Consider the following 57671-nt stretch of genomic DNA (forward strand, 5'->3'; position numbering starts at 1 on the left):
CGTGTCGGCGCCGTCCGAAGTGATCGACCCGAACGCCTATGCGTGGTCGGACGGCGACTGGACGGGGCGGCCCTGGGAAGAGGCTATCGTCTACGAGCTGCATGTCGGAACCGCGACGCCAGAGGGCACTTATGCGGGCCTGGAAAAACGGCTCGACGATCTGGTCGATCTCGGGGTGACGGCGATCGAGCTGCTGCCGCTCGCCGACTTCAAGGGCTCGCGCAACTGGGGCTACGACGGTGTGCTGCCCTACGCTCCGGATTCAGCCTATGGCCGCCCGGACGACCTCAAACGCCTGATCGACACCGCCCACGCCAAGGGCTTGATGGTGCTGATCGATTGCGTCTACAATCACTTCGGCCCGGCCGGGAACTACCTGCATTCCTACGCGAAGACCTTCTTCACCGAGCGTCACCAAACTCCGTGGGGCGCGGGCATCAATTTCGACGGCACGGAATCGGGACCGGTCGTACGCGACTACTTTATCGAGAACGCGCTCTACTGGCTGAAGGAATACCATTTCGACGGCATCCGCTTCGACGCGGTGCACGCGATACTCGATGATTCCGAAAAACACTTCCTTGCCGAACTTGGCGAGACGATCCGCACGACATTCCCGGATCGCCATGTCCACCTGATCCTGGAGAATGAGGCCAATCAGGCCCGCTGGCTGGAGCGCGACGATAAGGGCCAGCCGATCCTTCATAGCGCGCAATGGGCGGACGATTTGCACCATTGCTGGCACGTGCTGCTGACCGGTGAGGAGGCCGGCTACTACGCGAGCTTCGCCGATAGGCCGGTCGAGCATCTGGCCCGCTGCCTCGCGGAGGGTTTCGCCTACCAGGGCGAGCCGTTCCCGACCCTCGACAATCATCCCCGCGGCGAGCCCTCGGGCCACCTGCCGCCCTCGGCCTTCGTCACCTTCCTCCAGAACCACGATCAGGTCGGCAATCGCGCGCTCGGCGAGCGACTGAGCCATCTCGCCGATCCGAAGAAATTGGCACTCGCCCGCGCCGGGCTGCTGCTCGCGCCGCAGATCCCGATGCTGTGGATGGGAGAGGAATGGTCGGCCTCGGCGCCGTTCCTGTTCTTCGTCGATTTCGCGCCGGACGACGAGCTGAACAAGGCCGTACGCGAAGGACGCCGCCGCGAGTTCAAGAGCTTCGCGGCGTTTGCCGACGACACCTCCGTCATCCCCGATCCGACCGAGGCCAAGACTTTCGAGGATTCGAAGATCGATTGGGACGAGGCCGAGACCGAGCCGCACCGCGCCGTCTGGGCCGACACCCGCAACCTTCTCCAGATCCGCCGGCAGAACGTCGTGCCGCTCACCAAGAGCCGCTTCCTCGGTGCCAAGGCCGAAATCCCGGCGCCGGGCGTGGTGGACTGCACGTGGCGCTACGAGAACGGCTGGCTGCGCTTCGTCGCCAATGTCGGCGATGACGAGTTCGCGGCGAACGCCGATGGCGGTCAGGTGATCTGGTCGAACGGAGCTTCGCAACAGGCCATGCAGCTTCCGTCCTGGACCGGCGTGTTCCTGATTGGGGGCGCCAAGTGAGTAGTTCGGACGTGAGTGTTTCGGACGTGAGTGCCCTTGAACGCCTCGCCGACCTCGTCGGCATCGCCGACGGTTTCACCGATGCCTTCGGTCAGCGGGTCGATACGCCGCTCGAAGTTCGCCGCGGCATGCTCGACGCTCTCGGCTTTTCCGCCGGCGACGACGATGCCGTGCGCTGCAGCCTCGCCGCTGTCGAGGCCGTGCGGGCCAACGTGGTTCCTTCTCTGCTGGCCGCCGAGGCGCGGCGCGGCCTACGCGTGCCCGTGCGGATGGGGGTGACCTCGGGGGCCGTCGCATGGCGGCTCGTCGATGAGCACGACCGCTCCCGCGAGGGACGCGCCACACTCACCGCCTCGGAGGACGGCGCGGGGTTCGATCTGACGCCGCTGACCCCGGGCTACCACCAACTCACGGTGACTGTCGGCGACCGCCGGGCGCAGGCCTGGATCGTCGCTGCACCGCAGCGCTGCTGGCGACCGCGCGCCTACGCCGAGGATGGAGCCCGCGACTGGGGCCTCGCCGCCCAGCTCTACGGTCTGCGCTCGCCGAGCAATCTCGGCATCGGCACCTACGCGGATGCGGGTCGCGCCGCCCGCGACGCGGCGCTGCGCGGTGCGTCTTTCCTGGGTTTGAGCCCAGCTCATGCCCTTTTTCCAACCGACCGGGCCAAGATCTCCCCCTATTCGCCATCCTCGCGGCTGTTCCTCGAAACCCTCTACATCGAGCCGGGCGCGCTGCCGGGCTTTTCCGGCAGCCGCGCGGCCGAGCTACTTGAGAGTCACCGCGCCCGCATCGAGACGCTGCGCGACACGTCCCTCGTCGATCATGCCGGCGTGTGGGAGGTGCTGTCTCCCATCCTCGAAGCCTACTGGGAGAGCTCGGATGCAAAGGCCGGCAAGGATGCCGGCTTCACGGCCTTCCGCGAGGAAGGTGGCGAGAACCTCGCATCGCACGCCACCTTCGACGCGCTTTCCGAGCACTTCCGGGCGACGGGTGCACACTGGCTCGGCGACTGGCCGGAAGAATACCGTTGCGCCGGCACCGATGCCGTCCGGGCCTTCGCCCAGGAGAATGCCGACCGCATCGGGTATCACGTCTTCCTGCAGTACCTCGCCGACAGCCAGCTCAAGGCTTCGTCCGAGATGGCGCTCAAGGCCGGCATGCGGCTCGGCCTCTATCGCGATCTCGCGGTCGGGGCTGACCGGGGTGGATCCGAGATCTGGTCTCACCCGGAGCGCTTCGCCAACGGCGTTTCCATCGGCGCCCCGCCGGACCTGCTCGCGCCCAAGGGCCAGGATTGGGGCCTGCCGGCCTTCGATCCGCTGGAGATGGAGCGCGACGGCCTCAAGGCGTTCCGCGCGTTGGTGAAGGCGAACATGCGCCATGCCGGTGCGATCCGCATCGACCATGCGTTTCAGCTCGCTCGCCTGTTCCTGATCCCGCTCGGGCGTTCCGCCCGTGAGGGCGCCTACGTGGCGATGCCGTTCGAGCCGATGCTGGCGGTGCTGCGGCTGGAGAGCCATCGTTCCAAATGCCTCGTCATCGCCGAGGATCTCGGTACCGCGCCAGAAGGGTTTTCCGACGCGCTGATGCAATCGGGCATCCTGAGCTACCGCATTCTCGCCTTCGAGCGGGAACAGGGCGGCGCCTTCAAAGCGCCCGAGGCCTATCCGAAGGACGCGCTCACCGCGATCACCACCCACGATCTGCCCACTTTCGTCGGCTGGTGGCGCGGCGTCGATACGGACACCCGGCAATCGCTCGGTCTCTACGATGCCGATCGGGCCGAGACCGAGCGCACGGAGCGCGTCGCTGAGCGCTGGCGCCTGTCGGAGGCGCTGGCCTCCCAGCAACTCCTGCCGAGTTCCGAGCCGCCGGAACACGCGCCGTTCGAGGCCGCTGCCCGCTACCTCGCCCGCGCGCCCTCGATCCTGACCGCCGTTCAGTACGAGGATGTGGTCGGCGAACTCAGCCAAGCCAATGTGCCGGGCTCGACCGAGGGCTATCCGAACTGGCGGCGCAAGCTCGATCGGAATCTGGAGGCCATCGCCGCGCCGGGCGGTCCGCTCGCCAAGCTTGCCGCCGCCCTTTCGGCGGAGGAGCGCGGGCCGCGCTCGGGCGCCGCGCGCCTCGCCTCGGCCCCGCCGCGGGCGACCTACCGCCTGCAGTTCCACGAGGGCTTCACCTTCGCGGACGCGGAGACAATCGTCCCTTACCTCGCCAAGCTCGGCATCAGCCACGTCTATGCCTCGCCGCTTCAGCGGGCGCGGCCAGGCTCCACCCATGGCTACGACATCGTCGATCACTCGCAGATCAACCCGGAGATCGGTGGCGAGGAGGGCTTCCGCAGCTTCACCGACGCACTCCGCGCGCACGGACTGAAGCTCCTGCTCGATATCGTGCCCAACCACATGGGTGTCGGCGGCGCCGACAATCCCTGGTGGATCTCGGTACTCGAATGGGGCGGCCTCTCGCCCGCAGCCAACGCCTTCGACATCGATTGGGAGCGGCTAGGCGCCAACGGCAAGCTCGTCATCCCCTTCCTCGGCGAGCGCTACGGCGAAGCGCTGGAGAAGGGCACCCTGGAGCTGAAGTTCGATGAAGCGGCTGGCGCCTTCAGCGTCTGGCACTACGAGCACCAATTCCCGATCTGCCCGCTGCAATATCCGACGATCCTCAATCGGGCCCTCGCGGCGCTCGGCGAGATCGGCGACGACATGTCCGCGGAGGTGCTCTCGATCACCGAACGCCTGCGTGCCATGGGTGAGGAGACCAACTTCGAGCGCCGTCGGGCCATGCCGGAGGCCGCCGAGGAGCTGAAGCGCCAACTCGCCGGCGCCGTGCGCGCCTCGCCGCAGATCGCCGCCTCGATCTACCGGGCGCTGCATCTCCTCAACGGAAACCGCGACTATCCTGATAGCTTCGGCCCGCTGCACCGGCTGCTCGAACAGCAATCCTATCGGCTCGCCCATTGGCGCATCGCGTCGAGCGACATCAACTACCGCCGCTTCTTCGACGTGAACTCGCTTGCGGGCTTGCGCGTCGAGCTGTCGGATGTGTTCGTTCGGTCGCACGACCTGCTGTTCCGCCTGATCGGCGAGGGGCGGATCGACGGTCTGCGCATCGACCATATCGACGGTTTGGCCGATCCGCTCGGCTATGCCCGCGCGCTTCAGGCTGCCGTCGGGCCGGGCTTCTACATCGTGGTCGAGAAGATCCTTGAGCCGGGCGAGAAGCTGCGCGACTGGCCGGTCGCCGGCACCACCGGCTACGACGTCCTGAACCAGCTCGACGGCATTCTGGTCGACCAGGCACTGAAGCCGCGCATCGAAAAATTCTATCGGTGGGCCACCGATATGGATGAGCCTTACGGCTTCCAGTTCCGGGCGGCCAAGGCGGAGATCCTCGAGATCAGCTTCGCCTCCGAACTCGAAGTGATGACCGGCGACCTCAAGCAGATCGCCGATTCAGACCGACGCACTCGCGACTTCTCCACCAACGCGATCCGCCGGGCGCTCATCGAGATCGTGGCGCGCTTTCCCGTCTACCGTTCCTACCTGCCGGGCGATCTCGATGAGACCGAGATCGAGGCCGAGGACGTCCGGTTGATCGAGGGGGCCGTGCGCAAGGCCAAACGCTGGAGTGCCTTGCCGGATCGCTCGGTGCACGATTTCGCGGCCGACGCCCTGCTCGGCCGCATCGATGTCGGTGGTGCCGGTCATCCGGACCAGCAGGTCGTCCTGCGCTTCCGCCGCCGCTTCCAGCAGCTCACTGGCCCGGTGATGGCCAAGAGCCTGGAAGACACGCTGTTCTACCGTTTCGTGGAACTTCTCGCCCTCAACGAGGTCGGCGGCGATCCCGGCGAGTACGGCATCGACGCGGAGCATTTCCACGCGCTCCAGGCAGCGCGTGCCCGCGACTGGCCGAACGCGATGATCACCACGGCTACCCACGACACCAAGCGCGGCGAGGATGCCCGCTCGCGTCAGCTCGCCCTCTCCGAACTGCCGGAGGAGTGGGCTCGCGCCTGGGATACGTGGCGCCGCGCGTCGGAGCCGCACATCAAGCCCGTCGAAGGGGAGCCCGCCCCGGACGCCAACGATCAGTGGATGTTCCTCCAAGCGATCCTCGGCGCGTGGCCGCTGGAGCTTCTGGAGCGTGACGACGCGGGCGCGATCGAGGATTTCCGCAAGCGCCTCGATGCCTATGCCGAGAAGGCGCTGCGAGAGGGCAAGCGCCGGTCGAGTTGGGTGAATGTCGACGAAGGCTACGAGGGTGCTGTCCACGCGCTCTTCGCTGCTCTCGTCGTTCCCGGTTCGGACTGCCTCAACCGGCTGCGGCCCCTGGTGCGGCGGCTCGCCTTCCTCGGCATGATCGCCGGGCTCGGCCGCACGGTGCTCAAATGTACCCTGCCGGGCATTCCCGATACCTACCAGGGCACCGAGTTCTGGGACTTCTCGTTCGTCGATCCCGACAACCGCAGGCCGGTCGACTACGAGGAGCGGGCGCGGGCCCTGGAGGCCGGCGGCGCGCCGGCCGATCTGATCGGCGCGTGGCCTGACGGTCGCGTGAAACAGGCGACGTTGGCGCGTCTGCTCGCCGACCGGGCGGCGCGCCCAGCTTTCTACGCCGATGCCGATTACCGGCCGCTCGCTGCGGACGGCAAACGCGCCGATCACATCATCGCCTTCACCCGCTCGGCGGCGACCTCCGGCGCGGATGATTTGCTGGTGGCGGTACCCCGCCTCGTCGCACGGCTGACGCCCGAATCAGGTTGGTCGGGCGAGGCGTTCGTCGGAACGGTCCTGCCGGTGCCGGACGGCAGCCGGTGGGTGGATGTGATCGGCGGCAGCGAGGTCGGCGCCGAGAATGGCCGGCTCGATCTCGGTCAACTCTTCGCAACACTGCCCTATGTGGTGCTGCGACGCGCCGCTTGAGAGCGGCGCAAGACTCTTCCGGTCATCGGCCCTGACGCTGTGACCGAACCGGGGCCGCGGGCGTTTCCGGACAGCCACTCTGCGGCCTTTGAACCATCAGAACGCGCGAAGGCGTGAAGCGACAAGACGGAGGCGATCGATGAACGCACCGAACACCGCGATGGCGCCCGCGACCCGGACTGGGGCGGAGACGGTGGCCCTGCCCGCTGCCTTCGCACCCCGCGCCGAGGGCCCGCGCATCTACAACCTGTTTCCGCTCCTCGTCGGCACGGTCTCGGCCTGGACGGCGGAACTGCCGCGCATTGCAGGCCTCGGCTTCGACTGGGTCTATCTCAATCCGTTCCACCAGACCGGCGGCTCGCGCAGCCTCTACGCCGTGGCCGATCTCGACGCGCTCGACGAGCGCTTCCGCGACCCGGACGGTACGCCCGACGATGAGCAGATCACCCGGTTCTGCCGGGCGGCCGAGTCGCACGGCGTCTCGGTGATGAGCGACCTCGTCATCAACCACACCGCCGACAATGCCCGTCTGTTCCACGAGCGGCCGGACCTGTTCGTGCGCGACGCCGAGGGCAAGCCGGTCAGCCCGGCGGCGATCGATCCGGATGACCCGTCCAAGCGCACGGTCTGGGGTGACCTGATCGAACTCGATTACCATTCCGACCATGCGCGGGGCGAGTTGATCCGCATCTTCGACGGCTACATCGGCAGGCTCCAACGCCTCGGCGTGCGCGGCTTCCGGTGTGATGCAGCCTACAAGGTGCCGCCGGATGTCTGGCGCGCGCTGATCCAGGCGGCCAAGCAGCGCGAGCCCGAGACGCTGTTCGCGGCGGAAACGCTCGGCTGCACCTTCGAGGAGGCGCAGGCGACGGCCGGCGCCGGCTTCGACTACCTGTTCAACTCCTTCGCGTGGTGGAATCTCAAGGCGCCCTGGGCCCTGGAGCAGTACGAGCGGCTGCGGGTGGTCGCGCCCTCCATCGCCTTCCCCGAGAACCATGACATGAGCCGGCTCGCCGCCGACATTCCCGGCGGGGCGGAGGCGGTCGCCCGCCGGCTGAAGACGCGCTACGCGCTTGCGGCCTTCTTCTCGGCCGGGGTGCTGATGCCGATCGGCTACGAGTGGGGCTATCGCCGCGCGCTGCACGTGGTCGAGACGACGCCCGGCTCGCGCGAGCACGACACCGGCATCGACATCTCGGGCTACGTGACGGCAATCAACGCGCTCAAAGCCGAGATCCCGGCCGCCAATGTCGAGGGCGCGCAGATGCGGCTCTCGGCGCCGGACGCGCCCTTCACCGCCCTGTTCCGCACCGACACCGGCCACCCTGCCTCGGCGCATTCGGCGACGCTCGTGCTGTTCAATCCGGGCGAGACGCCGGCGCCCGTCGATGCCGGCCGCCTCATCGAGCGGACCGGCGGCCAGCTCGGCACCTTCGTCGATCGCACGCCCGAGGCCGAGCCGATCGCCTTCCACCCGGGTGCCAGCATCGATTTGCTGCCGGGCGAGTTGCGCATTTTCGTGGCCGAGCGCGCCAAGGTCGCAGCCCCGCCGCCCGCGACGATCCCGGAGGGCAAGGGCCGCGTCGTCATCGAGGCGGTGACGCCGGAGATCGATGGCGGGCGCTCAGCGGTGAAGCGCGTCGTCGGCGAGCAGGTGCGCGTCGAGGCCGACATCTTCTCCGACGGCCACGAGATCATCAACGCGGCGATCCTCTCCCGCGTGGTCGGCGAGGAGACGTGGCGGCGCGACCCAATGGTGTTCGTGAACAACGACCGCTGGGCCGGTCACTTCCCGCTGGAGCGCAATGCCCGCTACGAATTCACGATCGAGGCGTGGCGTGACGGCTTCTCCTCCTGGGTCCGCGACACCCTGAAGAAGCGCGATGCCGGCGTGGACGTGCGGCTGGAGACGATCGAGGGCGTCGAGCTGATCCAGATCGCCGAGGATCTGGCGAGCGGCGCCGACAAGCAGCGGCTCGACGCGCTGATCCGCTCGCTCGCCGCCGAGCCGGAAGGCTCGCCCGTGATCCTCGAAAAGATTCTGGCACCGGAATCGACGGCACTGATCCGGCGCAACGCCGAGCGGGTGAACCTCTCGCGCTATCCCGTGAACATCCCCGTCATCGCCGACCGGCTCGCGGCACGGTTCTCGGCTTGGTACGAGATCTTCCCGCGCTCGCAATCCGGCGATCCGAACCGCCACGGCACCTTCAAGGACGTGATCCGGCGCCTGCCCGAGATCCGCGAACTCGGCTTCGACGTGCTCTACTTCACGCCGATCCATCCGATCGGGAAGACCAACCGCAAGGGCAAGAACAACACCCTGAAGGCGCAGCCCGGCGATGTCGGCTCGGTCTACGCGGTGGGCTCGGAGGAGGGCGGCCACGAGGCCGTGCATCCCGAGCTCGGCACGCTTGAGGATTTCCGCCAGCTCGTCGCGGCCTCACACGCGCATGGCATGGAGGTCGCCATCGACTTCGCGATCCAGTGCTCGCCCGACCATCCCTGGATCAAGAAGCATCCCGAATGGTTCGAGTGGCGCCCGGACGGCACGCTGAAATTCGCCGAGAATCCGCCGAAGAAGTATGAGGACATTTCCAACGTCCACTTCTACGGCGGGGCGCTGCCCTCGCTCTGGATCGAGCTGCGCGACATCGTCCTCGGCTGGTGCGCCCACGGCGCCCGCATCTTCCGGGTCGACAACCCGCACACCAAGCCGATTCCGTTCTGGGAGTGGATGCTGCGCGAGGTGAACGATCAGTACCCTGACGCGATCTTCCTCGCCGAGGCCTTCACCCGGCCGAAGATGATGAAGAAGCTCGCCAAGGCCGGTTACCAGCAGAGCTACACCTACTTCACGTGGCGCAACACGAAGCAGGAGCTGACCGAGTACGCCCTCGAACTCGCCGGCGAGATGGGCGAATATTACCGGCCGAACTTCTTCGCCAACACGCCCGATATCAATCCGTACTATCTCCAGACCAGCGGTCGGCCCGGTTTCATCGTGCGCGCAACGCTCGCGGCGACGCTGTCCTCGATCTACGGCATCTATAACGGCTTCGAGCTCTGCGAGGCCGCGCCCTATCCGGGCAAGGAAGAGTATCTCGATTCAGAAAAGTACGAGCTGAAGGCGTGGGACTATCACCGTCCCGGCAACATCCGCGACCACATCATCAAACTGAATCAGATCCGGCGCGACAACCCTGCCCTGTGGGACTTCCGGAACATCCACTTCACGGGTGCCTGGAACGACAACATCATCGCCTACGCGAAGGTGACGCCGGAGCGCGACAATTGCGTGTTCGTGATGGTCAATCTCGACCCCAAGAACCGTCAGGAATGCACCTACGAGGTGCCGCTCCATCTGCTTGGCTTGCGCGACGATGCGGCGGTCGAGGTCGAGGATCTGCTGCTCGGCTACAAATTCGAGCTGTACGGCAAGAACCACCGGATCGCCCTCGACCCGGCCGACCGCTCGGCGATCGTCTGGCGAATTCGGCCCCGACGCGCCTGACGACCCGTGCCCCCATCGGACCCGCCTCCACTTTCGGTGCGGGGCGCTCTAGATCGGGCGGAATACGGCGCTCACCGTCGTGTTCTCGCCAAGAAGCGAGCCGAGGAAGCTCGCACTCCGGAGCCGCAGGGCCCGGTTCCGCTCTCGAAAGTGACGTGAGGCAGCGACGGGATGATCGATCGCAGCGATCCGCAATGGTACCGTGACGCCATCATCTACCAGATCCACGTCAAGTCGTTCTTCGACTCGTCGAACGATGGGATCGGGGACTTCGAGGGGCTGACGCAGAAACTCGACTATGTCCGCGACCTCGGGGTCACGGCGATCTGGCTGATGCCGTTCTACCCCTCGCCGCTGCGCGACGACGGCTACGACATCGCCGACTACCGCGACATCAACCCGTCCTACGGGACGATGGAGGATTTCCGCGGCTTCGTGGAAGCTGCCCACGAGCGCGGCCTGCGCGTCATCACCGAGCTGGTCATCAACCACACCTCGGACCAGCACCCCTGGTTCCAGCGCGCCCGTGAGGCGCCGGCGGGCTCGCCTGAGCGCGATTTCTACGTGTGGTCGGACACCGACGATAAATACTCCGACACGCGCATCATCTTCCTCGACACCGAGGTTTCGAACTGGACCTGGGATCCGGTCGCCAAGCAGTATTTCTGGCACCGCTTCTACAGCCACCAGCCCGACCTGAACTTCGACAATCCGGCCGTGCTGGAGGCCGTGATCGAGGTCATGCGCTACTGGCTCGACATGGGCGTCGATGGGCTGCGGCTCGACGCGATCCCCTACTTGATCGAGCGAGACGGCACGAACTGCGAGAACCTTTCCGAGACCCACGACGTCATCAAGGCGATCCGTGCGGCTCTCGACGCCGAGTATCCCGACCGGATGCTGCTGGCTGAAGCCAACCAGTGGCCGGAGGAGACCGCGCAGTATTTCGGCGAAGGCGACGAATGCCACATGGCGTTTCACTTCCCGCTGATGCCGCGGATGTACATGGCGATCGCCCGGGAAGACCGGCATCCGATCACCGACATCATGCGCCAGACCCCGGAGATCCCCGAAGGGTGCCAATGGGCCATCTTTCTGCGCAACCATGACGAGCTGACGCTCGAAATGGTGACGGCGGAAGAGCGTGATTATCTCTGGTCGTTCTACGCCGCCGAGCGGCGCGCCCGCATCAATCTCGGCATCCGCCGCCGCCTCGCGCCGCTGCTGGAGAACGACCGGCGCAAGATCGAGCTGATGAAGTCGCTCGTCCTGTCGATGCCCGGCACGCCGGTGCTCTATTACGGCGACGAGATCGGCATGGGCGACAACATCTATCTCGGCGACCGCGACGGCGTGCGCACGCCGATGCAGTGGTCGCCCGACCGCAATGGCGGCTTCTCGCGGGCCAACCCGCAGAAGCTGTTCCTGCCCGCGATTCAGGACCCGATCTACGGCTACGACGCGATCAACGTCGAGGCGCAGATCCAGGCGCAGACGTCGCTGCTGAACTGGACGCGGCGCATGATCGCGATCCGCAACAATTCGGTGGCGCTCGGTCGCGGTGCGATCCAGTTCCTCTATCCGACGAACCGCAAGGTGCTCGCCTGGATCCGCGAGCACGAGAACGAGCGCATCCTCTGCGTCGCCAATCTCTCGCGGGCGCCGCAGGCGGTGCAGCTCGATCTCTCAGACCTGCGCGGGGCGATCCCGATCGAGCTGACCGGCGGCACCGCCTTCCCGGCGATCGGCGAACTGCCTTATCTGCTGACGCTCCCGGCCTACGGTTTCTACTGGTTCTCGCTCTCCGTCGCGAATACCGGCGAGATCGGCCCGCAGCCGCAGAGCCCTGAGCTCTTCACCCTGGTTCTGACCGGCGGCGTCGAAACCCTGATCAAGGGTCGCGAGCGCACCGCCTTCGAGCGCACCGTGGCTCCGCCCTTCATCGGCTCGCGCCGCTGGTTCGGCGCCAAGGGCTCGCGCATCAAGTCGGTGCAGGTCGATGACAGCGCGATAGTCAAGGACGCGTTGGGCGAGGGCAAGTTCCTGCTGCCGCGGGTGGCGGTGACGCTCGCGAACGGCGAGCGTCAGGACTACTTCGTGCCGCTGGCCGTCGAGGAAGGACGCGAGGACGAGACGCTGATGGACCATGCGGTCGCCCGCGTGCGTCGCGGTCCCCGCACCGGCCTGCTCTACGAGGCCGCCGCAGCCGCGCCCTTCACGGTCGCCCTGATCGAGGCGATGCGCGGCGGCGTGACGATCCCGTCCGAGCGCGGCAGCATCGTCTTCTCCACGACCTCGGCTTACGACCCTGAGGTGCCGTTCGAGGTCGCCGACGTGCGCCGCCTCTCGGCCGAGCAGAGCAACACCTCGATCGCCATCGGCGCGCGGATGATGCTCAAGCTCCTGCGCCGCCTCCAGCCGGGCACGCATCCGGAGATCGAGATCGGCCGCTTCCTCACCGAGGAGGCGCATTTCCCGAATACGCCCGCACTTCTCGGCGTCGTGGAACACGTGGCCGAGGACGGCACCCGCACGGCGCTGGCGCTGCTCCAGAAGTTCGTCCTCAATCAGGGCGACGCCTGGACCTTGATGCTGGAAGGTCTGCGGCGCGACTTCGAGACCGTGGTGCTGGCACCCGAGAGCGAGGCGCCGACGCCGGAAGACGCCTTCAATGCGCACCTGCGCTGGGCGGAGTTGCTGGGTCAGCGCACGGCCGAACTGCATCGCGCCTTCGCCATCGACACCGACAACCCGGCCTTTAAGGTCGAAGCGTTCGGCGAGGATGATCTCGCGGCGCTGGCGGACGACGCCCGCCATCAGGCCGCGCGCGCTTTCAAGGGGCTCGACGCGATCACCGCGTGGTCGCCCGGTTCGGCGAGCGAGGCGCTGGCCACCCGCCGCGACGAGGTCGAGGCGCTCATCAACGAGCTGGCCTCCGGCCCGCTGCGGGGCGCTACCAAGACCCGCATACACGGGGACTACCATCTCGGTCAGGTTCTCGCCTCCGAGGGCGATCTCATCATCGTCGATTTCGAGGGCGAGCCCTCGCGTCCGGTCGAGCAGCGCCGGGCGAAGTCCACGCCGCTGCGTGACGTGGCCGGCATGCTGCGCTCGTTCGCCTACGGCGCCGAGACGGTGGTGCGCGAGATCGCGGCCCGCTTCGGCGATAGCGAGGAGCGGGCCCGCAACGCGGCGATCGCGTGGCGCGGCATGATCGATGCCGCGTTCCTCGACGGCTACGGACAGGCCGTGGCCGGCAGCCGGGCTGCGGTCGAGGATGCGGACACGCATCGCGGCCTGCTGCGCCTGAGCCTGCTCACGAAGGCGCTCTACGAGGTCGATTACGAGGTCAACAACCGCCCCGACTGGATCGAAATCCCAGCACGGGGTGTTCTCAACATATTGGATGAAGCCAAGCGCGACCGCGCTTCGGTGTGACCTGCGCGCTCCCGCGCCTCATCCTGCATCGGCCCGGGAGTGCTTCCGAGAGAGGTGACTGAATGACGTCTCTGGACGACAAGGCCGCGGCTCGCAACGAGGGGCCGTCTGCCACAAACGTCCCGAACAGGTCAGGCTCGGCCGAGGCGCCTCGCGCGCCCCGGTCGGCGGATGCGCTCGGCGGTGACGGGGGGGCGCCCCGCGTGGGCCGTCCCGCATCTCAGCCGCGCGATACGCACCTCCACCCCGATGCCATCGCCGCCATGATGGCGGCGGATCACGGCGATGCCTTCGGTATACTCGGCCCGCACGAGGTCGGGCCTGGGGCCTGGGAGATCCGCGCCATCCTGCCCGAGGCAAAGGCAGCCCGCCTGATCACGGGCGGACAGAGCATCCCGTTCGAGCGTCTCCATCCCGACGGGTTCTATGTCGCGACCGTGAAGGGCGAGGGCCGTCCCCTCTACGAGATCGAAGTCGAGACCTGGGATGGTAGCAGTGCCCGCCGGCATGATCCCTACGGCTTCGGCCCCTCGCTCGAACAGAGTGAGATCGACGGTCTGCGCCAGATCGGCAGCAACCTTGTCTATCGCGTGCTCGGCGCCCATGCCGGTGAGCTCGACGGCATCTCCGGCTTCCGCTTCGCGGTCTGGGCACCGAACGCCCGCCGTGTCAGCGTGGTCGGCGACTTCAACGATTGGGACGGCCGGCGCCACCCGATGCGGCTGTGGCTGAACGGTGGCGTGTGGGAGCTGTTCGTGCCGGGTCTTAAGGCCGGGCAGAATTACAAGTTCGAGATCCGCGGCCCCGACGGGTCACTGCTGCCGCTCAAGGCCGACCCGGTCGCCTTCCGCGCCCAGCACCCGCCGCAGACAGCGTCCGTGCTGCAGGGCCTGAACGAGCCGCAATGGCACGACAGCGCCTGGATGGACACACGCGGTGAGAAAGACCCGCGTCACGCCGCCATGTCGGTCTACGAGGTGCATCTCGGCTCCTGGGCGCGGGTGCCCGGCGAGGGCAACCGATACCTGACCTATAAGGAGCTGTCCGAGCGCCTGATCCCCTACGTCAAGGAACTCGGCTTCACGCATATCGAGCTGCTGCCGATCACTGAATACCCGTTCGACGGTTCATGGGGCTATCAGCCGGTCTCGCTGTTCGCGCCGACCAGCCGCTTCGGCACGCCCGACGACTTCGTCGCCTTCGTCAACGCAACGCACGAGGCCGGTATCGGCATCCTGCTCGACTGGGTACCGGGCCACTTCCCCCTCGACGCCCACGGGCTCGGTCTATTCGACGGCACGCATCTCTACGAGCACGCCGACCCGCGTCAGGGCTTCCACCAGGATTGGGGCACCTACATCTACAATTTCGGCCGCACGGAGGTCTCCGCCTTCCTCACGGCCAATGCCCGGTTCTGGCTGGAGCATTACCATCTCGACGGCCTGCGCGTGGATGCCGTGGCCTCGATGCTCTACCTCGACTACTCGCGGCGGGCGGGCGAGTGGATTCCGAATCAGTACGGCGGCAACGAGAACCTCGACGCCATCAACTTCATGCGCAAGACCAACGAGGCGACCTACAGCCACGCCCCCGGCACCATCACCGTGGCCGAGGAATCGACCTCATGGCCCGGCGTCTCGCACCCGACCTACACGGGCGGCCTCGGCTTCGGATTCAAGTGGAACATGGGGTGGATGCACGACACCCTGAAATACATGTCCGAGGATCCGATCCATCGGCGCTACCACCACCACAACCTGACCTTCGGCCTGCTCTACGCCTTCTCGGAAAACTTCGTGCTGCCGCTGTCTCACGACGAGGTGGTGCATGGAAAGGGCTCGCTGCTCGGCAAGATGCCGGGTGACCGTTGGCAGAAGTTTGCCAACCTGCGCGCCTATTTCGGCTTCATGTGGGGCCATCCCGGCAAGAAGCTGCTCTTCATGGGCGGTGAGTTCGGTCAGGAGCGTGAATGGAACCACAACCAGTCGCTCGACTGGCATCTGCTCGACGATCCGCTGCATGGCGGCGTCAAGGATCTGATTCGCGACCTCAACCACGTCTACACCTCGACGCCGGCCCTCTACGCCCGCGACGTCGAGCCGGGCGGCTTCCAGTGGCTGGTGGCGGACGATTCCGACAACTCGGTCATCGCCTGGGCCCGCAAGGGCAAGGCGGAGGGCGAAGTCGCCATCGTGGTCTCGAACTTCACGCCGGTGCCGCGTGAGGGCTACCGCGTCGGCGTGCCGGCCGCTGGCTACTACCGCGAGGCGATCAACTCGGACGCCGAGCGCTACGGGGGCTCGAATGTCGGCAACATGGGTGGCGTGCAGAGCCAAGCCGAGCAGAGCCATGGCCAGCCGCACTCGCTGAGCCTGACCCTGCCGCCGCTCTCGACCCTGATCCTGATCCGCGAAGGCTGACCCTTTCTTCTCCCGGAGCGGCTCAGCCGCTCCGGGGGCCAAACAGGATCACGGCCATGCCGGCGAGGCAGATCGCTCCGCCTGCCAGATCCCACCGGTCGGGCCGGTGACCCTCGATGCCCCAGAGCCAGAGGATCGAGGCGACGATGTAGACGCCGCCATAGGCGGCATAGGCTCGGCCCGCCGCCTCGCTCTCGACCAGGGTGAGGAGCCACGCGAACAATGCTAGCGAGACGAGCCCCGGCGCGATCCACCAAGCGGATCGCCCGAGCCGCAACCACGCCCAGAACGCGAAGCACCCGGCGATCTCCGCCAGGGCGGCCCCTGAATAGGCGAGAAGGGTTCTGCTCATCGGCTACGCTTGGCGCGGTTCACCCCTGGTGCCAAGTCATGTCGGCCGCTCGAAGGACCGGATGTCGGTGGCCGGATCGGTGGTGCGGCCCGCTACGCATCGTCCTCCGGTGCGAACACTTCACCTTTCTCAGCAAGCCGAACGTTGTTGCGATCGGCGGGCAGATCCCGCAGGTCGCGGTAGTCCCTGAGCAGCCGATGCAGATCGAGCCGGGCCGGATCGGACGGCTCGGGCGCTCCGGGATCGAAGCCCTCCACCGCGGTTTCCACGCGCCGATCCAAGACGGCTCGATCCTGCGGGTCGAGTCCCTCGATGCGCGCCAGAAGGTCGGCGATCGCCGCGCGCTTCGTCTCCAGTTCGGTCATGTCCACCCCGCAGTTTCCTCGCGCGGAAACAGCGTTTGAGCCTATCCTCGGTTCCGAAGCGACGCACCCTCGGACCCTCGACAGATGGCGCGGGTTGGTGCGGCATGACTCTGCTCCTGACCGAGGAAACGCACACTCGACAGACGGATCGCCGGCGTCCTACCCGGCTCTGGCATCCGCGCCGCGTGCTGGTGACGCCGGAAGCCCTCGATCACGCGCATGGACGACAGATCGTGGCGCGAGCGGAAGCCCTCGGGCTTCCGATCGAGCGGCTGAAGAACAACCGGCTCACCGGTCTGCGCGACGAGAATCCGCGGCGGGCCTATGCTCAGGCCAAGGCGACGCTCGCCGTCGTCACGGCCCCGCCGACGAAGCTGAAACTCCAGCCGATTCCGCCGAGCGCCGACTGGCGCTTCGATCTCGCCGAGGGCTGCCCGGCGCATTGCCAGTACTGCTATCTCGCCGGCTCGCTGTCAGGGCCGCCGGTCACCCGCGTCTACGCCAACCTCGACGCGATCCTCGGCAATCTCGAAAGCTATCTCGGCCAAGGCGGGGTCACCAGCGCCTCAGAGGCGCGCGCGGCGGAAGGCACCACCTTCGAGGCGTCCTGCTATACCGATCCGCTCGGAATCGAGCATCTCACCGGATCGCTCTCGGCGGCAATCCGCCATTTCGGTGCCTGGGAGGCACCGGTGCAACTCCGCTTCACGACCAAGTTTGCCGCGGTCGAGCCGCTTCTGGACCTGCCGCATCGCGGCCGCACCCGGATCCGCTTCTCGGTCAACGCTGCCGCAGCCGCACATTACGAGGGCGGCACCGCGCCGCTCGCCGACCGGCTCTCTGCCATGGGCGCGCTCGCCCGCGCCGGCTACCCCGTCGGCCTGACCATCGCGCCGATCCTGCCGGTCCAGGATTGGCCGGACGCCTATGACGTCCTGTTGCGCGCCGCGGCCGCTACGCTGGCCGAGGTGAAGGAGCCCGACTTGACGGTCGAACTCATCACCCACCGCTTTACACCGGGCTCGAAGACGGTGTTGGAGAGCTGGTATCCCGGCTCCGATCTGCCGATGCGGGAGGCAGAGCGGACGCGAAAGCTCACCAAGTTCGGCTCGGTGAAGTACGTGTTTCCCAATGAGCTGATGAAGGCGATACGGGCGCATCTCACGGAGCGGGTCGCAGTCCGTCTGCCCTTCGCGCGCATCCTCTATTGGACTTAAGGCCGCTCGGTCGCGGTCACCCCCCGTGCTTGGCCCGTCGGGCAGATGTCGAGCAGCACGCAGCGCCCGCAGGCCGGCGAGCGGTGGAAGCAGACGCGCTGCCCGTGCATCATCAGCACTTCGTGATTGTCGTAGAGCGTCTGCGCCGACCAATTGTCGGGTAGTTGTGCCCGCAGCACCGCGTGGCTCGGGCCGACATCGAGTTTAGGGCCGATCAGCCCGGTGCGCTGCGCGACGCGATGGTGGTGGCTGTCCACCGGCAGGGCCGGCATGCGCAGCGTCGAGAAGGACAAAGCGGCCGCACTCGTCTTCGGCCCGATGCCGGGGATGGCTTCGAGCCAGCCGCGCGCCTCATCGACGCTCATCGCCTGCAGGAAATCGAGGGAAAGCGTACCTACCCGCTCCCGCACGGCGCTCAGAACCGCCTTGATGCGCGGCGCTTTCAATTCCGGCCATGTGACGCCACGGATCGTCTCCTCGATCTCCGCCACGCCAGCCTTCTCGACCGCCGCCCAATCGGGCCAGCGCGTCCGCAGCGCCTTGAAGGCGCGGCCGGACTCGGCGTTCCGCGTCCGGTGCGAGAGCAGCGAGGAGATCAGCTCCGAGAGCGGATCGAGACTGTGGAAGTATGGGATCGGACAATCGTAGACGCCGCAGAGACGGCGATGAATTTCAAGCGCCTTGTCCTTAAGGGTCTCGGATGCCGCAGCCGGGGCTTGGCGGCGTTGGCGACGGGGCGCGGCTGGGAGGGCGGTATCGGGAAACAGCGGCATGAACGCCGAATCCGTGTGGGGATTCGGCGGTTCCGGGCCCGCGACAAGGCGCCTCCTTCGATCCGATCTCGGTACTACTTGGCTAGCGCGTAGATGTTGATGTCGAGCCGGTCGTCGGCTCCCTCGCCGAGATCGGTCACGTATTCTTCGAGGAAGCGGTCCTGAACCGGGATCTCCTTCGCATCGAGGTAGGCGATCAACGTCTCGTACGTGCCGTCGATCTCCTCATAGGTGCCGCTATGCTTGTATCGCAGCGCCTTTCCGCTCGGGCTTGAACCGAATTTCACCTCGCTACCTTCCGCGCCCGGCGCGGGTGCGGCCTCGATCGGGATCATCGCCTCGTACTGGAAGCCGTCATCCTCGGTCTTGGTGAACAGAGCGATCGGCCGGCCCGATGGCTTGAGGTTCAGCTTGGCCAGCGCCTCGCCGATGGTCTTGAACGATTTTCGCAGGTTCGCCCGCGCTTCGTCCCACTTGGTCGAGCCGGCGAGGATCGCCACAGGCTTGGCCGGCAGTGTCACCTCGTCAACGTCGTTCGGCTCGCCGGGCGTCGTCACGAGCGTCGGCAGCGTCGAGGGTGGCGGCGTGACCGTCTGCGCCGCGCCGGACTGCGCCGGCCGGGGGATCGGCACCTGCTGGGGCGCGGGTGCTGCCGGATCGGGTCCGGATTTCGAGGTGTCCGGCACGGTCGTCGTCGGCAGCGGGTTCGTCTCGGCGGGGGAGGGGGCGGTGCTGGGTGGTGGTGCGTTCTGGGCGACCGTCACGGAGGTCAGGGCGGGGACGAGAGCGAGGAGGCCCGCGGCGAGGGTGACGAGACGGGTCAAGGCGGTGAGGCTCCGATTGGCCGATCGCGACAGGGTAGGGCCGAAACGCGCCCCGCGCGAGACCGTTGCGGCGCGACGTTGCAGCCGCCCGCTTCCGACTCGCGGCCGGCCGGCTTTTGCCATATACGCCGCGCCAACCCCCACATGTCCGCAGACAAGGTCGTCAGAGGTCCGATGAGCCCTCTCGCAGATCGCCGCTTCCTGAAGATGCACGGCGCCGGCAACGCCATCGTCGTGCTCGACCTACGCGGCACTTCGATTCGCGTTACCCCGGCCGAGGCTCGCGCCATCGCCGCCGACGTGCATTCGCATTTCGACCAGCTCATGGTCGTGCATGATCCCGTCACGCCGGGCACCGATGCCTTCATGCGCATCTACAACACCGACGGCTCGGAATCGGGTGCCTGCGGCAACGGTACCCGCTGCGTCGGCTACGCACTGCTCGATGATCCGGCCATGGCGCGGCCCGCCGAGAACGGCGCCCTCACGCTGGAGACGATGGCGGGGCTGGTTGCGGTGAAGCGCATCACCGACCGCTCGTTCACCGTCGATATGGGCCAGCCGCGCCTGCGTTGGGACGAGATTCCGCTGGCCGAGCCCTTCCCCGACACGCGCCGCATCGAGCTGCAGGTCGGGCCGATCGACGATCCGATCCTGCATTCACCCGCTGCTGTGAGCATGGGCAACCCGCACGCGATCTTCTTCGTCGAGCGCGATCCGGACAGCTACGACCTCGGCCGCATCGGACCGCTGCTCGAAGCGCACCCGATCTTTCCGGAGCGGGCCAACATCTCCATCGCCCAGGTGACCGGCCGCGACACGATCAAGCTGCGGGTGTGGGAGCGCGGCGCCGGCTTGACGCTCGCCTGCGGCACCGCGGCCTGCGCCACGGTGGTGGCGGCCTCCCGCCTGCGCATGATCGGCCGCGCCGCCCGTGTGGCGCTGCCCGGCGGGGAACTCTCGATCGAGTGGCGCGCCGACGACCACGTGCTGATGACTGGCCCGGTCTTCCTCGAAGGCGAGGGCACCTTCGCGCCCGAGCTGTTTGCCGGGCTCGACGGGTGAGCGTCGAGACGCTCACCTTCGGCTGCCGGCTCAACACCGTCGAGTCGGAGGTGCTGCGCGGCCATGCCGAGGTCGGCGCCGAGGGCCGCGACCTCGTCGTTGTCAACACCTGCGCGGTCACCGCCGAGGCCGGGCGGCAGGCCCGCAAGGCGATCCGCCGGCTTGCCCGCGAGCGGCCGGGCGCCGAGATCGTCGTGACCGGCTGCGGCGCCGAGGTCGAGCGCGCGCACTACGCCGAGATGCCGGAGGTGGCGCGCCTCGTCGGCAATGCCGCGAAGCTCAGGCCCGAGAGCTGGCGCGACGGTGCCGTGCCCGCGTCAGAGGACATCATGGCGGTGCGCAGGGCGGAGCCGACACGCATCGCTGCCATGAGCGGGCACACCCGCGCCTTCGTGCCGGTTCAGAACGGCTGCGACCACCGCTGCACCTTCTGCGTCATTCCGTTCGGGCGCGGCAATTCCCGCTCGGTGCCGGTCGCCGAGGCGGTGGCTCAGGTCCGCCACATCGTCGAGCATGGCGGTTGCGAGGTGGTGCTGACCGGGGTCGATCTCACCGCCTACGGCCGCGACCTCGATCCGGACCTGAGTCTCGGGCGCCTCGTCCGCACGATTCTCGCCGAAGTGCCGGGTCTCGCCCGCCTGCGCCTCTCATCGATCGATTCGGTGGAGGCCGATGCCGCGTTGATCGCCGCCTTCGCCGAGGAATCGCGGCTGATGCCGCACGTCCATCTCTCCCTCCAGGCGGGTGACGACCTGATCCTCAAGCGGATGAAGCGGCGCCACTCCCGGGCCGACGCGATCCGGCTCTGCGAAACCCTGCGGGACCTTCGTCCCGGCCTCGTCTTCGGCGCCGATCTGATCGCCGGGTTTCCCACGGAGACCGAGGCGCAGTTCGCCCGCTCGCTCGACCTCGTTGAGGAATGCGGGCTGACGCATCTGCACGTCTTCCCCTACTCGCCGCGCCCCGGAACGCCCGCCGCACGGATGCTGGCCCTGCCCGGCGACGTAATCCGTGCGCGGGCCGCGCGGCTGCGCGCGGCCGGCGCGGCGGCGCTCGCCCGACACCTCGACGGCGAGGTCGGCGCCCGCCACCGGGTGCTGACCGAACGGGGCGGGACCGGCCGGACGGAGGCGTTCACGCCGGTGCGCTTCGCTGAGGTGGTGCCGGCTGGGGAGATCCACGACATCACCGTCGCCGGGCATGACGGACAGGTTCTGCTCGCGGCTTGAACAGAGCCGCGCACCTCGCATCCGGGTGAGCCTTCAAGAGGCAGCAGCAAGGCCGCAGGCCTCCAGATCAGCCCGCATGTGCGTCGGTGCGGGCGCTTCCACAGCGATCGCCTCACGCTTCGGATAGAGGGGTAGTCTCAGACCTCGCGCATGGAGCTGAAGCCCCGGCCCGTCCCGCCCGGCGTTTCCGTAGATCGCGTCGCCGCGGATCGGCCAGCCCATCGCCGCGCAGTGGACGCGGAGCTGGTGGGTGCGCCCCGTCACCGGTTTCAATTCAAGCCACGACAGTCCGTGCGCCCGCCCGAGCACGCGGTACAGCGTCAGCGACGGGAGCCCGGTCGGATCCGCTTTCATCCACCAGCTGCGCGGGTCGTCCGAGCGCTTGGCGAGAGGAAGATCGATGCGCCCTTCCATTTCTTCCGGGCCGCCCTCGACCAGTGCCCAGTAAGTCTTGTCGACCTTGCCGTCGGCGAACAGACGGTTCAAACGCGCGAGCGCCTTGGCGTGGCGGCCGAGTACGAGGCAGCCGGAGGTGTCGCGGTCGAGCCGGTGTGCGGCCTCCGGCCGGCGTGGCAGGCCGAAGCGCAGGCCGTCGAGATGGTCGGTCAGCGTCGGCCCGCCCTTCGGACCCGGATGCACCGGCAAACCGGCCGGCTTGTCGATGACGAGCATCAGGGCATCGCGGTAGAGCAGGGAAAGACCTATTTCCGGTCCCACGGTGTGATCCGGCACTGAAACACGGGCGTTCATGCCTCACGGGCTAGAATGCCGGATCGTCGCGGGCAAGGCTGGGTCAGGCAAGTTTCGAGCAAGGAACTGGGATGAGCGACGACGAGAAGCCCGGCTGGTTCGGACGCCTGTTCGGGCGAAAGGGCACGCCCGAGGTGAGGCCTGCCGAACAGGGGCCCGCCGAGGACAAGCCGGCCGAGGATGGGCCGACTGGGGAGCCGGTCACGCCGGACCCACTGTCGCCGGCCTCCGAATCCGAAGGTCAGCCCGACTTTGCCACTGCTGCGGACGACGTGTCTCACGTGCCGCCGCCGGTCAGTGAGCCGGCTCCGGACGATCCCGACAAGAATCGCATCCCCGACGAGTTGGAGGGCGCAGACCTCCAGCCGGAGCCTCAGCCGCCTTCGGAAGAGGTGCCGCAACCGGATGAGGCGACGGCAGAGGCGGACGTCCCGACCGCCGCGACCGATCCGGCGGAGAAGCGGAACTGGTGGTCGCGCCTGACCGGCGGCGAGCCGGAGGAGGCCGTGCCGACCGAGGCACAGCCTCCCGCCGAGGCCGACATCCAGCCCGTCGATACGGCTGCGGCGCTCGCAAGTGATGCGGTCTCCGGCGCCGCCGAAGGCACGGAAAAGCAGGGCTGGTGGTCGCGGCTCACGGCCGGAATGCGGCGCACCTCGTCCGCCCTGTCCGACCGGGTGACGGGCCTGTTCACCAAGCGCAAGCTCGACGCCACTACCCTCGAGGATCTGGAGGACGCGCTGATCCAGGCCGATTTCGGCGTGGAGACGGCGATGCGCATGTCGGAGGCGGTCGGCAAGGGCCGCTACGAGAAGGGCATCTCGCCCGATGAGGTACGCGCCATCCTGGCCACCGAGATCGAGCGGGCGCTGGAGCCGGTGGCGACACCGATCGCCATCGACTCTTCGAAGAAGCCCTACGTGATCCTGACGGTCGGCGTGAACGGCGCCGGCAAGACGACGACGATCGGAAAGCTCTCACTCAAGTTCAAGGCGGAAGGCCGCAGCGTCATGCTGGCGGCGGGCGACACCTTTCGCGCGGCGGCGATCGAGCAGCTTCGCGTCTGGGGCGAGCGCACCAACACCCCCGTCATCAGCCGCGCGCAGGGGTCGGACGCGGCGGGGCTCGCCTTCGACGCCTTCAAGGAGGCGCGGGAGAACGGCACCGATGTACTGCTGATCGACACCGCCGGGCGCCTGCAGAACAAGGCGGGGCTGATGGCGGAGCTGGAAAAGATCGTCCGCGTCATCCGAAAGATCGACCCGGAGGCACCTCACGCCACTCTGCTGGTGCTCGACGCGACCGTCGGCCAGAACGCGCTGAGCCAGGTCGAGCTGTTCTCGCAGGCCGCACCCGTGTCCGGCCTCGTGATGACGAAGCTCGACGGAACCGCGCGGGGCGGTATTCTGGTGGCACTCGCCGCGAAGTTCGGCCTGCCCGTGCATTTCATTGGGGTCGGCGAGGGCGTGGAGGACCTGGAGCCGTTCGCCGCGCGGGATTTCGCCAGGGCGATCACCGGTCTTCCCAAGGAGTAACCGATTGCCCGCTGCCCCCTCCGAGTCTTGTGAGAATTTCAGCATGAAGGTCGAGAGCGTTCCGCCGCGCCGGCATCTGCCGCCGCTCCTCAAGCTGGCGCTGGAGGTGGGCCCGCTCGCGGTGTTCTTCTTCAGCAACGCCTATGCCGAGCGCTTCGGCGTGGGCGCGGAGAGCAAGCTGTTCGTGGCGACCGGTGTGTTCATCGTCGCCACGACCATCGCGCTCGGCGTGCACTTCGCCCTGTTACGGCGGCTGCCGATCATGCCGCTCGTGTCCGGCGTCGTGGTCCTCGTGTTCGGCGGCCTGACGCTGGCGCTTCAGGACAAGACCTTCATCATGATGAAGCCGACCATCGTGAACACGCTGTTCGGCCTCGTGCTGCTCGGCGGCCTTGCCTTCAACAAGTCGCTGCTCTCGGTCGTGCTCGACAGCATGTTCGCGCTCACCGATGAGGGCTGGCGCAAGCTTACCTTCCGCTGGGGCCTGTTCTTCCTCGCGCTGGCCGTCATCAACGAGGTCGTCTGGCGGACGCAGACGGAGGATTTCTGGGTGAGCTTCAAGGTGTTCGGCATCATGCCGCTCACCATCGCCTTTGCGCTCGCGCAGACGCCGCTGCTGCTGCGCCATGAGCGCAAGGACGAGGCCGGCGCGAAGGTCGGCTGATCGGCTTCAGCCGATCCGCCGCGGCATCCGGAACGGCAGCATCAGCCGCACCAATGGGTTGCGAAAGCGCTTGAGCGAGAGGCTCTCGTGCACCGGCTGCACCGCCTCGCCGTCGAGGGTCGAGGCGAGCAGCGAGCGGGCGTAGAACGGCGTGTCCTCGAAGGTGCGGATCACCTGCGCGCGCGCGTCGTCGCTGCGGGTCGCACGCGGCATCCGCCAGAGGGTGGTGGACGGCAGGGCGGCCGCGAGCGGCGGGCGCATCTCGCGGCGGGTGCCGTCGGCGTCAAAACGCAGCGTCAGGTTCTGGCCGCTGCCATCGCTCCGGCGCACGTCGTAGAGGATGGCCGAGCCGCGCTTGAGCGGCGCACGGCACCAGGTCCAGTCGGTGAACGCCTCCTCCAGAGCACCGTCGCCGTCGTTGGTGTCGTGGTAGCCGCTGCCGCGCCAGGAGAGGGCGGGCGCCGAAAACTCCGCCTCGACCTCGCAATCGGGCGCCATCGGCCACCAGCGGTGCAGGCCGTGCGCGTCGAGGGTGAAGGGCTGCGCGGTCAGCGCCTTCGGCCGTACCCGCACCGTGCCGCGCACGGCGCGCGGGATCGGCGCGGAAAGCTCGTCGAGGCGAATCGTCAGCACGCTGCCGTCCCATTCGAGCGAGGACGGCCCGAGGCTGAAGCTCGCGGCGTCGCGTGACAGGGCGGCGGCGTTGCGCTCGGTCATGGCGAAGCGATTCGCCCGCTCGCCGTAGAGCACGACGTTGACGGCGCAGTGGGCGAACGGGTCGCGCTTCGCGTCCCACCGGTAATACGGCGAGAACACGCTGCCGATGAACGCGATGACGGTGAGCCCCTGGCGCCCGTCCGCGCTCACTGCATCGACGTACCACCAGACGTAGCCGCCTTGCGCGACCGCGCCGTCGAATCGAGGTCCGCGCGCAGTGCCGCCGCCGCGAGCCGGCCCGATTGCGCCGCCATCGGCACGCCCGGTCCCGGATGTATGCTCCCCCCCGCGAGGTAGAGCCCCGGCACCCGCGTCCGCGCCCCCGGCCGCTTGAAGGTCGCCGTCCAGCCGTGCGAGGCCCGGCCGTAAAGGGCGCCCCCCGTCCCCGGAAACAGCCCCGCGAAGTCGCGCGGTGTCGTGACCGTCGCCGGTCCCGTCGGCTCCAGGATGAGGCCGCAGTCCGAGAGCTTGCGAAGGATGTTCGTCTCGCATGCAGCGATCTCCCGAGGAGCGAGGGGGCGTTCCCCGCCATCGGCCGGGGCGTTGACGAGGAGGAGCAGGCGTTCCGGACCGTCCGGTGCCGAATCGCCGTCGCCGTCCCGGTCCTGGGCACAGACGTAGACGGTCGGGTCCGGCGGCAGGCGGCGTCCGCGCAGGATCGTGTCGAACTCCGCCCGGTAATCGGCGGAGAAGAATACGGTGTGGTGGGCGAGGCCGAAGCCCGTCGCCCGCGCCGTCAGGCAAGAGGTCACGGCCGAGAGCGAGCGTTCGCGGGGCGGGACCCGGTCGCCGGCAGGGGTCGCATCGGGGCCGAGCAGGCCCACGCCGAGGGCCGCCACGTCCGCATTGGCGATCACCGCGTCGGCAGCGATGCGCTCGCCATCGGCCAGTTCCACCCCCGTGATGCGGCCACTCGTGGTCACGATTCGCGCCACGTTCGCGCCGGTGCGGATCCTGCCGCCCTGCCGCTCCACCAAGTCGGCGACGACGCCCGCGAGGCGGCTCAATCCGCCCTCGACGGTCCAGACGCCGGTCTGTTCGACATGGGCGACCAGCATCAGCGTGGCCGGCGCCTCGAACGGTGAGGCACCGCAATAGGTGGCGTAGCGACCGAAGAGCTGACGCAGGCGCTGATCGCGAAAGTACTCGCCGAGCGCCGACCACAGGGTCGCGAAGGGCTGGATGCGCCAGAGGCTGCCGATCCCGGACAGGCCGACGCGCTGGGCAAGATCGACCGGGCTCGGCCGGTCGGCGCGGATGAACGGCCCCTCCAGCGTGTGGTAGACCTCGGCCGCGCGGGCGCAGAAGCGGCGATAGCCCTCCGCCTCCCGTGTGCCCGCGAAGGCGCCGATGGCGTCGGCGGAAGCGGCGACATCGGCGAACAGGTCGAGTCGCTCGCGCTCGTTCCAGGCGTGCCGGGCGAGCAGCGAGGCCGGCCTCAGCCCGATCTCCGCCTCGAGGTGCGTGCCGGCCTCAGTAAAGAGCTCGTCGAAGACCCAGCGCATGGTGAAGACGGTCGGCCCCGCCTCGACCCGCACCCCTCCGACAGGCACGGAGCGCATCTTGCCGCCGACCGCGGCAGCGCGTTCCAGCACCGTCACGTCGAGACCGGCTGCGGCCAGACTCAGCGCGGCGGCGAGCCCCCCGATGCCGGCGCCGATCACGATGACGCGCTTCTCCGCCACGACCCGCTCACTTTTCCCTCGGCATCGACGTTGATCCGAGCCGCCAACAGTGTCAATCATAGTTGACACATGAGCAAGACAACATGAATTGACGCGGGAGGGCGCCATGGATGTCGGAAGGCGGATCGAGACAGGGCTGGACGTGGCAGTCTCGCACGCGGAGGCACCGGGCGCGCCGCCACGGCTCGCCGAGGCCATCCGTTACGCCGTTTTCCCCGGCGGTCACCGAATCCGTCCGCGCCTCTGCATCGCCGTGGCACGGGCCTGCGGCGACGATGACCCCGCCACGTCCGATGCTGCGGCGGCGGCGATCGAGCTGCTGCACTGCGCCTCCCTCGTTCACGACGACCTGCCCTGCTTCGACGACGCGCCGATGCGTCGCCAGAAGCCGTCAGTCCACGCCGCCTTCGGTGTCCCGCTCGCGGTTCTCACCGGCGACGCGCTGATCGTCGCCGCCTTCGAGACGCTGGCGCGGGGCGCTGCCCGCTCACCGGCTCGACTCGCCTCTCTCGTCGGGCTCGTCGCCCGCGCCGTCGGCTCGCCGTCGGGCATCGTCGCCGGACAAGCCTGGGAATCCGAGCCGCATGTCGATCTGGTCGAGTACCAGCAGGCCAAGACCGGGGCGCTGTTCGCCGCCGCGACCGTCACGGGCGCCGCGGCGGCGGGCGCCGCGCCCTTGCCCTGGCGCCTGCTCGGCGAATGCCTCGGCGAGGCCTACCAAGTCGCCGACGACCTTCGCGACGTGGCCTGCCGCCAGGAGGAGATCGGCAAGCCTGCCGGTCGCGACGCGACCCTCGGGCGCCCGAACGCCGCCGCCCTGCTGGGGATGGGCGGCGCCCTGGAGCGGCTCAGGCGGCTGACACGGGAGGCGATCGAGGTGATTCCGGCCTGCCCTGGGCAAGCCGCGATGCGTGCCGAGATCGAGGCGCAGACGCGCCTGTTCCTGCCCGCCTCGCTGCGCGAAGCGGCCTGAGCTCACCGTGCCGCCCGGTGCGATGACGGAGACCGGACCGGCGTCGCGGCATCCCGGCTGGCGCGAGCGCTGGCTCGCCCTGCGCAACCGACTGGTGGCCTCGCCTGGCTTCCAGCGCTGGGCCGCCGGCTTTCCGCTTACCCGCCGGATCGCGCGCCGCAACACGCGGGCCCTGTTCGATCTCTGCGCCGGCTTCGTCTACGCGCAGGTGCTGTTCGCCTGCGTTCGGCTCGACCTGTTCGGATTGCTGCGGGACGGCCCGCTCACCCCGGACACCATCGCCCGCCGGATCGGCCTGTCTCCGGAGCGAAGCCTGACCCTGCTGAGAGCCGCGGCCTCGCTCGGCCTGATCGCGCGGCTGCCCGACGGCCGTTTCGCGCTCGCCGATCTCGGCGCGGCGCTGATCGGCAATCCCTCGATCGCCCTGATGATCGAGCATCACGCGATGCTCTACGCGGATCTGGCCGACCCCGTCGCCCTGCTGCGCGATGAGGCGGGTCCCACCCGGCTCGCCGGCTACTGGCCCTATGCCGATACCGGGAACGCCACGCCGGTCGGCCCCGAATCGGTCGCCGCCTATAGCGGGCTGATGGCGGCTTCGCAGGCGCTGATCGCGGGCGATGTTCTCGATGCGCTGCCGCTCGGCGGCCGGACCTGCCTGATGGATGTCGGGGGTGGGGAGGGCGTCTTCCTGGCCCACGCCGCCCGCCGTCACCCGAATCTGGCGCTGCGCCTGCTCGACCTGCCCCTGGTCGCCGAACGGGCTGAGGCGCGGCTCGCGGCCGAGGGACTCGGCGGCCGTGTCGCCTGCTTCGGCCAAACCTTCCTCGACGCTCCACTGCCGCGGGGCGCCGACGCCATCACTCTGGTGCGGGTGGTCCACGACCACGACGACGCCAGGGCCATGGCGCTCCTGCGCGCGGTTCACGCGGCGCTGCCGCCCGGCGGTCTCCTCGCGATCGCGGAACCGCTCGCCGGTACGGCCGGGGCCGAGCCCGTCGGCGACGCCTATTTCGGATTCTACCTCCTCGCGATGGGCAGCGGGCGGCCGCGCCGGCTGGAGGAACTGTCCGACATGCTCGCGCAGGCCGGATTTTCACGCATTCGCGAGGAAGCGACCCGGCGCCCCCTCCTGGCGCGCCTTCTCACTGCCATCCGATGAACAAATCGTAATCATCGCTTGACGTAGAAAAGTGTCTATCTAGGATGACACATCGCGAACCTGCAGCCCGCGGGTTCGCAAACAGCACGGGGCGGAGACAGGACATGGAGGCATTGGCCGTCGTCCTTGCACGACCGGAGCACTTGGCGCTGAACCGCCTCGCGCTCACCCCTGCTGAAGAGGGCGACGCGGTTGTTGCCGTTTCCTGGAGCGGGATCAGCACGGGGACCGAGCGACTGCTCTGGTCCGGCCGGATGCCGCCCTTTCCCGGTATGGGTTATCCGCTGGTGCCGGGCTACGAGTCGGTCGGCACGGTGATCGAGACGGAGGCCGGAAGCGGCCTGCGCGTCGGCCAGACCGTGTTCGTGCCCGGCGCCCGCTGCTTCGGCGAGGTCAACGGCCTGTTCGGCGGAGCCGCCTCGCACCTGATCGCTCCGGCCTCCCGCCTCGTCCCGGTCGATGCCGCGCTCGGCGACCGTGCCTGCCTCATCGCTCTGGCGGCGACCGCCTACCATGCCCTGTCCGGTATCGTGCCCGGCGGGCGGAATCTGATCGTCGGCCACGGCGTGCTCGGCCGGCTGCTCGCGCGGCTGACGGTGCTGGCGGGCGGCGAGCCGGTGGTGTGGGAGCGCGAGCCGCTCCGGGCCGCGGGCACCTTCGGCTATGCCGTGCTCGCGCCCGAGGAAGATCCGGCGCGCGACTATTCGGTCATCACCGATGTCAGCGGCGATTCGAGCCTGCTCGATACGCTGATCGGCCGCCTCGCGGCCGGAGGCGAGATCGTTCTCGCCGGCTTCTACGAGGCGCCGCTCGCCTTTGCCTTCCCGCCCGCCTTCATGCGCGAGGCCCGCATCCGGGTTTCGGCGGAGTGGCGGCCGGCCGACCTCTCGGCGGTCCGGGCCCTGATCGAGGCCGGAAGCCTGTCGCTCGACGGGCTGATCACCCACCGGGCACCCGCCACGGAAGCGGGGGAGGCCTACCGCACGGCCTTCGCCGATCCGGCCTGCCTGAAGATGATCCTCGATTGGAGGACCTGCTCATGAACCTTCAGCTCAACAAGGCGGCACTCGCCGCCGCTGCGACGCTGCGGGACGAGGCCGCCATCGAGCCCGATCCGGTCGCGACCGGCGAGGTGAAGCGCGAGACGCAGATCATCGCGATCTACGGCAAGGGCGGCATCGGCAAGTCATTCACCCTGGCCAATCTCAGCTACATGATGGCCCAGCAGGGCAAGAAGGTGCTGCTGATCGGCTGCGACCCGAAGAGCGACACGACCTCGCTCCTGTTCGGCGGGCGCGCCTGCCCGACCATCATCGAGACCTCGACCAGGAAGAAGCTCGCGGGCGAGGCGGTCGCCATCGGCGACGTCTGCTTCAAGCGTGACGGCGTCTACGCGATGGAGCTCGGCGGGCCGGAGGTCGGCCGCGGCTGCGGCGGGCGCGGCATCATCCACGGCTTCGAGCTCTTGGAGAAGCTCGGCTTCCACGATTGGGGCTTCGACTACGTCCTGCTCGACTTCCTCGGCGACGTGGTCTGCGGCGGCTTCGGCCTGCCGATCGCCCGCGACATGTGCCAGAAGGTCATCGTCGTCGGCTCCAACGATCTGCAATCGCTCTACGTCGCCAACAACGTCTGCTCGGCGGTCGAATACTTCCGCAAGATGGGCGGCAATGTCGGCGTCGGCGGCCTCGTCATCAACAAGGACGACGGGACCGGCGAAGCCCAGGCCTTCGCCGATGCGGCGGGCATTCCGGTGCTGGCCTCGATCCCGGCCGACGACGACATCCGCCGCAAGAGCGCGAATTACGAGATCATCGGCAAGCCCGACGGGCGCTGGGGCACGCTCTTCGCCGACCTCTCGCAGAACGTGGCGGAGGCCGCGCCGCACCAGCCGACGCCGCTGAGCCAGGACGCTCTGCTCGGCCTGTTCTCCAGCGAAGCCACCGGGCGCGACGTGGTGCTGGAGCCCGCCACCATCGAGGACATGTGCGGGCGAACCAGCCTCGCCAAGCCGTCCCTCGAAGTCGTCTACGACGAGGTCTGAACCATGCCGGTCAGCCTCGACATCGCCGCGCTCCGCGCCCGCCGCCCCGAAGGCATCGATCTCGCCGCGACACAGGGCGACGGGCTCGGCTGTCATGCCGGCAAGAATGCGATGCGCGCGGCCGCCGAGGTCGCCGGCCTGTCCGGAACGCTGGAGCAGTACCGGCGGGACTACCCGGCCGGGCCGCACGATCAGCCGCAGAGCATGTGCCCGGCCTTCGGCTCCTTGCGCGTCGGCCTGCGCATGCGGCGCACGATGACGATCCTGTCGGGAAGCGCCTGCTGCGTCTACGGGCTCACCTTCACCTCGCACTTCTACGGTGCGCGCCGCAGCGTCGGTTACGTGCCGTTCAACTCCGAGACGCTTGTTACCGGCAAGCTGTTCGAGGACATCCGCGAAGCGGTCCACGCCTCGGCCAAACCGCAAGACTACGACGCGATCGTCGTCATCAACCTCTGCGTTCCGACCGCATCGGGCGTGCCGCTGCGCCTTCTGCCGAAGCAGATCGACGGGGTGCGTGTCATCGGCATCGACGTGCCGGGCTTCGGCGTGCCGACCCATGCCGAGGCCAAGGACGTGCTGGCCGGCGCGATGCTGAAGTTCGCCCGCAGCGAGGCCGAGAACGGCCCGGTCCAGGCCCCGCGCGGCGGCCGGTCGGAGCGTCCGTCGGTCGCACTGCTCGGCGAGATGTTCCCGGTCGATCCCGTGGTGATCGGCGCGCTCCTCGAACCGCTCGGCCTCAGCGCCGGCCCCGTCGTGCCGACGCGGGAATGGCGCGAGCTCTACGGTGCCCTCGACGCGGCGGCGGTGGCGGCGATCCACCCGTTCTACACCGCGAGCGTGCGCGAGTTCGAGGCGGCCGGCCGCCCGGTGGTGAGCTCCGCCCCCGTCGGCCATGACGGCACCGCCGACTGGCTCGCCGCCATCGGCAAAGCCTGCGACGTCCCGCAGGAAAAGATCGCGGCGGCGCAGAACCGGCTTCTGCCGGCGATCCGGGGGGCTTTGTCCGCGGCACCGATCCGCGGGCGCATCACGCTGTCGGGCTACGAGGGCTCGGAACTCCTGGTCGCGCGCCTCCTCGTCGAGAGCGGCGCCGAGGTGCCCTATGTCGGCACGGCCTGCCCGCGCACGCCTTGGTCCGAGCCCGACCGGACCTGGCTCGAGGAGCGCGGCGTCACCATCCGCTACCGCGCCTCGCTGGAAGACGATCTCGCGGCGTTCGAGGAATTCCGACCGGATCTCGCCATCGGCACGACCCCGGTGGTGCAGAAGGCGAAGGAAGCCGGCACGCCGGCGCTCTACTTCACCAACCTGATCTCGGCGCGTCCGCTGATGGGCGCGGCCGGGGCCGGCTCGCTGGCCAAAGTCGTCAACGCGGCGCTGGCCAACCGGCCGCGCTTCGACGCCATGCGCGCCTTCTTCGAGGGCGTCGGCACCGGCCACGCCGCCGGCATCTGGCAGGACGTGCCGACGCGCAAGGCCGCGCCGAAGGCGGCAGCTCCCCTGAAGCCGATCGGGGAGATGGTCTGATGCTGATCATCGATCACGACCGCGCCGGCGGCTACTGGGGGGCGGTCTACGTCTTCACGGCGATCAAGGGCTTACAGGTCGTCATCGACGGCCCCGTGGGCTGCGAGAACCTGCCGGTCACCTCGGTGCTGCACTACACCGACGCCCTGCCGCCGCACGAATTGCCGATCGTCGTCACCGGGCTCGCCGAAGAGGAACTCGGCCGCCACGGCACGGAAGGGGCTATGAAGCGGGCGCACGCCACGCTCGATCCCGGCCAGCCCAGCGTCGTGGTGACGGGCTCGATCGCCGAGATGATCGGCGGCGGCGTCACCCCCGAGGGTACCGGGCTCCAGCGCTTCCTCCCGCGCACCATCGACGAGGACCAGTGGCAATCGGCCGACCGGGCGATGAGCTGGCTCTGGCAGGAATACGGCGCGAAGCGCTTCGCCAAGAAGGGTATTCCGGCCCGGCCCGAGCGCACGGCCGGGGAGCAGCCGCGGGTCAACATCATCGGCCCGGCCTACGGCACCTTCAACATGGCCTCGGACCTCGCCGAGATCCGCCGCCTCGTGGAAGGCATCGGCGCCGAGGTGAATCTCACCTTCCCGCTCGGCTCGCACCTCGCCGACGTACCCAAGCTCGTCAACGCCGATGCCAATATCTGCCTCTACCGCGAGTTCGGCCGCCTGCTCTGCGAGAGCCTGGAGCGGCCCTATCTCCAGGCGCCGATCGGGGTGCTCTCGACCACCAAGTTCCTGCGCACGCTCGGCGAGATCCTCGGGCTCGACCCCGAACCCTTCATCGAGCGCGAGCGCCACACCACGATCAAGCCGGTCTGGGACCTGTGGCGCTCGGTGACGCAGGACTTCTTCGGCACCGCGAGCTTCGGCATCGTCGCGACCGAGACCTATACGCGCGGCGTGCGCCACTTCCTCGAAGAGGAGATGGGTCTGCCCTGCCACTTCGCCTTCGCGCGTTCCGCCGGGGCCAAGCCCGACAACGCGGCGGTGCGCGAGGCGATCAAGGCCAACCCGCCGCTCGTCCTGTTCGGCTCCTTCAACGAGCGCATGTATCTCGCCGAGAGCGGCGGGCGGGCGGTCTACGTGCCCGCCTCGTTCCCCGGCGCCATCATCCGGCGGCACACCGGCACGCCGTTCATGGGCTACGCCGGCGCGACCTACCTGATTCAGGAGGTCTGCAACGCGCTGTTCGACATGCTCTTCCACATCCTGCCACTCGCCCGCGACATGGATGCGGTCGAGGCCACGCCTGCCCGGACGCACCGCGAACTGCCCTGGGACGAAGCCGCTCGCGCCTGGCTCGACACGCTGGTCGAGGCGCATCCCGTCCTCACGCGCATCTCCGCCGCCAAGCGCCTGCGCGACGCCGCCGAGCGGGCCGCCCGCCGGGATGCCGCCGAGCGCGTCGCGCCCGCCCATGTCGAGCGGGCGCGGAGCGACCTCACCGTCGGAGCCGCCGCATGAGCGCGCTCCTCCATCCCCTTCACCCTTCGGTGCCGTACGGCGCCGGAAAACCTGCGGAGCCACCTGCCATGGGAATCGTCATGCAACGATCGATGCCCGCATCGTCGCGCCTGCACAGCGAGGCGATCCAGTTCCGGATCATCCTCGCCGCGACCTACCCGTTCTTCCTCGCCGCCGCCGTGGTGCAGCGCGTCCTTCCGGGCAGCCCGCCGCGGCGCGGCCTGCCGCCGGCTCGCCGCTCGGTTTTCGGCGAGGCCAAGGCGATGGCCGTCTCGGCCATCCCCTTCGCCTTCATGGGCTAACTCGCCCCACAAACTTCCGTGCGGTGACACGGGGGACCCTGCGCCGTGATGGCATCGAGTCACGGCGACACCCGCCACGCCTGTCAACGCGCGGCATAACCAGCGGAGGTTCGATCGATGGCGAACGGTATCACTGAAAGACCGAGCAGCCTGTCCGGGCTGACGGAACCCGAAGCCAAGGAATTTCACGCGATCTTCCTGACGAGCTTCATCATCTTCACGGCGATTGCCGTGGTCGCCCACATCCTCGTCTGGCTGTGGCGGCCCTGGTTGCCTGGGCCGAAGGGCTACGCCCTGCTCGACGGCGTGACGAACGCCGCCCACGGCCTCGTGTCGATGATCGGCTGAGGAGACGCGCGATGCACAAGATCTGGCTTCTGTTCGATCCGCGGCGCACCCTCGTCGCGCTCTTCACCTTCCTGTTCGTCCTGGCGCTGCTGATCCACTTCATCCTGCTCAGCACCGACCGGTTCAACTGGCTCGAAGGCCCGAAGGACGCGAAGGCGGCCGCCGCTCACAGCCTCGTCCTCCCGACGATGCCGGGCTGACCGGCCTCGTGGCCGGTCCTGCCGCGGGCAGGCACGCCTGCCCCGGCACCTTCCATCCTCATTTCGGGGATCTCCGCCATGGCAATGCTGAGTTTCGAGCGCAAATATCGGGTCCGCGGCGGCACCCTGCTGGGCGGAGACCTGTTCGACTTCTGGGTCGGTCCGTTCTACGTCGGCTTCTTCGGCGTCACGACGATCTTCTTCTCGGTGCTCGGCACCGCGCTGATCCTCTACGGAGCGGCGATCGGCCCGACCTGGAACATCTGGCAGATCAACATCGCGCCCCCCGACTTGAAATACGGGCTGGCGCTGGCACCCCTGAAGGAAGGGGGCCTGTGGCAGATCATCACCTTCTGCGCGATCGGGGCATTCGTCTCCTGGGCGCTGCGCGAGGTCGAAATCTGCCGTAAGCTCGGCATCGGCTACCATGTGCCGTTCGCCTTCTCGGTGGCGATCTTCGCCTACGTTTCGCTCGTGGGTGATCCGCCCCTTCCTGATGGGCGCATGGGGCTACGGTTTTCCCTACGGCATCCTCAGCCACCTCGATTGGGTGTCGAACACCGGCTACCAGTACCTGCATTTCCACTACAATCCCGCGCACATGCTCGCCGTGAGCTTCTTCTTCACGACGACCTTCGCGCTGGCGCTCCACGGCTCGCTGATCCTGTCCTCGACCAACCCCGCCAAGGGCGAGACGGTGAAGACGCCCGAGCACGAGGACACCTATTTCCGCGACACGATCGGCTACTCGATCGGAACACTCGGCATTCACCGGCTCGGCCTGTTCCTGGCGCTGTCCGCGGGGTTCTGGAGCGCGGTCTGCATCGTCATCTCGGGCCCCTTCTGGACGCAAGGCTGGCCGGAATGGTGGGGCTGGTGGCTCAACCTGCCCGTGTGGCGGTGAACCGGATCGCCGTCCGGCATCCGCGCCGGCCGGCCTAGGGCGCAGGTCCGATCTTCGGGCGCGGGGACCTCCGCCGACGGCGTGAGCCTCCCTGAGCGACCGCAGGTCCATGGAGGGAGACGCCGTGGCCTACTATCAGAACATCTTCACGCAGGTGCAGGTGCGCCCGGTCGAGCCGGAGCACGGAATCCCGATCTCATCCGACTCCCGCATCGGCCGGCCCTTCAACAGCTACTTGTTCGGGCTGATCGGCAACTCTCAGGTCGGACCGATCTACGGCGGCTATCTCGGGGGCCTGTCCTTCGCCTGCGGCCTGATCGCGTTCGAGATCATCGGCCTCAACATGTGGGCCAGCGTGAACTGGGATCCGATCCAGTTCGTGCGTCAGCTTCCCTGGCTGGCGCTCGAACCACCGCTGCCCAAATACGGGCTCAAGGTTCTGCCTCCGCTCAACGAGGGCGGCTGGTGGTTGATCGCAGGCTTCTTCCTCACCGCCTCGATCCTGCTGTGGTGGGTGCGGATGTACCGCCGTGCCCGGGCACTCGGCCTGGGCACGCACGTGCCCTGGGCCTTCGCCTCCGCGATCTGGCTCTACCTCGTGCTGGGCTTCATCCGCCCGCTGCTGATGGGCTCGTGGAGCGAGGCGGTGCCGTTCGGCATCTTCCCGCACCTCGATTGGACGGCCGCGTTCTCGCTGCGCTACGGCAACCTGTTCTACAACCCGTTCCACATGCTCTCGATCGTCTTCCTGTACGGGTCGACGCTGCTGTTTGCCATGCACGGGGGCACGATCCTCGCCACGAGCCGCTACGGCGCGGAGCGTGAGATCGACCAGATCGTGGACCGCGGGACCGCCACCGAGCGGGCCGCCCTGTTCTGGCGCTGGACCATGGGCTTCAATGCCACGATGGAGTCGGTCCACCGTTGGGCCTGGTGGTTCGCCGTGCTGACGACGCTGACCGGCGGCATCGGCATCCTGCTCACCGGCACGGTGGTGGACAACTGGTACCTCTGGGCGGTGAAGCACGGCGTCGCGCCGTCCTACCCGCAGATCTACGGGCCGATCACCGATCCGCTGGCCGTGCCGGGCGGAACACCAGGGGGGACACCATGAAGACGCTGCTCGTCGTCGCGGGCGCGGTCGTCGCCCTGTTCCTCACCATCGCCCAGTTCGGCACGGCGGGCTGGACGAAGCCGCCGATCCTCGCTCAGCAGCACGGCTTTCGCGGCACGGGCATGGATCAGATCCAGACCAAGGCGGGCGCGGCGGCACTGAAGGCGGCCAACATACCGCCCACGCCCGCCGATCCGGTCGAGGCCGGCACGGAGAAGGCCGGCGCGGTCTACGAGAATGTGCAGGTCCTCAAGGATGTGAGCGTCGAGGAATTCAATCGCCTGATGACGTCGATGACGGAGTGGGTCAGCCCGGAGCAGGGCTGCACCTACTGCCACAACACCGAGAACATGGCCGATGACAGCCTCTATCAGAAGAAGGTTGCCCGCCGGATGATCCAGATGGTGCAGCACATCAACACCGCCTGGAAGGAGAACCATGTCGGCGAGGCCGGCGTGAACTGCTACACCTGCCACCGTGGCCAGCCGGTGCCGAAGCATGTCTGGTTCCAGAATCCAGGGCCGAACTACAAGACCGGCTTCATCGCCCGCAACAACGGGCAGAACATGGCCTCGCCCGCGGTCGGACTGGCCTCGCTGCCCTACGACACGCTGAGTGAGTTCTTCGGCAAGAAGGACGCCGACGAGAACCTGATCCGCGTGAACGCGACGACGGCATTGCCGGAGAGCAAGGGCAAGCCGATCCAGGCGGCCGAGCGGACCTATGGTCTGATGATCCACATGTCGTCGTCGCTCGGCGTCAATTGCACCTACTGCCACAACACCCGGGCGATCTCGAACTGGTCGCAGAGCACGCCGCAGCGCACCTTGGCCTGGCACGCGATCCGCATGGTGCGTGATCTGAATGGCAACTATATCGAGCCGCTGACCACAACCTTCCCGGCAAATCGCCTCGGCCCCACCGGCGATGCGCCGAAGCTGAACTGTGCCACCTGCCATAACGGCCAGAGCAAGCCGCTGGCGGGAGCGCACGTGATCGAGAGCTACCCTGAACTGGCCAGGGTGACTGCCGAAATGGCGGCCCAGCCTCCTGCCGCACCCGAAACGGTGCCGCAGGCACCCGCATCGCCGCCGTAGGAGCAGGCGGCGCATCATCGGCCTCGCGAGGCTCCTCGCCGAGAGCCGCCGGTTCATTGGGCCGGCGGCTTTTTTTCCGTCGTTCAGTGTCACAGCAACTTTCTTGAAAGCCGGTAATCACAAACCAGCCGATGCTCGCCGGCCGGAAAACCGGCATGGTGCGGCGTGTCCAATCGAGGTGCGTGCGAAGTCAATCTATCTTAGGAATGCGTTCAAGATATCCCTAGATCGGATGGTGTAAGTCATTATGATTAGGGTGAAACTGCTGAAATTTGGTCGCATTTCGCGCTATCACCTAACCATTCAGCAGGAGTCGCGTGGCGGCTGGATCGGCAACCCATTCGGGCGGCCGTCAACGGGGGGATGAGACGGTGAGCGACAGGCGCGACACGAACGAGATTGCCGCCGCACTCCGGCAGTGCAAGGCGGCCTTCCTGGGGGTGGCCGTGATGAGCGGCCTCGTGAACATCCTCTATCTCACCGGTTCGTTCTTCATGCTCGAAGTCTACGACCGCGTGATCCCGAGCCGCTCCGTGCCCACCCTGATCGGGCTGGCCGCGCTCGCGCTCGCGCTCTACGCGTTCCAAGGCGTACTCGAGACCATCCGCGGCCGCATCCTGGCCCGCGTCGGCGCGGCACTCGACGAGTCCCTGAGCGGGCGTGTGTTCGATCTCGTCGTGCGCGCGCCACTCAAAGGCGTGAGCCAGGGCGACGGCCTTCTGCCCCTGCGCGACCTCGATCAGATCCGCGCCTTCCTGTCCGGCTCCGGCCCGTCGGCCTTCTTCGACCTGCCGTGGATGCCGTTCTACCTCGCGATCTGCTTCCTGTTCCATCCACTGATCGGCGTCGCCGCCCTCGTCGGCATGGCCATCCTGATCGCCCTGACCTTCCTCACCGACCGGGCCAGCAAGGGCCCGACGCGGGAGGCCACCGGCCACGGAATGCGGCGCAACGGTCTCGCCGAGGCGGGTCGCCGCAATGCCGAGGTGCTGGCGGCCATGGGCATGCAGGAGCGCCTCGCCGCCCGCTGGGCCTCGGCCAACCGCGACTACATGAATGCGCATCAGGCCGTGGCGGATGCCGGGAGCGGTTTCGGCGCCGGTTCAAAGGTGTTCCGCATGGCGCTGCAATCGGGCGTGCTCGCGCTCGGCGCATGGCTCGTGATCCACAACGAGGCGAGTGCCGGCGTCATCATCGCGAGCTCGATCCTCGTGTCCCGGGCGCTCGCACCGGCGGAACTCGTGATCGCCAATTGGAAGGGATTCGTGGCCGCGCGGCAGAGCTGGTACCGCTTGTCCGAATTGCTTGCCCGGATGCCCCAGGGCGCGAGGCCGCACGCCCTGCCGGCCCCGAGCGAGACCATCACCGTCGAGGGGGTTAGCATCGCGCCGCCCGGCACGCCGCGCCTCGTCGTGCAGGATGTCAGCTTCGGCCTCCGGGCAGGGCAGGGGCTCGGCATCATCGGCCCCTCGGCTTCGGGCAAGTCCTCGCTGGTCCGGGCCCTGGTCGGCGTCTGGCCGCCCGTGCGCGGGAAAGTCCGCTTCGACGGCGCGGCCCTCGATCAGTGGTCGAGCACGGATCTGGGCGCGCATATCGGCTTCCTGCCGCAGGAGGTGGAGCTGTTCGCCGGCACGGTGGCCGAGAACATCGCCCGCTTCGAGCCGGACGCCTCGGCCGAGGCGATCGTCGCGGCAGCCAAGGCGGGCGGCGTGCACGAGCTGATCCTGCGGCTGCCCGAGGGCTACGACACCCGCATCGGCGAGGGCGGCTCGGGTCTCTCCGCCGGGCAGCGCCAGCGCGTCGGGCTCGCCCGCGCACTCTACCGCGAGCCCTTCCTCGTGGTGCTCGACGAACCCAACGCCAATCTCGACAGCGAGGGCGAGAACGCCCTGACGCAGGCGATCCTCGGTGTGCGCCAGCGCGGCGGCATCTGCGTCGTCGTCGCTCACCGGCCGAGTGCGCTGGCCGCCCTCGACCTGATCCTGATGATGGCCGACGGTCGCGCCCAGGCCTTCGGGCCGAAGGACGAGATCCTCAAGCGCGTGCTGCGTCCGGCGCCGACCCCCGTTCCGGTCGCCGCCGAGGCTCCGGCCGCCCAAGTTGCCGCGCCCACGATTCGTGAGAGTGCCTGATGTCCTCGACGCTTGCCCCCCTGAGCGGCCTCGCCCCGGCGCTGCCGCGACCCGTCGCCCATGGCTCGATCCGGCGCCACCTCGCCGTCGCAATCGGCCTCTCGGTGGCGCTTGTCTTCGGTGTTGGCGGCTGGGCCGTCTTCACCGACATCTCGGCCGCCGTGATCGCGCCGGGCCAGCTCGTGGTCGAGACCGACGTCAAGAAGGTGCAGCACCCCACCGGCGGCGTCGTCGGGCAGCTCCTCGCACGCGAGGGCCAGCGGGTTGCCGCCGGCGACGTGCTGATCCGCCTCGACGAGACCCAGACCCGCGCCAACCTCGACATCGTCCTCAAGGCCATGGACGAGCTCGCTGCGCGGCGTGCGCGCGATGAGGCGGAGCGCGACGGCTTCAAGACCATCACCTTCCCGCCCGACCTCATCGCACGCATCGACACCGACCCGACCGTCGCCCGGCTGATCGACGGCGAATCGCGCCTGTTCGCCTCCCGCGTCGCCGGCCGCGAGGGTCAGAAGGCGCAGCTGCGCGAGCGCATCGACCAGCTCCGCCAGGAGATCGCCGGGCTCACCAAGCAGGCCGAGGCCAAGGATCGCGAGATCAACCTGATCGGCCACGAACTGGGCGGCGTGCGCGACCTCTACGCCAAGAACCTCGTGCCGCTCTCGCGCGTCACCGCACTGGAGCGCGATGCCGCGCGGCTGGAGGGCGAGCGCGGGCAGCTCGTCGCCTCGACGGCCTCGGCGCGGGGCAAGGTCGCCGAGACCGAATTGCAGATCATCCAGATCGACGGCGAGATGCGCACCGAGACCGGCAAGGATCTGGCCGAGATCCGCGGCAAGTGGTCGGAGCTGCGCGAGAAGCGTGTGGCGGCAGAAGATCAGCTCAAGCGCGTCGAGCTGCGCGCGCCGCAGGACGGCTACGTGCACCAGATGAGCGTGCACACGGTCGGCGGTCTCGTCGTGCCGAGCGAGCCGGCGATGCTGATCGTGCCGGCCTCCGACCAGCTCCTGGTCGAGGTGCGGGTGCAGCCGCAGGACATCGACAACGTGCGGGTGGGCCAGAAGGCGGTGCTGCGCTTTGCGGCCTTCAACACGCGCACGACGCCGGAGATCGACGGCGAGGTGGTGCGGGTCTCGGCCGACGTGACCCAGGACGCCAAGACCGGGCAGAGCTACTACACGGCGCGCATCCGCATCCGCGAGGACCAGAAGGGGCGACTCGCGGGTCTGCGGCTGGTGCCGGGCATGCCGGTGGAGTCCTACACCCAGATCGGCGAGCGCTCGGTGCTGTCCTATCTCACCAAGCCGCTGACCGATCAGATCGCCAAAGCGTGGCGCGAGCGCTGACAATCTTGCCTCGGAGGCGGGTTGTCTGATAAGGCGACCGCCTCCCCGCGATGTCGCTGACGTCATCGCCGGAGCGTCCTCGCGGCGCTCCGTTCCTTCGAGACACCTTGAACAACAGGCGGCCGGTCTCGATCCGTGCCGATGTGAGACCGATGAAGATTCGCAACTCGCTCAAGTCGCTGCGCGCCCGTCACCGTGACAACCAGCTCGTGCGCCGTAAGGGCCGCGTCTACGTCATCAACAAGACGCAGAAGCGCTTCAAGGCTCGCCAGGGCTGATCCCGGCGGCTGATCGGTCCTGCCGCGAATCATGCGCGGCACCGAAGCGCGTTGACGGAAGCCGGGTTCGGGGTGGAAGCTCCGGACCCATGGACGTTCGCCGCACTCCTCTCCTGACCGCTCTCTGTCTCGGTCTCGCCTTCTCGAGCACCGGCCACCCGGTAGCGGCGGCTGCCGACAAGGCGCGACCTGAGAAGGAGCGCAAGGCGCACCCGCCTGTCAGCCTCGAAGATCTCTACACCCGCCTCAAGCAGGCCGAGGACGAGGCCGAGGCCAAGGCGATTGCCACCCTGATCGAGCGCCGCCTCGGCCGATCCGGCAGCGCGACTGCCGATCTCCTCTCCGACCGCGCACGGCAGGCGATGGGTGGCAACGATCTGCCGCTTGCCGTCGAGCTGATGGACCGCGCCGTCGCCCTGGAGCCGAACTGGTCCGAGGGCTGGAGCCGGCGGGCGACCCTGTTCTGGCGCCTCTCCGATTCTGCGACCGCCATCGCCGACCTGCAGCGCGCCCTCGTGCTGGAGCCACGCCACTTCGAGGCCTGGGCCGCCCTCGGAAAGCTCTACCTCGCGCAGGACGACAAGGGCCGCGCTCTCGACGCCTTCCGCCGGGCGGAGGCGCTCTACCCACAATGGGACATGCTCAAGAAGGCAATCGAGAAGCTGACGCCGGATGTAGAGGGGCGCGACCTCTGAAACGCGCGTCGTGAGCCTCGCCGGCCTCCTGCGCTTCGCCTCGGGCTTCGTCGCGGTGGCCGTCGGGCTCGTCGCGCTGCTTCTCGCCTGCGCGGCCATGGCGACGCGGGTGATCGCCTGGCGCGTCGAAGCCCGCTATCGGGGAGCCGACCGAAGCGTCGACATCGCGGGCGGCCGCATCGCCTACCTTGAGGACGGGCCTGGGGAGGAGGCACGGGCCACACTCGTCCTGCTCCACGGCGCCTCGTCGAACGCCTATGACCCGATGGAGGGCGTTGGACGTCATCTCTCGCGTGCGGGCTTCCGCGTCATCGCCTTCGACCGTCCGGGATATGGCAACAGCGACCGAATCGGCGGTGCGGACGCCGCCTCGCCCGCCTTCCAGGGCAAGGTGCTGGGGCAGGCTCTGGACCGCCTAGGGACCGGGCCGGTGATCCTTCTCGGCCACTCGTGGTCCGGTGCGCTCGCCTTGCGGATGGCCCTCGACCGTCCGGAACAGGTGGCCGGGCTCGTCCTCGTCGCGCCCGTCGCGATGCCGTTTCCCCCACAACCGCTGCCCTGGTGGGCGAAGGTCGCGCTGACACCACCCGTCACGTGGTTGCTGACCCGTACCGTCGCCGTGCCGCTCGGCCTGTCTTACCTGCCCTCGGTCGCGGTCAGCGTTTTTCGGCCGGAGCGGGCGGTCGAGAACTATATCGAGGCGAGCCGCGCGCCGCTGATCCTCCGGCCGGGTTCGGCGCTCGCCAACATTCAGGATCTCGCCGGCCTTCCCGCTGCGATCGCCGAGCAGGCACCGCGCTACCAATCGATCGGCGTCCCAAGCGTCATCGTCGCCGGGGAAGCCGACCCGATCGTCCAAACGCGCTTGCAGGCCGATCCGCTGAGCCGGGCGATGCCGCACGCCCGGCATGTCGTGCTGCCGGGCGCCGGACACATGGTCACCTACACCGCCCCCGACCGGCTGGTGCGCGAAGTCGAGACCCTGGCGGAGGCGGTGGGACGCTAGCGTATCGCCTGGCCATGAAATCCAGGGCGATACGCTAGCCTCTTGTCTTGCATCGGCTTTCTCCGAAAGCCGGCGGCCACCGTTCGGGAAGATGCTCTAGGCCCGCTCGGCGTGTTCGCGGGTAACGAAGGCGATGCGTACCATGTTCGTCGCGCCTGGAATGCCGAACGGCACGCCCGCCACGACGATCACGCGATCACCGATCTCGGCAAAGCGCTCGCGCACCGCGAACTTCGCGGCGCGGAAGGCCATGTCGTCCACGTCGCTGGCGTCTTTGGTGACGATCGGATGTACGCCCCAGGCCATGGTCAGGCGCCGCGCCGTCTCGCGCTTCGGTGTCAGGGCAATGACGCTGGCATTGGGTCGCGCACGCGCCAGCCGCAGCACCGTCGAGCCGGAATGGGTCCAGGCCATGATCGAGCGCAGGCCGAGCGCCTCGACGATCTGGTGCGCCGCCGCCGCAATGGCATCGGAGGCGGTCGGCTCGGGTTCGGAGCGCTGCGCCATCAGGATGGACCAGTAGAGCGCGTCGCGCTCCACCTGTTCGGCGATCCGGCTCATGGTGCTGATCGCCTCGACCGGAAACTGACCGGCAGCACTCTCGGCCGAAAGCATGACGGCATCCGCGCCCTCGTAGACGGCGGTGGCCACGTCCGACACCTCGGCGCGGGTCGGCACCGGCGCGGTGATCATCGATTCGAGCATCTGTGTCGCGACGACGACCGGCTTGCCCAGCCGGCGGGCGCCGCGGGTGATCCGCTTCTGAACGCCTGGCACCTGCTCGAGCGGCATCTCGACGCCGAGGTCGCCGCGGGCGACCATGATGCCATCCGAGATCTCGATGATCTCATCGAGGCGCGAGAGGGCCTGCGGCTTCTCGATCTTGGCCATCACCTGGGCACGCCCGGCGGCAACCTTCTTCACCTCGGCCACGTCCTCGGGCCGCTGTACGAAAGAGACGGCGATCCAGTCGGCGCCGGCCGCCAGTCCCGCTTCGAGATCGCCTCGATCTTTCTCGGTCATCGCCGGCAGCGGCAGCACGGTATGGGGCAGCGACACGCCCTTGCGATTCGAGATGCGTCCGCCGACCTCGACGCGAGTGACCGCACGCCCCTCGCTGACCTCGGTGACGACGAGGCGAAGCTTTCCATCGTCGATCAGAATCCCGTGATCGGGCTCCAGTGCCGACAGGATCTCCGGATGGGGCAGGAAGACGCGATCGGCATTGCCCGGCGTCGGATCCGAATCGAGCACGAAGGTCTGGCCGTTCTCCAACTCGGCTGCGTCGCCGACGAAGGTGCCCAGCCGCAGCTTCGGGCCCTGCAGGTCCACGAGGATGCCGATCGGGCGCTTGGCCTCGCGCTCGATGGTGCGGATCACCTCGATTCGCTCGGGCAGCTTTTCGCGGGCCAAGTGGCTCATGTTGATGCGGAATACGTCCGCACCGGCGTGGAATAGCTTCTCGATCATCTCCGGCGTGTCGGATGCCGGGCCGAGAGTTGCGACGATTTTGGTGCGGCGCGAGCGCTTCAATGGAGCCTCCAACACCCGCTGGACCCGCAGATCGCGGACATCGCGCGCGGGAACGGCCCGGCAGATGTGCGACACCTTGTGAGGCGGTGCCGATGGCCGGACAGGGGCTTGGGGGCCACAAGCATCGCTCCGCGCCATAGGTCAAGGCCGCACTACGGACACGTGTCAGGAATTTTCCGACAGGAGGAACCTTTTCTTTGAAACCTCGTTTTTTCGCCGCTCAACTTCGCGGTACTTGAAGGTTTAACGCTTCGTGAAGGCAACTGGAGCGGCATCCGCGCTGCGTGTTGCTGGAAAGTCATATGCAGCTTGGCCGCACCGCTGCTAGCGTCAGCGTTGAAATCAGCACTTTTCAAGAGGCGATCCTTACCGTGATCAGAGCACTCCTTCTGGGCAGCGCCGCAGCGCTCGCGACCACCGCGGCCCTTGCCGCCGACCTGCCCCGCCGCGAGGCTCCGCCGGTCGCATTCGCCCCGATTCCCGTCTTCACCTGGACCGGCTTCTATGCCGGCCTGCACACGGGCTACGCCTTCACGGACAACCCGAACATCCAGACCCGCGGCAACGATCCCTTCACCGTTGCCAACGTCTCGCTCGGCCGCCGTGCCGCCTCCATCAAGAGCGAGGTCGACGGCTTCTCCCGCATCGGTGGCGGCTTCGGCTACAACGTTCAGTTCACGCCCGGCTCCGGCTTCGTGGCGGGCATTGCCTTCGACGCCACCTGGCTCGACCTCGACAAGCGGACCGGCTTCTACGGCACGCCGAACCCGGTCGTCGGCAATGCCAGCGTCTACACGCAGGACCTCGACTTCCTCGGCACCGTCAACGGCAAGCTCGGCTACGCCTTCGACCGGTTCTTCGTCTACGGCACCGGCGGTCTCGCTTTCGGTCACGTCAGCTACGGCGCGGACTTCTACAACCCGGGTGCCACCGTCCTGCAGTACACCGGCGGCGGTCGCAAGATCTTCGAGACCGGCTACAACTACGGCGGCGGCATCGAGTACGCGATCCCGGTTGACAGCTTCCTGAACTACTTCTCCGTCGGCCGCTGGCTCGGGATCAAGTCCGACGTGACGATCAAGGCGGAGTACATCCGCTACGACCTCGGCAGCCGCAACGTGCTGATCAACCAGACCGCGCCGGTCCCGCCCGGCTCCTACACCTCGCGCTTCTCCACCGAGGGCAGCCTGATCCGCGCCGGCTTTAACTACAAGTTCGGTGGTCTCTAAGTCTTACACCGATCATTGATCGGATTCGGCGGGCGTCCCTTGAGGGCGCCCGCTTTCGTTCGTGCGGTACGATCAGAGATCACTACAGCGCGTTTTCGAGCAAGATCGTCCACAGATGGCGCGCGATCGCGCGCAACCGTGACTCAGTTTCCGCACGATTGATGTTGCTTCGCCCGCCCCTGTGACGGGCCGGATGACCGATACGGCGTTCGCTCCGTCAGCCGAGATGATCCGGCACGGCGGCGTCGATCGGCCTTCTACGGGTGGTTTCGCCACATGAGCGGTATGGCGACACCGGAGCAGCTCCGATCACGCCCGAGGACGCCCGCCTCACGGCCCACCCGCCAGCGGTTGTCCGGGATCGGAGAGCTGGATCGTCCAGTTCCGCTGCTGGCCGGTATCGACCTCGATAAAGCCGTTGCGGTCGAAGCCGCGGGCCAGACAGTCCTCAACGCCGCGGATCGTGAAGGTGGTATCGCGGGTGCACATCATCGCGCGGCCGCTCCACTCGCCGCCGCGCGTATAGTCGACGGCGTAGATGTAGTAGAACTGTGCCGCCAGCGATCCCCGAAGCAAGGTCTCGCAGTTGCGCGGTTTCAGTTCCCACCAGCCTTCCGTCACCCAACCCTGCGCATCGCGGTAACCCAGCGTCACGCCAACCTTGCTGGCGGTCTGGTTGCACAGGCGCAGGTCGGCGAGAGCGGGGAGGGGAAGGGCGGCGAGTCCCGCCGCGAGGCTCAGGCCCAGAAGAGCCCGGTGCCGAGCGCGGCGGACTTTCGATCGGGTTTCAGCCCACAAGGATGACGCGGCAATCGTTGACATTGGTTCGGGTGGGACCCGGCTGAACAAGATCACCGATTGTCGCGAAGAATCGCGTCGAATCGTTGTCCGTCAGCATGGCCTGCGGATCTAGGCCGGCGGCCCGCGCCCGCGCCAGGGTCGTCTCGTCGACGAGACCGCCGGCCGGATCGGTCGCCGCGCCGCGCCCGCCATCGGTGCCGTCGGTGTCGGCGGCGATGCCGGCAATGCCCTCGGCGCCGTCGAGCGCGAGAGCGAGCGCCAACGCGTATTCCTGGTTCGGCCCACCGTCACCCTCACCGCGGATGGTGACGGTGAGTTCGCCGCCCGAGATCAGCGCCACGCGTCGTCCTGCCTGCTTCGCATCCAGCGCGAGCCGGGCATGCTCGGCAGCCACCTCGCGGGCCTCGCCCTCAAGGTCGGAGCCCAGCATCACCGGCTCGTAGCCGGCGCGGCGCGCTGCCTCGGCCGCGGCCTCGAGGGCGTCGATCGGACGGGCGATGATGCGGTACTCGGCGCGGGCGAAGGCCGGATCGCCCGCCTTCGGCGTCTCGTTGGCCGGATCGTTCAGCAGCGCCAGTGCCGAATCGGGTAGGGTGATGCCGCGGCGCTCGCAGATCGACCGCGCGTCGGCCAGCGTCGAGGGGTCCGGCACGGTCGGGCCGGAGGCGATCACCGAGGGATCGTCATGCGGCACGTCCGAGATCGCCAGCGTCAGGATCGACTTCGCGTTCCGCGCAGCGACCGCGAGGCGACCACCCTTGATGCGCGAGAGGTGCTTGCGTACGGCGTTGATCTCGTTGATCGGTGCGCCCGAGCGCAGAAGCGCCTTGGTGATCGCCTGCTTCTCCGCGAGCGTCAGATTGCCGGCCGGAGCGATCCAGTTCGCGGAGCCGCCGCCGGAGAGCAGCACCAGAACCTCGTCTTCCGGGCCGGCGCTCGCAGCGATGGCGAGTGCTTCCTTCGTCGCTTCGATGCCCGCCGCGTCGGGGACCGGATGGCCCGCCTCGACCATGCGGATGCCGGGCGCATCCTCGCCATAGCCGTGGCGGGCGACCGCCAATCCGACGATCCGGTCCTCCGGTACGCCGTGCTCCTGGCGGTAGAACCGGCTCGCCACCGCGGCCATGCTGCCGCCGGCCTTGCCCGCACCGAGAATGATGAGCCGTCCCGGCATCGGCGCCGGCAGGTGCCCGACGAGGCACTTGCGCGGGTGGGCGGCGGCGATCGCCTCGTCGAGGATCGTCGAGAGGAGGGCGCGTCGCTCCGCGTGGGCCGGATCGGTCGGGGCAGGGGCGGTCATGAGCGTCCTCGCACGGTTCTTGTTTGAGCGTTTGCTTGCCCGAGCGCTGCCGTGCCGGCAAGCCTCCGCGGTTTCACAAAACTTTCGTGCTGCGGAGCATTCTTTTTGACCGCGGCGCGATCCAGGCCTTCCGCGGGCCAGCCATACCGAGTGTGCCCCTTCCGATCCTGCCGTGCCGGCCCAGATAAGCGCCCATGCTGGCCATTGAACCCGAGACCCAAACGCTCCCCGAACATCCTGTGGAACGCATCGAGGGCGATCCGTCCCGCGGTCTCCTGCTCGTGTGCGAACACGCCTCGAACGCGGTGCCGGAGGATCTTGAGCGGCTCGGCCTTCCGGAGCGGGAATTCTCCCGCCACATCGCCTACGACATCGGCGCGGCCGAGGTCACCCGCCGGCTAGCCGCCCGGCTCGGCGTGCCGGCCGTCCTGACACAGTTCTCGCGACTGATCATCGACCCGAACCGGGGGCGGCTCGACCCTACCTTGGTGATGCGCCTTTCCGACGGTGCGATCGTGCCCGGCAATGCCCGCATCGACGCCGCCGGCATCGCCGAGCGTATCCGGCGGTTCTACGTGCCCTTCGACCGGGCCGTGGACGAGGCCGTCGCCGGTGCCGAGACGGCCGGCGTGCGACCGATGTTCGTGACCATGCACAGCTTCACACCGTTCTGGCGCACCATCGCCCGGCCCTGGCAGGTCGGCGTGCTCTACGACCGGGATGCCGGGTTGAGCCGTCTGCTCATCGAGGCGCTGAGGGCCGATCCGGCGGGCCTGTGCGTGGGCGACAACCAGCCTTACGGCGGCGGCCTGCCCGGCGACACGATCGACCGGCATGCCACTGCCCGTGGGCTACCCAATTCCCTGATCGAGATCCGCCAGGATCTGATCGGCGGGCCCGAGGGCCAGGAGGAGTGGGCGCAGCGCTTCGCCCGCATCCTGGGGCCGATGCTGCGTCCGCCGGCTTGACGAGAGAAGAGCGTGGGACGACCTCTGCGGCATCCCATCGACGCTGCGAGAGGCACCCCATGACCGAACCCCTGAGCCGAATCGACCCCGCGACGCAGACCGAGCTGGAGGCGGCCGTCTTCCGCCGCCTCGTCTCGCATCTACGCAACCGCACCGACGTGCAGAACATCGACCTGATGAATCTCGCGGGCTTCTGCCGCAACTGCCTGTCGAACTGGCTCAAGGACGCGGCCGACGAGCGCGGCCTCGACCTCTCGAAGGATCAGAGCCGCGAGCACGTCTACGGCATGCCCTACGAAGAGTGGAAGCGGAAGCACCAGACCGAGGCGAGCCCCGAGCAGCAGGCGCGCTTCTCCTCCGGTGAGGCCGGCGGTCACTGACGAGCGGCCCCGGCATCAACGAGCGGGTAAGGTTGATGCCGTAATCCCGGGGCATCCGGCGTGGGTCCTCGGGCGCACGCCATCCCTCGCGTGAAGGAGCGCCGCCATGGCCGCCTCGCCTGCCCCCGCCGTCGATCCGTCCTCGGTCGCTGCCGACCAGCTCAAGAGCATCATCGAGCGCATCGAGCGCCTCGAAGAGGAGAAGGCCGGCATCGCGGGCGACATCAAGGACGTCTACGCCGAAGCCAAGGCCAACGGCTTCGACGTGAAGGTGCTGCGCAAGATCATCTCCCTGCGCAAGCGCGACCACGACGAGCGCCAGGAGGAGGAGGCGATCCTCGAATTGTACCTTCAGGCGCTCGGGATGGCGTAGGACCTCACGACCTTACTTAGGGAATTTGAGCCAGACCTCATCCTGGGATGCCGCGCAGCGGGCGCCTCAGGATGAGGGGTATGAATGGGAAAGTCCTTGCGTCAGGCATCGGCCAGGGGGAGCGGGATTTGCCGTCGCGCAAACCCGCCGGCACCGCTGCGATCCCGCCGGACTTGATCATCCATTCGAGCCGGTGGTCGCGATCTTCTCGGCGCCGCTCGCCCGTCGTGTAGCGGTGCGAGGCGGTGGCCGTCCTCTCTGCAGCGGCATCCAGGACCTCGGCGGACGGGCCCCCCGGGGTGGCGCGACCGCCTGGAGCGTCAACGGGCGATGGCGGGTCCGTTCGTGACGGAGCCGGTGAAACGGGCAGCGGAGAACGTCAACGGCTCCGTCGAGAACCGACTCGCGATAGACTTCAACGGAATGTGCAGCGCCTCCGCGGGCAAAGCCTCGTCGGGGCGCGGACGCGCCAACGCCACGCGGACCGGCGCCGTAGGAGCTGCGGGCTCCGACATGCCCTGAATCGCGGCGAAGAGCAGGCCGCGCACCTGCTCGCGCGGGTCGGCATCCGCCGGTACGAGGCGCGCCTCCGCTCCGTCCGGCTCCGACGATGCGGCGGCGGTCCCGGCTTCCGCCACATGCACCATGCCGCCGAGGCCTTCGCCGTTGAGGGAGGCCAGTTGGACCGGACGCTGGGGCGGAAGAGGAATGGTGAGAGCTGTGGCGACGACGGCGAACTCGGAGGGCCGCCGCGGCGGCAGCGGCGCGAGGACCGCCTGGTCCCTCTCACCCGTCAGCAACTCCTTCGCCGAGGCACCGTCCCGGCGCAGGCTCGTCGCGCGCAGAGCCTCGGAGGCATTCGGCGCGGCATAGGCCATGGCCCCGTCGGTCGGGTCGGCGCTCGCGACGACGATGCTCGGCTTCGCCCGCGCCTTCGACGGCGCAGGGCCGTTGGCGAGAGCGGCCGGCGGCGCATCCGTCCCGCTGCTGCCCCCGAACAGGGAGGCGAAGAAGCCCTTCAGGCCCGGCCCATCGTCGATCTCGTCGGCGCTGGCGACCGCCGTGTAGCCCAGCACCGTCCCGCCGCGGGCCAGAATCTCGGCGCGCGCCTCCTCGTAGCGGGCCATCGGCTTGCCGTCGGCGGGCAGGTGGACGGTCTTGCCGTCCGGGAACAGCCGGGCGAGCTGGTCTTGGCTCATGCGTGGCCAGGAGCGCACCGAGCCCACATCGAGATGGACGAAAGGCGAGCCGGACCGAGGATACCAGCCGACGCCGCCGCGCTGCATCCGCATCCCCACGGCTCGGATCTGGTCGATCGAGGCGTCGGTCATGAAGAAGTCCATGGCCTTGCCGAGCATGTGCTGGCTGGTCTCGGCAACGCCCGAAGAGCGCCGCCGCAGCATGCCGTTGGTCTTCGGGCTGCGATAGCCGCAGACGATGCGCAAGGGCGCGGTTGAGCCGATGGAGCGCTGCGCCTCCCACACGACGTCGAACAGGCGCGGGTCCATCTTGACCGATTCATTCTCGCGCCAGTCGCGGAGGAGCCAGTTAAGCTGGTCGAGGGCGGCGCGATCGTAGCGCCCGTCGCGCTTGAAGGTGACCGTCAGCGTCTCGCCAGTGTGCTCCTGCACCATGGAGAGGGTACGGGTGTCGCCGTTCGCGACCGCATCCTGGGTTTCGGCAGTGCCGGCCACCAGAAGGGCGGCCATGGCGCCGGCGGCGGAAGCGAGACGCTTCAGGCGCGGGGAAGGCGAAGTCCGGTTCGAGGGCCGGCGGTTCCGGATCGTGCGCAGCATGGTCCTCACCTCGCGGGACGGTCGCGACATCGGCGATGTCGCGGGGGCGCAAGGATGGCCGAGGACCGGAAAGGCGGGTCGTCGGGGCCCGTGCTGCTCGCCGTCTTCAATGACGGCTACGGGCGAACCGTGGCAAAAAAGTGCCTCGCAAGAGCTTCGCCGCGCGCTGTCCCGCCCAAGACGACGCAACTGCCGATCTGTGCGGGAAAAGACAAGAGCGTGCGACTACCAGAAGCTGCGCTGCGGGGCTTCGTAAGTCTGGCCAGCCCACGGATCTCCGAACATGTCGGGCGTCCGGCGCGTTCCCGCGCGGCGCTCGCTCCGTACCGCCTCGCGCGTCGCGGCCTGACGCGGCACCGCGCGGGCGTCCGCGGCCTTCGCCTTCGTGGCTGCGGGCCCCTTCGCCACTGCGTCCGAGCGGGCGGCGAGACCCAACGCCACCTTCATCGGTCCGTCATAGCCGTAGAGATCGGTCAGGGTCCTGTAGGAGCCGAGATCGTCCACCTCCGCCGTGAAGTAGGCCAGATGCACCGGCAGCTTCTCGGGCAGGCGCAGGGTCCGCTCGCCCTTGCCGATCAGCTTCTTCAGGCGCTCCTCCGTCCAGTTAGGCAGCACCGCGTCGGCAAAACGGAACGGATCATCCACGCGCACGCAGCCGTGGCTGAAAGCGCGGGTCGAGGCTGAGAACAGCGAGCGGTTCGGCGTGTCGTGCAGGTACACCGCGTGCTGATTGGGGAACATGAATTTGACAAAGCCAAGCGCGTTCCGCTCGCCCGGTGGCTGACGCAGGGAGATCGTGTTGCCTCTCCGCACGACCTCGAACCCGGCAGTGCGGCCGGAGGCGAGCATCTGCTTGAGGATAGACGGCGGCACGTACCAGGAGGGGTTGACGACGGCATACTCCATCATTCCCGAGAAGATCGGGGTCGGGCTCGTCGGCTTGCCGACGATGACCCGCGTCTCATCCCGCTGCGTGCCGCCGCGGAACACCTTCAGCTTGAACTCCGGCACATTGACGAAGACGTAGTCCGGACCGAGTTCGGATGGCAGCCAGCGCCAGCGCTCCATATTGACGAGGATGTCGGCTTCATTCGCGCTCGTCTTCGGCACGTTCGGATTGGCGAGCGCTGCGACGGTGGCGCGGGTGAGCGTGCCGCTCGCCGGGAGGCCGCGACTGCGCTGGAAGTCCTTCACGGCGTCGGCGACGGAGCGGTCGTATGCGTTAGACTGACCGGGCGCGGAGTCGAGAGTGCCGGCGGAGCGCGTTTCAAGGCCGAACCGGCTGCGCAGCAGCGGCACGCGCGGATCGCTCATCCCGAGCTTGAGGACGGGTCCGTCGGGAAGCTTGACGCTCGGCGCCCCTTGCGTCCGTCCGACCCTTAGGCCGGCGAGCCGCTCCTTCAGGGCCAGGTAGCCCGGCTGACGCGGATTGTAGGATTGCAGCACGTCTCCGGCCTGCGCGCCCGCCGCAGCGAGGCGGGTGAGCACCGTATCGGCCGGCGGCAGATCGAGGGTAGGCGTGATCAGCTTCGAGATCGTGGCCGGATTTACCCGCCCGCCGCGGGCGTCGCGGGCATAGAGGGCGAGCGCGGCCGAGAGCTTGAGGTCGGCCTCGGCGATCTCGGCATCCGTGTCCGGGCGGCTGAGCTTGCCCACCGCCGGCACCGGGTAGGCGTTCGGATCGAGCCCGTCCTCGCCGGCCGCACGCAGGCGCGCGATCGCCGCGTTGGCTGCGGCGTTGAAGGCTCCGTTCTCGATCCAGATCGGCTTGAAGTTGCCGAGCGCGTAGAAGGCCTGGATCGCCTCGCGATCCTTGCCGGTCAGTCGCTGCAGCAGCGGTGCATTATCGTTGAGGCGCGCATACACGGCCCCCGGAAGCGGCTCGCTGGGTGTAACCGGAGCGGGCGGCCCCACGGCGGTCGGGGCGGGAGTGGGCTCTTTGGGCGCCGCAGGGGCTTCGGCGGCCGACGGCGTGTCGTCGCTCGTTTCCGGGGAGAGGGCAGGACCGTCCGCGGGATCGACCGCGGCCTTGCGGATGACGATCCCGCTCTCGGCGGCGGGCTCTTCGGCACGGGCCGGAGCGTGGCCGAAGGCGAGGAGGGCAGCCAAGGCGACGGACAGGGTCCGCGCGACACCCGTACCGGCTCCCGATGCAGCGCGCATGTCGGCAACTCCCTGGATACGGCCGAGAATGCCGCAGCTCTGCTTAAAGATCATACCGAAGCATGGCCGTGCGCAACCACACGGCCACGGGTCACAGCCGAGGGGCACGGCCAAGGGGCACGGCCAAGCCTGATCCTGAAGGCGAACAGCCGAGCACGCTCGACTGTTCCAACCTCAGGCGGCGTCCTCGGAACGCTCCTCTTCGTCGAGGCCGAGTTCCTTGAGCTTGCGATAGAGGGTGGATCGGCCGATTCCGAGGCGGCGGGACACTTCCGACATTCGGCCACGGTAGAATTGCAGGGCGAAGCGGATCACCTCCGCCTCGATCGTTTCCATCGTCTTCATGTCGCCTGTGTCCTCGACGACGAGCGACATGGCGTGGGGGTCGCGCACCTCGATGCGAACGATCTCCCGCACCGGCTCGAGGCCGCCCGCGGGCAGGGCAGCCTGCATCGGCAGTGGCGGGATACGCACGTCGAAACCCTCGACCTGCGCGGCGATCTGCGGAAATTCCGCCACCGTCAGCTCGTCTCCGTCAGCGAGCACGACCGCGCGAAACAGCGCGTTCTCCAGCTGGCGCACGTTGCCGGGCCAGGGATAGCGGGAGAGCAGCGCCATCGCCTCCGCCGTAATGCCGCGCAGGCGCTTGCCTTCCTCCGCCGCGAACCGCGCGCAGAACGAGCGCACCAGATCCGGGATGTCCTCGCGCCGCGCCCGCAGCGGCGGCAGCGTCATGGGGAAGACGTTGAGACGATAGTAGAGATCTTCGCGGAACTTGCCCTGTTTCACGAGGTCGAGCAGGGAGCGGTTGGTCGCCGAGATCAGGCGGATATCGACGCGCACGGCGCGCTTGCCGCCGACCGGATCGACCTCGCCCTCTTGCAGCGCCCGCAGAAGCTTCACCTGCGCGTCGAGCGGCAGCTCGCCGATCTCGTCGAGGAACAACGTGCCGCCGGACGCTTCGACGAACTTGCCGACATGCCGCTCGGTGGCACCGGTGAAGGCGCCCTTCTCGTGGCCGAACAGAGTGGACTCGACGAGGTTTTCGGGAATCGCGCCGCAATTCACGGTGACGAAGGGCTTGCCGCGGCGGTCGCCCGATCCCTGAATCGCCCGGGCCAGCACCTCCTTGCCGACGCCCGACTCGCCCTCGATCAGGACGGGGATGTTCGACTTCGCCGCTCGCTCGGCGAGCCGGATCACCCGTTCCATGTCCGGGCTCTTCGAGGCGAGATCCTTGAAGCCCAGCGCTCCGGAGGCGCGGCGGCGCATGCGGCGCACCTCCTCCTCGAGCTGATCGACTCGCAGGGCGTTCTTGATCGAGACCTGGAGCCGCTCGGCGCCGGCCGGTTTGACCACGAAATCGACGGCACCCGCGCGCATGGCGTTCACCACCGCGTCGATCGACCCGTTCGAAGTCTGCACGATGACCGGCGTATCGATTCCGCTCTTCCGCATCTCGGCGAGCACACTTAGCCCGTCCATGCCGCCGGGCATGACCAGATCGAGCAGCACGACATCGACGCTGTCTCCGCTCCGCAGGAGAGCGAGCCCGTCATGGCCGTTCTCCGCGATCCGAGGCTCGAAACCGAGGCGGCGTACCATCGCCTCGGCGAGGCGGCGTTGGACGGGATCGTCGTCGATGATGAGAACGGTGGTCGACATGCGGGGCGCCTCGCTTTCCGTTCGAGCCGGTCGCAGGCGGACGTGGCCTCCAAGGAGAGACCGGCGGCGCATGGCGGCGGCTGTTTCGTTTCGAGGCACAGGGTCGCCTAAGAGCGTAAAGCCCCGCTTAACGACGCTCGAATTTTGCCCGTCCGCCCGTCCAGACGACATTGCGCGCGATCCCTAGGCCCCGCGACGCCGGGGATTGCGGGGCGCGGTTGATCGTGAGGGCCTTGCGCTCGATATCTGACCCCGGCCACGTGGGCTCTCTCGAAGCCGAACCCGCGGCCCAACGCGTCGAGGAAACAGCACATCATGTCGAGCCGAGCCGTTTTCGCTGCCCTGTCCGCGGAGTTGCCGAGGGAAGTCGAGGAGCTTTCGGCCGTGCGCGGCGCGCTGCAGGCGGTCGATCTCGGCGTGCTGCCCGAGTGGGACCTCACCGACCTCTATCCCGGCATGGATGCTCCCGCCTTCCGGGACGACCTCGACCGGGCCGAGGCCGAGAGCCGGGCTTTCGCCGAGCGCTACGCCGGCCGGATTGCCGAGATCGCCGCCGGGCCGGACGCCTCTTCCGCCCTCGGCGAGGCGGTGCAGACCTACGAGCGGATCGAGGATCTGATGGGGCGCCTGATGTCCTATGCCGGGCTCGTCTATTCCGGTGACACCACGGACGAGTCCCGCGCCAAGTTCTACGGCGACACCCGCGAACGGTTGACCACGGCGTCGGGCGATCTGCTGTTCTTCGGCCTGGAGCTGAACCGCGTTGAGGACGGCCTGCTCGACGCGGCGATGGCTGACGGACCGCTGGCTCGCTACCGGCCCTGGATCGAGGATCTGCGCCGCGAGAAGCCCTACCAGCTCGACGACCGCACGGAAAAACTGCTCCTCGACAAGTCGGTGACGTCGAGCGCCGCCTGGGACCGGCTGTTCAACGAGACGATCGCTTCGCTCCGCTTTCCCGTTCAGGGCGAGCGCCTGACGCTGGAGCCGACCCTCAACAAGCTTCAGGACCCGGATGGCGCCGTGCGCCAGGAGGCGGCGCTGGCGCTCGGTGAGACGCTGCGGGCAAACCTGCGCGTCTTCACGCTGATCACCAACACCCTGGCCAAGGACAAGGAGATCTCCGACCGCTGGCGCGGCTTCAAGGATGTGGCGGATGCCCGCCACCTCTCGAACCGCGTCGAGCCGGAGGTTGTCGCGGCGATGGTCGAGGCCGTGCGCGCGGCCTATCCGCGCCTGTCGCATCGCTACTACCGGCTCAAGGCCAAGTGGTTCGGTGTCGATGCGCTGCCCTACTGGGACCGCAATGCGCCGCTGCCGAAGGTCGAGCAGCGCACGTTCCCCTGGGCGCAGGCCCGCGACACGGTGCTGGAGGCCTACAATGCCTTCTCGCCGGACATGGCAGGCATCGCCAAGAAATTCTTCGACGGCGGCTGGATCGATGCGCCGACACGGCCCGGCAAGGCCCCCGGCGCCTTCGCGCACCCGACCGTGCCCTCGGCCCATCCCTATGTGCTGGTGAACTATCAGGGAAAGCCGCGGGACGTGATGACCCTCGCGCACGAACTCGGCCACGGCGTGCATCAGGTGCTCGCGGCACCCAACGGCGCTCTGATGGCACCGACGCCGTTGACGCTCGCCGAGACCGCAAGCGTCTTCGGCGAGATGCTGACCTTCCGCCGCCTGCTGGGCCAGACCACCAACCCGACGCAGCGCCGGGCGATGCTGGCGGCCAAGGTCGAGGACATGATCAACACGGTGGTGCGCCAGATCGCCTTCTACTCGTTCGAACGGAAGGTCCACCTCGCTCGCGCCAAGGGCGA

Annotated in this window: 44 protein-coding genes and 1 pseudogene (2 of these 45 running past the window's edge); 32 read left to right on the forward strand and 13 right to left on the reverse strand. The window is 68.3% G+C overall.

The features are described 5' to 3' along the window. From treZ to glgB, 5 genes are all read left to right on the forward strand, one after another. On the forward strand, window positions 1–1558 hold the 3' portion of the coding sequence (gene treZ / locus FHU13_RS01765; protein ID WP_183434134.1) for a malto-oligosyltrehalose trehalohydrolase. The gene continues 248 nt to the left of window position 1, outside the view; only the last 1558 of its 1806 coding nucleotides appear in the window; its start codon lies beyond the left edge, outside the window; it ends in the stop codon at window positions 1556–1558. After that, window positions 1555–6495: a malto-oligosyltrehalose synthase gene (locus FHU13_RS01770; RefSeq protein WP_183434135.1), complete on the forward strand. Its 4941-nt coding sequence runs from the start codon at window positions 1555–1557 to the stop codon at window positions 6493–6495. The genes treZ and FHU13_RS01770 overlap by 4 nt, the downstream gene beginning before the upstream one ends. Before the next feature lie 139 nt (window positions 6496–6634). Continuing rightward, window positions 6635–10009, forward strand: a complete 3375-nt coding sequence (locus FHU13_RS01775) for a maltotransferase domain-containing protein (RefSeq protein ID WP_183434136.1) — start codon at window positions 6635–6637, stop codon at window positions 10007–10009. Between the two features lie 171 nt (window positions 10010–10180). Beyond that, on the forward strand, window positions 10181–13447 hold the full coding sequence (gene treS, locus FHU13_RS01780) for a maltose alpha-D-glucosyltransferase (protein WP_183434137.1): 3267 nt from the start codon (window positions 10181–10183) through the stop codon (window positions 13445–13447). Window positions 13448–13509: 62 nt separating this feature from the next. Beyond that, the gene (gene glgB, locus FHU13_RS01785; RefSeq protein ID WP_183434138.1) at window positions 13510–15867 is read left to right on the forward strand and encodes a 1,4-alpha-glucan branching protein GlgB; all 2358 of its coding nucleotides are present in this window, start codon (window positions 13510–13512) and stop codon (window positions 15865–15867) included. Between the two features lie 22 nt (window positions 15868–15889). Here glgB and FHU13_RS01790 read toward each other — a convergent pair whose 3' ends face one another. Continuing rightward, window positions 15890–16219: a YnfA family protein gene (locus FHU13_RS01790; RefSeq protein ID WP_183434139.1), complete on the reverse strand. Its 330-nt coding sequence runs from the start codon at window positions 16217–16219 to the stop codon at window positions 15890–15892. 92 nt (window positions 16220–16311) lie between these two features. Then, window positions 16312–16584, reverse strand: a complete 273-nt coding sequence (locus tag FHU13_RS01795; RefSeq protein WP_183434296.1) for a hypothetical protein — start codon at window positions 16582–16584, stop codon at window positions 16312–16314. Window positions 16585–16688: 104 nt separating this feature from the next. Here FHU13_RS01795 and FHU13_RS28360 point away from each other — a divergent pair, with 104 nt between their 5' ends. Then, on the forward strand, window positions 16689–17801 hold the full coding sequence (locus FHU13_RS28360; protein WP_183434140.1) for a radical SAM protein: 1113 nt from the start codon (window positions 16689–16691) through the stop codon (window positions 17799–17801). Here FHU13_RS28360 and nth read toward each other — a convergent pair. Continuing rightward, window positions 17798–18574 (reverse strand): Fe-S cluster assembly protein HesB, encoded by a 777-nt coding sequence (nth, locus tag FHU13_RS28505; protein WP_183434141.1) that lies wholly within the window; start codon window positions 18572–18574, stop codon window positions 17798–17800. The genes FHU13_RS28360 and nth overlap by 4 nt on opposite strands. A 74-nt stretch (window positions 18575–18648) precedes the next feature. Further along, window positions 18649–19398: a GyrI-like domain-containing protein gene (locus FHU13_RS01810; RefSeq protein ID WP_183434142.1), complete on the reverse strand. Its 750-nt coding sequence runs from the start codon at window positions 19396–19398 to the stop codon at window positions 18649–18651. Window positions 19399–19572: 174 nt separating this feature from the next. On the opposite strand from FHU13_RS01810, the gene dapF reads away from it, so the two are divergent. Further along, window positions 19573–20463 (forward strand): diaminopimelate epimerase, encoded by an 891-nt coding sequence (dapF, locus tag FHU13_RS01815; RefSeq protein WP_183434143.1) that lies wholly within the window; start codon window positions 19573–19575, stop codon window positions 20461–20463. Beyond that, window positions 20460–21692, forward strand: a complete 1233-nt coding sequence (mtaB, locus tag FHU13_RS01820; protein ID WP_183434144.1) for a tRNA (N(6)-L-threonylcarbamoyladenosine(37)-C(2))-methylthiotransferase MtaB — start codon at window positions 20460–20462, stop codon at window positions 21690–21692. Before dapF ends, mtaB begins: the two co-directional genes overlap by 4 nt. Before the next feature lie 33 nt (window positions 21693–21725). Here mtaB and FHU13_RS01825 read toward each other — a convergent pair whose 3' ends face one another. Beyond that, entirely contained in the window at window positions 21726–22442 is a 717-nt protein-coding gene (locus FHU13_RS01825) for an RluA family pseudouridine synthase (protein WP_183434145.1), read from the reverse strand. 71 nt (window positions 22443–22513) lie between these two features. Here FHU13_RS01825 and ftsY point away from each other — a divergent pair, with 71 nt between their 5' ends. Together ftsY and FHU13_RS01835 are read left to right on the forward strand one after the other, a co-directional pair. Continuing rightward, a complete protein-coding gene (ftsY, locus tag FHU13_RS01830) occupies window positions 22514–23977 on the forward strand; it encodes a signal recognition particle-docking protein FtsY (protein ID WP_183434146.1) in 1464 nt (487 codons plus the stop codon). Window positions 23978–24020: 43 nt separating this feature from the next. Continuing rightward, a complete protein-coding gene (locus FHU13_RS01835) occupies window positions 24021–24641 on the forward strand; it encodes a septation protein A (protein ID WP_183434147.1) in 621 nt (206 codons plus the stop codon). 6 nt (window positions 24642–24647) lie between these two features. On the opposite strand, the gene FHU13_RS01840 is transcribed toward FHU13_RS01835, so the two are convergent. Next, window positions 24648–25508 carry a carotenoid 1,2-hydratase gene (locus FHU13_RS01840; protein ID WP_183434148.1) on the reverse strand — a complete coding sequence of 287 codons (861 nt, stop codon included), beginning with the start codon at window positions 25506–25508 and terminating at the stop codon, window positions 24648–24650. Further along, window positions 25505–27043 (reverse strand): 1-hydroxycarotenoid 3,4-desaturase CrtD, encoded by a 1539-nt coding sequence (crtD, locus tag FHU13_RS01845; RefSeq protein ID WP_183434149.1) that lies wholly within the window; start codon window positions 27041–27043, stop codon window positions 25505–25507. The genes FHU13_RS01840 and crtD overlap by 4 nt, the downstream gene beginning before the upstream one ends. Before the next feature lie 106 nt (window positions 27044–27149). Between crtD and FHU13_RS01850 the strand changes: the two genes are divergently transcribed. The 17 genes and pseudogenes from FHU13_RS01850 to FHU13_RS01930 all read left to right on the forward strand — a co-directional run bounded on the left by FHU13_RS01850 (window position 27150) and on the right by FHU13_RS01930 (window position 43640). Beyond that, window positions 27150–28016, forward strand: coding sequence for a polyprenyl synthetase family protein (locus FHU13_RS01850; protein WP_183434150.1), 867 nt, complete (start codon window positions 27150–27152; stop codon window positions 28014–28016). A 22-nt stretch (window positions 28017–28038) separates the two neighbouring features. Then, window positions 28039–29178: a methyltransferase gene (locus tag FHU13_RS01855; protein ID WP_183434297.1), complete on the forward strand. Its 1140-nt coding sequence runs from the start codon at window positions 28039–28041 to the stop codon at window positions 29176–29178. 104 nt (window positions 29179–29282) lie between these two features. Continuing rightward, window positions 29283–30221 (forward strand): chlorophyll synthesis pathway protein BchC, encoded by a 939-nt coding sequence (gene bchC / locus FHU13_RS01860; protein WP_183434151.1) that lies wholly within the window; start codon window positions 29283–29285, stop codon window positions 30219–30221. After that, complete coding sequence (locus tag FHU13_RS01865) at window positions 30218–31222, forward strand: chlorophyllide a reductase iron protein subunit X (RefSeq protein ID WP_183434152.1); 1005 nt, start codon at window positions 30218–30220, stop codon at window positions 31220–31222. Before bchC ends, FHU13_RS01865 begins: the two co-directional genes overlap by 4 nt. A gap of 3 nt (window positions 31223–31225) precedes the next feature. Continuing rightward, window positions 31226–32752: a chlorophyllide a reductase subunit Y gene (gene bchY / locus FHU13_RS01870; protein ID WP_183434153.1), complete on the forward strand. Its 1527-nt coding sequence runs from the start codon at window positions 31226–31228 to the stop codon at window positions 32750–32752. Beyond that, window positions 32752–34218, forward strand: coding sequence for a chlorophyllide a reductase subunit Z (gene bchZ, locus FHU13_RS01875; protein WP_183434154.1), 1467 nt, complete (start codon window positions 32752–32754; stop codon window positions 34216–34218). The genes bchY and bchZ overlap by 1 nt, the downstream gene beginning before the upstream one ends. A 68-nt stretch (window positions 34219–34286) precedes the next feature. Continuing rightward, window positions 34287–34520, forward strand: coding sequence for a hypothetical protein (locus FHU13_RS01880; protein WP_183434155.1), 234 nt, complete (start codon window positions 34287–34289; stop codon window positions 34518–34520). Window positions 34521–34637: 117 nt separating this feature from the next. Continuing rightward, the gene (gene pufB / locus FHU13_RS01885; RefSeq protein ID WP_183434156.1) at window positions 34638–34868 is read left to right on the forward strand and encodes a light-harvesting antenna LH1, beta subunit; all 231 of its coding nucleotides are present in this window, start codon (window positions 34638–34640) and stop codon (window positions 34866–34868) included. 11 nt (window positions 34869–34879) lie between these two features. Beyond that, complete coding sequence (pufA, locus tag FHU13_RS01890) at window positions 34880–35068, forward strand: light-harvesting antenna LH1, alpha subunit (protein ID WP_012454734.1); 189 nt, start codon at window positions 34880–34882, stop codon at window positions 35066–35068. Between the two features lie 78 nt (window positions 35069–35146). Next, window positions 35147–35972: pseudogene (gene pufL / locus FHU13_RS01895) on the forward strand (photosynthetic reaction center subunit L). A gap of 124 nt (window positions 35973–36096) precedes the next feature. After that, on the forward strand, window positions 36097–37086 hold the full coding sequence (gene pufM, locus FHU13_RS01900; RefSeq protein WP_183434298.1) for a photosynthetic reaction center subunit M: 990 nt from the start codon (window positions 36097–36099) through the stop codon (window positions 37084–37086). Then, a complete protein-coding gene (gene pufC / locus FHU13_RS01905) occupies window positions 37083–38183 on the forward strand; it encodes a photosynthetic reaction center cytochrome PufC (RefSeq protein WP_183434157.1) in 1101 nt (366 codons plus the stop codon). The genes pufM and pufC overlap by 4 nt, the downstream gene beginning before the upstream one ends. Before the next feature lie 371 nt (window positions 38184–38554). Continuing rightward, window positions 38555–40315, forward strand: coding sequence for a type I secretion system permease/ATPase (locus FHU13_RS01910; RefSeq protein WP_183434158.1), 1761 nt, complete (start codon window positions 38555–38557; stop codon window positions 40313–40315). After that, window positions 40315–41661 carry an HlyD family type I secretion periplasmic adaptor subunit gene (locus FHU13_RS01915; protein ID WP_183434159.1) on the forward strand — a complete coding sequence of 449 codons (1347 nt, stop codon included), beginning with the start codon at window positions 40315–40317 and terminating at the stop codon, window positions 41659–41661. Before FHU13_RS01910 ends, FHU13_RS01915 begins: the two co-directional genes overlap by 1 nt. Before the next feature lie 152 nt (window positions 41662–41813). Then, a complete protein-coding gene (gene ykgO / locus FHU13_RS01920; RefSeq protein ID WP_017486015.1) occupies window positions 41814–41939 on the forward strand; it encodes a type B 50S ribosomal protein L36 in 126 nt (41 codons plus the stop codon). Between the two features lie 89 nt (window positions 41940–42028). Next, window positions 42029–42634: a tetratricopeptide repeat protein gene (locus FHU13_RS01925; protein WP_183434160.1), complete on the forward strand. Its 606-nt coding sequence runs from the start codon at window positions 42029–42031 to the stop codon at window positions 42632–42634. A 10-nt stretch (window positions 42635–42644) separates the two neighbouring features. Next, on the forward strand, window positions 42645–43640 hold the full coding sequence (locus FHU13_RS01930) for an alpha/beta fold hydrolase (protein WP_183434161.1): 996 nt from the start codon (window positions 42645–42647) through the stop codon (window positions 43638–43640). A 96-nt stretch (window positions 43641–43736) separates the two neighbouring features. Here the strand turns inward: FHU13_RS01930 and pyk are convergent, their stop codons facing one another. Beyond that, a complete protein-coding gene (gene pyk / locus FHU13_RS01935; protein ID WP_183434162.1) occupies window positions 43737–45173 on the reverse strand; it encodes a pyruvate kinase in 1437 nt (478 codons plus the stop codon). 371 nt (window positions 45174–45544) lie between these two features. Between pyk and FHU13_RS01940 the strand changes: the two genes are divergently transcribed. Next, a complete protein-coding gene (locus FHU13_RS01940) occupies window positions 45545–46402 on the forward strand; it encodes an outer membrane protein (RefSeq protein ID WP_183434163.1) in 858 nt (285 codons plus the stop codon). Between the two features lie 330 nt (window positions 46403–46732). Here FHU13_RS01940 and FHU13_RS01945 read toward each other — a convergent pair whose 3' ends face one another. Next, on the reverse strand, window positions 46733–47224 hold the full coding sequence (locus tag FHU13_RS01945) for a DUF1036 domain-containing protein (RefSeq protein WP_183434164.1): 492 nt from the start codon (window positions 47222–47224) through the stop codon (window positions 46733–46735). Then, window positions 47190–48503, reverse strand: coding sequence for a glycerate kinase (locus FHU13_RS01950; protein ID WP_183434165.1), 1314 nt, complete (start codon window positions 48501–48503; stop codon window positions 47190–47192). Before FHU13_RS01950 ends, FHU13_RS01945 begins: the two co-directional genes overlap by 35 nt. Window positions 48504–48697: 194 nt before the next feature. On the opposite strand from FHU13_RS01950, the gene FHU13_RS01955 reads away from it, so the two are divergent. From FHU13_RS01955 to FHU13_RS01965, 3 genes are all read left to right on the forward strand, one after another. Continuing rightward, window positions 48698–49471, forward strand: a complete 774-nt coding sequence (locus FHU13_RS01955) for an N-formylglutamate amidohydrolase (RefSeq protein WP_183434166.1) — start codon at window positions 48698–48700, stop codon at window positions 49469–49471. A gap of 59 nt (window positions 49472–49530) precedes the next feature. Then, entirely contained in the window at window positions 49531–49851 is a 321-nt protein-coding gene (locus FHU13_RS01960; protein ID WP_183434167.1) for a DUF1244 domain-containing protein, read from the forward strand. Between the two features lie 106 nt (window positions 49852–49957). Continuing rightward, window positions 49958–50224, forward strand: a complete 267-nt coding sequence (locus tag FHU13_RS01965) for a DUF2312 domain-containing protein (RefSeq protein ID WP_003601858.1) — start codon at window positions 49958–49960, stop codon at window positions 50222–50224. A gap of 320 nt (window positions 50225–50544) precedes the next feature. On the opposite strand, the gene FHU13_RS01970 is transcribed toward FHU13_RS01965, so the two are convergent. The 3 genes from FHU13_RS01970 to FHU13_RS01980 form a co-directional block, all read right to left on the reverse strand. Beyond that, window positions 50545–52020 carry a DUF882 domain-containing protein gene (locus tag FHU13_RS01970; protein ID WP_183434168.1) on the reverse strand — a complete coding sequence of 492 codons (1476 nt, stop codon included), beginning with the start codon at window positions 52018–52020 and terminating at the stop codon, window positions 50545–50547. 225 nt (window positions 52021–52245) lie between these two features. Next, the gene (locus FHU13_RS01975) at window positions 52246–54183 is read right to left on the reverse strand and encodes a murein L,D-transpeptidase (protein ID WP_183434169.1); all 1938 of its coding nucleotides are present in this window, start codon (window positions 54181–54183) and stop codon (window positions 52246–52248) included. Window positions 54184–54357: 174 nt separating this feature from the next. Next, on the reverse strand, window positions 54358–55848 hold the full coding sequence (locus FHU13_RS01980; protein ID WP_183434170.1) for a sigma-54-dependent transcriptional regulator: 1491 nt from the start codon (window positions 55846–55848) through the stop codon (window positions 54358–54360). Window positions 55849–56163: 315 nt separating this feature from the next. Between FHU13_RS01980 and FHU13_RS01985 the strand changes: the two genes are divergently transcribed. Beyond that, on the forward strand, window positions 56164–57671 hold the 5' portion of the coding sequence (locus tag FHU13_RS01985; protein WP_183434171.1) for a M3 family oligoendopeptidase. It continues 370 nt past the right edge of the window; the window shows 1508 of its 1878 coding nt (coding positions 1–1508); it begins with the start codon at window positions 56164–56166; its stop codon lies beyond the right edge, outside the window.

Origin of the sequence: Methylobacterium sp. R2-1 (assembly GCF_014191355.1) — a bacterium.
GTDB lineage: Bacteria > Pseudomonadota > Alphaproteobacteria > Rhizobiales > Beijerinckiaceae > Methylobacterium.

Coding starts and splice junctions, on each gene's coding strand:
- FHU13_RS01775 (WP_183434136.1), top strand. CDS start 6,635: ATGAACGCACCGAACACCGCGATGGCGCCCGCGACCCGGACTGGGGCG.
- treS (WP_183434137.1), top strand. CDS start 10,181: ATGATCGATCGCAGCGATCCGCAATGGTACCGTGACGCCATCATCTAC.
- glgB (WP_183434138.1), top strand. CDS start 13,510: ATGACGTCTCTGGACGACAAGGCCGCGGCTCGCAACGAGGGGCCGTCT.
- FHU13_RS01790 (WP_183434139.1), bottom strand. CDS start 16,219: ATGAGCAGAACCCTTCTCGCCTATTCAGGGGCCGCCCTGGCGGAGATC.
- FHU13_RS01795 (WP_183434296.1), bottom strand. CDS start 16,584: ATGACCGAACTGGAGACGAAGCGCGCGGCGATCGCCGACCTTCTGGCG.
- FHU13_RS28360 (WP_183434140.1), top strand. CDS start 16,689: ATGACTCTGCTCCTGACCGAGGAAACGCACACTCGACAGACGGATCGC.
- nth (WP_183434141.1), bottom strand. CDS start 18,574: ATGCCGCTGTTTCCCGATACCGCCCTCCCAGCCGCGCCCCGTCGCCAA.
- dapF (WP_183434143.1), top strand. CDS start 19,573: ATGAGCCCTCTCGCAGATCGCCGCTTCCTGAAGATGCACGGCGCCGGC.
- FHU13_RS01825 (WP_183434145.1), bottom strand. CDS start 22,442: ATGAACGCCCGTGTTTCAGTGCCGGATCACACCGTGGGACCGGAAATA.
- ftsY (WP_183434146.1), top strand. CDS start 22,514: ATGAGCGACGACGAGAAGCCCGGCTGGTTCGGACGCCTGTTCGGGCGA.
- FHU13_RS01835 (WP_183434147.1), top strand. CDS start 24,021: ATGAAGGTCGAGAGCGTTCCGCCGCGCCGGCATCTGCCGCCGCTCCTC.
- FHU13_RS01850 (WP_183434150.1), top strand. CDS start 27,150: ATGGATGTCGGAAGGCGGATCGAGACAGGGCTGGACGTGGCAGTCTCG.
- FHU13_RS01855 (WP_183434297.1), top strand. CDS start 28,039: ATGACGGAGACCGGACCGGCGTCGCGGCATCCCGGCTGGCGCGAGCGC.
- bchC (WP_183434151.1), top strand. CDS start 29,283: ATGGAGGCATTGGCCGTCGTCCTTGCACGACCGGAGCACTTGGCGCTG.
- FHU13_RS01865 (WP_183434152.1), top strand. CDS start 30,218: ATGAACCTTCAGCTCAACAAGGCGGCACTCGCCGCCGCTGCGACGCTG.
- bchY (WP_183434153.1), top strand. CDS start 31,226: ATGCCGGTCAGCCTCGACATCGCCGCGCTCCGCGCCCGCCGCCCCGAA.
- bchZ (WP_183434154.1), top strand. CDS start 32,752: ATGCTGATCATCGATCACGACCGCGCCGGCGGCTACTGGGGGGCGGTC.
- FHU13_RS01880 (WP_183434155.1), top strand. CDS start 34,287: ATGGGAATCGTCATGCAACGATCGATGCCCGCATCGTCGCGCCTGCAC.
- pufB (WP_183434156.1), top strand. CDS start 34,638: ATGGCGAACGGTATCACTGAAAGACCGAGCAGCCTGTCCGGGCTGACG.
- pufA (WP_012454734.1), top strand. CDS start 34,880: ATGCACAAGATCTGGCTTCTGTTCGATCCGCGGCGCACCCTCGTCGCG.
- pufC (WP_183434157.1), top strand. CDS start 37,083: ATGAAGACGCTGCTCGTCGTCGCGGGCGCGGTCGTCGCCCTGTTCCTC.
- FHU13_RS01915 (WP_183434159.1), top strand. CDS start 40,315: ATGTCCTCGACGCTTGCCCCCCTGAGCGGCCTCGCCCCGGCGCTGCCG.
- ykgO (WP_017486015.1), top strand. CDS start 41,814: ATGAAGATTCGCAACTCGCTCAAGTCGCTGCGCGCCCGTCACCGTGAC.
- FHU13_RS01925 (WP_183434160.1), top strand. CDS start 42,029: ATGGACGTTCGCCGCACTCCTCTCCTGACCGCTCTCTGTCTCGGTCTC.
- FHU13_RS01945 (WP_183434164.1), bottom strand. CDS start 47,224: ATGTCAACGATTGCCGCGTCATCCTTGTGGGCTGAAACCCGATCGAAA.
- FHU13_RS01950 (WP_183434165.1), bottom strand. CDS start 48,503: ATGACCGCCCCTGCCCCGACCGATCCGGCCCACGCGGAGCGACGCGCC.
- FHU13_RS01955 (WP_183434166.1), top strand. CDS start 48,698: ATGCTGGCCATTGAACCCGAGACCCAAACGCTCCCCGAACATCCTGTG.
- FHU13_RS01960 (WP_183434167.1), top strand. CDS start 49,531: ATGACCGAACCCCTGAGCCGAATCGACCCCGCGACGCAGACCGAGCTG.
- FHU13_RS01965 (WP_003601858.1), top strand. CDS start 49,958: ATGGCCGCCTCGCCTGCCCCCGCCGTCGATCCGTCCTCGGTCGCTGCC.
- FHU13_RS01970 (WP_183434168.1), bottom strand. CDS start 52,020: ATGCTGCGCACGATCCGGAACCGCCGGCCCTCGAACCGGACTTCGCCT.
- FHU13_RS01975 (WP_183434169.1), bottom strand. CDS start 54,183: ATGCGCGCTGCATCGGGAGCCGGTACGGGTGTCGCGCGGACCCTGTCC.
- FHU13_RS01980 (WP_183434170.1), bottom strand. CDS start 55,848: ATGTCGACCACCGTTCTCATCATCGACGACGATCCCGTCCAACGCCGC.